Genomic DNA, 57,671 nt, shown 5'->3' on the forward strand with positions numbered 1-57,671 from the left:
TTCGAGTTCTACTGGTTCCCGCACACGGACAACTGCACCACCCTGCGCAACAACCGGACCGTCGGCCCGCACGCCCCGCTGGGCCGGCTCAGAGCCTGGTTCGAGGACGAGTTCCTCGCCAACAACGTCTTCCAGGCGCTCAATTCGGTGGGCCGGACCATCCCCTCCGCCGTCCCCACGATCGCGCGGATCGCCAGTCGGGGTCTCTCGGCCAGGACTTACACGGACATCCCGTACAAGGTCTTCACCAGCCCGCGTCGGGTCCGGATGATCGAGATGGAGTACGCCGTTCCGCGCGCGGCCGTCCTCGACGCCCTCCACGAACTGAAGGCCATGATCGAGCGTTCCGAGCTGCGCATCAGCTTCCCGGTGGAGGTCCGCACCACGCCCGGCGACGACATCGCCCTCTCCACGGCGTCCGGACGTGACAGCGCCTATGTCGCCGTCCACGTCTACCGGGGGATGCCCCATCAGCGGTACTTCGCGGAGGCGGAGCGCATCTTCGTCGCCCACGAGGGGCGCCCGCACTGGGGCAAGCTCCACACCCGGGACGCCAGCCACCTCGCGGACGCCTACCCCCGCTTCGAGGAGTTCACGGCACTGCGCGACCGGCTCGACCCTGACCGGCGCTTCACCAACGCCTATCTGCGCAGGGTGCTGGGCGACTGATCTAAAGTCCATACCAGAGGCGTCAAGTCATGGAGGAACAAGGTGAGTTGACGTGAGTCATGCCTTCAGTTGTTGACGCTGCCCAGTAGCGCGACTACAACCCGGGGAGAGCGCTCCCAACCTTGAGGAGACCCCCCATGCAGACCACCGCCGGCACATCCGGCAGACCTTCGCCCGCCGCCGTACGCTCCCGTACGGCCCTCGGTCTGGTCGTCGTCCTGATCGTCGCCTGCTTCGCCGCCCTGACCCCCTCGCCCGCCCGCGCCGCCGACCAACTGCTGTCCCAGGGGCGGCCCGCCATCGCGTCCTCGACCGAGAGCGCGTCCTTCCCCGCGAGCGCCGCCGTCGACGGCGACACCGGCACCCGCTGGTCCTCGGCCTTCGCCGATCCGCAGTGGATCCGGGTGGACCTCGGCTCCGTCGAGCAACTCACCCGCGTCTCACTGAACTGGGAGACCGCCTACGCCACCGGCTACCAGATCCAGACCTCGACCGACGCCACCACCTGGACCACCGTCTACTCCACCACCACCGCCACGGGCGGCACCCAGAACATCACCCTCACCGGCAGCGGACGCTACGTCCGCGTGTACGGCACCGCCCGCGCCACCCAATGGGGCTACTCCCTCTGGGAGTTCCAGGTCTACGGCCCCGGAAGCACCACCCCGCCCGACGACTTCTGGGGCAGCACCAGCGACATCCCCGCGGCCAACAACGCCGTGGAGGTGAAGATCCTCAACCGCACCAACGGCAAGTACCCCGACAGCCAGGTGTATTGGAGCTTCAACGGGCAGACGCACTCCATCGCCGAGCAGCCCTACCTCGACATGCCGGCCAACTCCGCGGGCCGCATGTACTTCTATCTCGGCTCGCCCACCAGCTCGTACTACGACTTCATCGAGTTCACGGTCGGCAACAACGTCTTCAACGGCAACACCACGCGCGTCGACGCCTTCGGCCTCAAACTCGCCATGCGTCTGCACAGCAAGGACGGTTACGACACCGAGGTCGGCGAGAACCGGGCGACCTTCGCCGAGGACCGCGCGACCACCTTCCAGCGCTTCACCGACGCGGTGCCGTCCCAGTTCAAGGTGCTGGCCCAGACGCAGGCGCCGTACCGGATCATCGCGCCCGGCAGCGACCCCAGCTTCCGCGCGGGCGGCGCCAACGCCAACTACTTCACGTCCTATGCCCAGTCGGTGGGCGTGAACGCGGCGACCTCCGACATCTTCGGCTGCGCGGCCTCACTGGCGGCCGACCCGAACATGTGCGCCGCCCTCAACCGCCATGTGGCGACCCTGCCGGCGTCGCAGCAGTCCGACCCGGCGCAGTTCTACAAGGCGGCTCCGGCGAACTACTACGCCAAGTTCTGGCACGACAACGCCATCAACCAGCTTGCCTACGGCTTCCCTTACGACGATGTCGCGGGCCAGTCCTCCTTCATCTCGCACGCGAGTCCGCAGTGGCTCCTGGTCGCCGTCGGCTGGTAGGGACGTCAACAGCGTGAAACGGGGCCGCCCTTGTCAGGAAGGGCGGCCCCGCGTCATGGGGTGGTGGTCTGAGCTACTGGACGTTGATGGTGAAGGTGGACGTGGTGTTGCGGATGTCCTGGGCGTTGCCGCTCATCCGCAGGTTGACGAAGGTGGCGGAACCGACGGCCGGTCCCTGACCGGGTTCGGGCAGTTCGTTGGCCCAGATGCCCCACCCGGACTTGGCGTCGAACGCGTCTCCGCTCTTCTTGGAGTTGGTGATGGAGATGTCGGTGAAGATGGTGTCCTTCACCGGGAACTGCGGTTGTCCGCCTACGTAGTTGGTCTGGAACATCACTCCTCCGTAGGTGGAGTTGTCGATGTCGACGTCGTTGACCCGGATGCCCTGGAAGACCTTCGAGGCCGAGAACGCCCAGATGGCGGGGAAGACCTGGGAGCCCCAGAAGTGGCCGCCCGTTCTGTCCAGGGAGACGTTCTCGATCGTCGTCGGATCGGTCCCGAAGCCGTTCATCGGGTAGCCGAAGTCCAGCGAGGAGATCGTGATGCCGGAGTAGACCAGGGTGTCGGCGACCCTGATGTTGCGGAAGGTGTTGTTGTAGCCGCCGTAGACGGCGATACCGGCCGCACGCCAGGTGAGGGTCGACGTCAGGTTCTCGTAGAGGTTGTTCTTCTCGTCGGCGCCGCCCGCGTCGATCGCCGAGAAGAGGGCGAAGCTGTCGTCACCCGTGGCGCGGGCGTCGTTGTTGACGACGTGGTTGTCCGTGGAGCCGTTCGTCATGTTGATGCCGTCGGCGAACGTGTCACGGATGCGGGAGTTCGAGATGGTCATGTTGTCGGTGTTGGCGCCCCAGTAGAGGCACACCATGTGCTCGGCCCAGATGTTGTCGATGGTGATGTTGGAGACGTTGGAGAAGTCGAAGACCTTGCCGGGGCCGTCGATTCGGGACGTGTAGTTGCCGAAGTAGGCGAAGCCGGAGAACGTCGAGCCGTTGGCCGTGGCCTCGGCGCGGAAGCCGATGTCGGTGTTCTCCTGCGAGGAGGGGGCGCGGAAGCGGGTGAACCACGGTCCCGCTCCGACGACCTTGACCGCCTTGCCGTAGACCTGGAGCTTGCTGGAGGTCTCGTAGTCGCCGGCCGGCAGATAGACGCCGACGAGCTTGCCCGTGGTGTCCATGCGGACCTTGTCGAGCGCGTTCTGCACGTCCTGCTGGGAGAAGCCGGCCGGGACCGTGTAGGCGGCCGGGTCGGGGTTCGGGATCGCCGTCGCCTGTTCGAGGTTGATGAAGTCGATGGCGTAGGTGGAGGTGTTGGCCGCGTCCTTCTGGAGACGGATCTTGGAGCCTGCCGGCACGGTCCTGCCGAGGAGCAGGTTCGCCTCGTCGTAGATGTGGCGTTGGGTTCCGGCGCTGGGCGAGTTGCCGGGCGCGGTCTCGTTGCCGTACAGCCAGGCGTACTTGGAGGTGAGGTCGATCGCCTTGAGGAACTGGCCGTCCACATAGACGTCGAGCGTCGTGTCGGTGCCGTCCGGGATCGAGAAGCGGGTGACCAGGGTGTTGGTCGCCGCGCGCGTGGTCCACTCGACGTACTGGCCGGTCGAGTTGAGGGTCACCGCCTTGCGGCCGCTCGCCTCGCCCGCGATGTCGCCGATGGTCCGGTTCGGGCCGACGACCGTGGCGCCACCGCCGACCGTGCCGTCCTCGGCCTCGTACATGTCGTACGGCATGTCGGCGCCGCGGCCGACGAACAGGGGTTGTGTGGTGGTGTTGTTGGTGCGCTTGACCGGCAACTCGTTGGCGTCGTCGGCGATGACCGTCTTGACGGTGTACTTGCCGTTGGCGGCCGTCCACGAGCCGAGGCTGATCGGTGCGGTCGTCTGGCCGGAGGCGATGGTGCCGTTGTAGGAGCCGGTGAGTGTCTTGACGGTGGCGCCGTTCGCGTCCTGGACCGTCAGCGTGACGCCGTGCGTGCCGGAGGCCGAGTCCGTCGTGCCCTGGTTCTTGATCGCCACGCTGAACGCGACGTTGTCGCCCGCGGAAGGGCTGGACGGGGTCCAGGCCACCGGTGCGGCGATCAGGTCGGAGCTGGAGACCGGCTTGACGACGAGGGCGTCGGAGCGGGTGAAGGTGTTGTTGCCCTCGTTCTGCTCGATGACCTTGTTCGACGGGTCCACCTCGGCGCCGAGCGGGTAACTGCCCGCGTCCTGGGCGCCGATGCTCGCGGTGACCGTCGTCGATGCGCCGGCCGCGAGGACCGGGACGTCGGCCGTGGCGACCTTCGTGCCGCCGAGCGTGAAGTTGAGGTCGGTGGCCTTCGACGCCTTGCTGCCGCTGTTGGTGACGGTCGCGGAGAGAGTGATCGCGTCCGACTCGACAGGTGCGGCAGGCGAGTTGGTGATGCCGGTGACCTTCAGGTCCGGGTTCGCGGCCGGGGTGCCGATCACCTGGAACTCGGCGACCTGCCCGCCGGGGGCGCCCGTGTTGGAGGCGAACTTGAGCTGGATGTCGGCCGCCGCGCCGGAGACCGGGATGGTCACCGTGTTGCCGGTGGCCGGGTTGAACGTGTAGTCCTTCGCCGCGACGAGACTCGTGAACGCGGTCGCGTCCTGGTCGCGGCCGAGCACCTGGATGTTCTGGGTGCGCGTGGACCACGCGGGGTCGGGGTTGAGCTTGACGACGACCTGGCTGAGGTCGGCGTTGGCACCCAGCTTGGTGGTGAGGGTGGCCGGGTAGGCGCCGCCCCCGCTCTCCCAATAGGTCGCTATCTGGCCGTCGTTGGCGTTCGCGGCCACGTAGGTGAAGACGTACGAGGAGGCCTCGATGGGCTTGCCCTGCGCGAGGTCGGAGCCGGCGCCGTTGCCCGCACGGGTGACGCTGTTGCTCGCCACCGACACGTTCCCTGCGGCGTCCTTGGCCTTCACGTAGTAGGTGACCGTGGCCGTCGCCGACGGGGTGTCGGTGTACGACGTCACGTCACCGGCAAGGGACTTGATCACCTGGTCGTTGGCGTACACGTCGTAGCCGGTCACCTGGACGTTGTCGCTCGACGCCTGCCAGGTGAGCTTCACGTCGCTGCCCGACTGCGTGTACGCGAGGTTGCCCGGCGCGGTCGGGGCCTGGGTGTCGCCGCCCGTCCCCTTGCGGGTCACGCTGTTGCTGTTCGCGGAGACGTTGCCCGCCGCGTCCTTGGCCCGCACGAAGTACGTGACGTCGGTGGCGGCGGACTGCGTGTCGGTGTAGGTCAGCACGTTCCCGGCGACGCTCGCCCTCAACTGCCCGTTGGCGTAGACGTCGTAGCCCGTGACGGCGGTGTCGTCGGTGGCGGCGCTCCAGGTCAACTTGATCTGCCCGGTGGCGGGTTCGGTGTAGGCCAGGTTCGTCGGGGCGGTGGGCGCCTGGGTGTCGCCGGTGACCGGCCCGTAGACCTCCAGCTCGGACGCCTGCCCGGCGGGCCAGCCCGTGTTGGCGGTGAACAGCGCACGCACGTACCGAGTGGTGGTCGCGTCGAAACTGATCGTCGTCGACTGGTCGTTGGAACTGTCGAAGGTGTACGCCTTCGAGGCCGTCAGATCGGTGAAGTTCGCGTTGTCGGTCGAACCCTGGATCTTGAAGGTCTGGCTCCGGCTCGGCCAGCCGCTGGGCAGCCGCAGCGTCACCTGGTTGATCTTCACCGACGAGCCCAGGTCGACCTGGAGCCACTGCGGGAAGGCGTTGTTCGTGCTCTCCCAGTACGTGTCGCGGTTGCCGTCACCGGCGTTGGCCGCGCCGTAGACGTCCGCGTGCCCGCTCTCGCTGAAGGGCTTGCCCTGCGCCAGGTTGGGGGTCGAGGCGGCGGTCGTGAGGACCTGCATCTCGCCCAACTGGGCGGTGCCTGCGACCGAGTTGGCGCTGAAGTCGGCGCGCACGTAGCGGGCGAGGGTCGCGGGGATCGAGACCTTCACCGTGTTGTCGTCGGCGGGGCCGAAGATGTACTGCGCCGACGACTTGAGGGTGGCGAAGCTCTTGCCGTCGTCGCTGCCCTGGAGCGCGAACGTCTGCTTGCGGGACTGCCAGCCCTCGGGCAGCCGCAGCACGACCTGGCGGACGCGCTTGCTCTTCCCGAGGTCGGTCTGCACCCACTGGGCCGACTTCTTCCCGGCCTGCCAGTAGGTGTCGAGGTCGCCGTCGGTGATGTTCGCTGCGGTGTGCTTTCCACGAACGCTGCCCGCCGAAGTCCTGGCATCGGCCGCGGCGTTGGGGCCACCGGCCGCGTGTGCGCCGACCGCGGGCAGGCCGAGCACCATCACGGCGGCGGCGAGTGCGGCGGTCGCTGTGCGCCGCCTTGGGGATCTCTGCTTGTGTCTGGTCATGCGGGGGTCGCTTCCTGCGGAGGTTCGCGCGCCGGTGGGGGCGGCGAGGGCGGCTCGTTCCTGGCGGAGTGGTGCAGAAAGGTGCGGGACGAACGGGAGGTGCGGAGTGCCATGTCCTCTTGTTTTTGCGCTGTTTCATCGAAATATTGCAGAGTGACATGGACAGGTCTACAGCCGGAGCAGCACAATTTTCACCAGAAGCGCCCATGGCTTGGGAGTGGCGACGGCGCGTGCGTCACTGTCGCGTCGGACAGGCGGTCAGTCCACGACTCGATGCCGGTTGTGGCCTTGCGCTGCGAGAGTGCAAGTGGGCGCAAGAAGCGCAATTTCTTGCGCGAACAGCGAATGGCCTCCGCACGGCCGTTCTTGAGGATCCGCGGAGTCGGTCGTCGAAGTCGGCCGCATCGAAGACCGGCCCTCCAACTACGCTCCACCAGGCAGCACTTCGACACGTACAAAGGAAAATCCGTGCAGCGATCCTCGCGCCAAAGATCCCGTCGGACGTTACTGGCCGGGATCCTGTCCAGTGGCCTCGTGGCCGCGGGCTGTTTCGCCGTTCTGCCGACGACGGCACAGGCCACCCAGACCTCCACCGCCGACCGGCAGTCCGACTTCGCGGACGCGGCGAAGGAGTTCGGCGTACCGCTGCCGGTGCTCCTGGCCGTGTCGTACCAGGAGTCGCAGTGGGACGACCACGACGGGAAGTACAACACCTCGGGCGGATACGGTCCGATGAACCTGACGGACGTCACCGCGAAGATGGTGTCCGCGGGTGCGGCGGGCGCCGCGGGCCGTGGTGACCTCGCCGAGCTGACGTCCGACCCTGCCCTGCACACCCTCGACGCGGCGGCCGAACTGACCGGCGCCCCGGCGGCGAAGGTGCGCACCGACGACGGCGAGAACATCCGGGCCGGGGCCGCGCTGCTCGCCTCGTACCAGAAGGAGTTGACGGGGAAGAGATCCGCCGACCCGGCCGACTGGTACGGAGCGGTGGCCGAGTACAGCCAGTCGTCGGACCGGAAGGCCGCGCAGCTCTTCGCCGACCGCGTCTTCAAGACCGTGTCGTCGGGCGCCTCGCGCACCACCGTCGACGGACAGCACGTCCGACTCGCGGCGCAGCGCACGGTCCGGCCCGAGACGGCGCAGCTGTCCGAACTGAACCTGAAAGCCGCCACGACGGACACCGACACCGAGTGCCCGCCCACGGTGGACTGCACGTTTCTCGCCGCGGCCGCCTCCAACGGGCAGGTGGCGGGCCGACCCGGCGACGGCGTGCAGATCAAGTACATCGTCCTGCACGACACCGAGTCGTCCTACGACGCCGCGATCAAGACCTTCCAGACAGCCGGCAGCGGAGACTCGGCGCACTACGTCATGCGGTCCTCGGACGGGGCCGTGACGCAGATGACGCCCACCAAGAACATCGCGTTCCACGCCGGCAACTACTGGTTCAACATGCACTCGATCGGCATCGAGCACGAGGGCTACGCAGCCCACGGCGCCACCTGGTACACGCAGACGCAGTACCAGGCGACGGCAGATCTGGTGAAGTACCTCGCCGCGAGGTTCGACATCCCGCTCGACCGCGAGCACATCATCGGTCACGACAACGTGCCCGGCCCGCAGGACAGTTACATCCGGGGCATGCACTGGGACCCCGGCCCCTACTGGGACTGGACGGCCTTCATGAACATGGTCGCCCCGGCGAGGACGGCCCGCGCGCACAGCGCCGCCCGGCACGTCCCGACGGTCGGCTCGGCGGTCACCATCAGCCCGGAGTTCGCGACCAACGAACAGACCGTCCAGGTCTGCCCGGCCGACGATCCCACGGGCGCCACCACCGAGTGCACCGAGACGACGGCGCCCTCCGACTTCCTTCCCGTGCGCACCGCCGCCAGTGCGGACGCGCCCCTGTTCGCCGACCCGGCCATCCACCCCGGCGCCGCCGCGGGCACCGACTCGATCCACGACTGGGGCAGCACCGTAGCGGCGGGCCAGCAGTTCGTGGTCGCCGATGTCGACGGCGACTGGACCGCCATCTGGTTCAGCGGCGCGAAGGTGTGGTTCTACAACCCCGGCGGCGCCAACACCTGTGCCGCTCCGGACGCCACCGTCCTCCACTCCGGCGACCAGGCCGCCACCCTCTACGGCTCCGGCTACCCGCAGGCGTCGGAATACCCGTCCGGTCTGTCCCCGTCCACGCAGAAGCCGCTGACGCTCTACACCTTCCCGGCGGGCCAGGCCTACGTGGCCACCCAACCGCCGGTCAGCGCCGACGACTTCTTCGTCTCGGGCGACACCTACGTCACCGGCGCGGCCAAGTACTACACCATCCAGTACAACCACCGAGTGGTCCTGGTCGACGCCTCGCAGGTCTCCTGAACCGACCGGTGCGGACCCGGCCCGCTACCCGGTGACCCCGGCACGAGCCAGGCAGCGGGCCAGGTCCGAACGGGAACGAACGCCCAACTTGCGGTAGACACGGGTGAGATGGGCCTCAATCGTCTTCCGGGAGAGGAAGAGCGACGCGGCGGCCTCCACGTTGCTGAGGCCCTCACCGATGGCGCGCGCCACCTGGAGCAGGACAGCAGCGACGCGGTCAAGGACGCCCTGGAGGCGGGCGGCCTGTTCGACAGGACCCCGCTGTGGTTCTACATCCTGAAGGAGGCCGAGGTGAGGGAGCTGGGCCGACGCCTCGGCGAGGTCGGCAGCCGCATCGTCGCCGAGACCCTCATCGGCCGGCTCCGCAAGGACCCCGGTTCCTACGTCAACCGGACGAGCTGGAGCCCCGCCCAAGGCGTCCTGCTCCCGAACGGTCGGCCGGTACGCACGATCGCGGACTTCCTCCGGTTCGCCGGCGTCCTCTGACCCGACGCCACGCCCCCGCCGAGCTGCTTCGGCGGGGGCGCCGATCGCCGTAGGGAATTCCCCGAAGCGTCGTCCGTCCCGCTCCTCGGACGATGCGCCCATGAACCTACGACAGCAGCAGCAGAACATGGCGGAGCGCTACCGGGACACGGTGGCCCAACGCGCGGACATCCGGCGTCGGCAGGCGGAGACCGGCACGCCCTTCGCCGCCGACAGCGAGGAGCAGCTGCGCGCCCGCGCGGAGCGGCTGTTGCGGAGGGGGGAGGTCGATCCGGGTGCCTTGCCGTCCGACGGGGAGCCCGTGCGTCCCGCCGTCGTGTTCGAACGGATCCTCGGCGCCGCGAGCGAGCTGCAGAGCGTCAACTTCCTTGACCGCGGGGCACGTGCGGCCCGCGCGGTCGCGCGCGTCTCGATCATCGAGGACGGCCGGCGGGCCGGGTTCGGCACCGGGCTTCTCGTGGGGGAGCGCCTGCTGCTCACCAACAACCACGTGCTGCCCGACGCGGCGACGGCGACCGGGTCCTTCGCGGAGTTCGACCTCGAATCCGACGTCGACGGCACGGCCAAACCGGTCGACTCCTACGATCTCGCCCCGGACGAACTGTTCGTCACGGACCCCGCGCTCGACTACACACTCGTCGCGGTCTCGGTGGGCGCCGCCGGGACGCGGCCCGGCACGGCCCACGGCTGGCTGAAGCTGATCGCGCAGCAGGGGAAGATCGTCATCGGTGAGCCGGTGAACATCGTCGGCCACCCGGACGCACGGCCGAAGGAGATCGCCGTCCGCGCCAACGAACTCCGCAACCAGTTGCCGGAGTTCCTGCACTACCGCACGGACACCGAGCCCGGAAACTCCGGCTCGCCCGTGTTCAACGACCAGTGGGAGGTCGTCGCGCTGCACCACGCCGGCGTGCCCGATCCCGACGGCGCGGGCTGGATCGCCAACGAAGGAGCCCGGGTCAGGGCCATCCTGCGGCACCTCGCCGCGGCGGAACCGCCCCCCGAACAGCGGGCGCTGCTCGCCGAGTTGGGCCCCCAGGCGGTGCCGCGGGAAGCGGCGCCGGCGGTGTCGCCGGACGCTCGTCCCGTCCCGCCGGCCGGAGGCGGGGGTGTTCAGGAGCGGCGCGGCGTCACCGGGCGGACCGGCCACGGCCGACCCGTGGTGTTCCTGCACGGCCGCGGGCAGCAGGGCCACAACCCCGCCGACCTGCGCACCGGTTGGTGCCGCGGCCTCGCCACCGGACTGACAGCGGCAGGCCTCGCGCCGCTGGACCCCGCCGATGTCTGGTTCCCCTTCTACGGCGACGCGCTGGCCGCCGCCTCGGTCACCCGCGAGAGTGTCGCCCCCGGTACGGCGACCACCACGGCCGAGGCGTACGTGCCCGTCGACTCGGCCGCCCGTGCGGTGTACACCGCGCTGCTGACGGAAGCCGCCGAGGCCGCCGGGATGCCCGCGTCGGAGCGGACGTCCGATGCCGCGCACGAGTCGGGGCTGCTCGGCGGGGCGCTCGCCGCGCTGCAGCGGCCGTTGTCCTGGATCGCGGCGCGCAGCGGCCTCGACGACGTAGTGATCGCGACAGTGTTCCGCGATGTCGCGGCCTACCTCGGCAACAAGTCGGTACGCGACGCCGTGCTGGAGGCGGTGCTGGACGGGTTGCCCGAAGGCGGCGAGTTCGTGCTGGTCAGCCACAGCCTGGGCACCGTCGTCGCGCTCGACCTGTTCACCAGGCTGCCGCGCCGGACCTCGGTCCCCCTCCTGGTGACCGCCGGCAGCCCGCTCGGACTCGACGCCGTGTACAAGCGGTTGCTCGTCGGCGGACCGGTCCACCCCGGTCAGGTCGCCGTGTGGACCAACGCGTGGGCGGCCGCGGACGCCGTCGCCATCGGCTGTCCGCTCCACGACGACTGGCCACAGGTCCGCGACGTACTGTGCCCCAACCCCAAGGACCGGGCGCACGACATCACGCAGTACCTGTCCCACGCCTCCGTCGCGGCCGAGATCGGCCGCGCGGCCCGCCCGTAGCCCGGTGACGAAGGTCGGCGGTGCGCGGCGGGGGATCCGGCCGGGATCTCTGGAAAGATCTCCGGCATGAGCGAAAACCCGCAGCGCCTCGTCACCGTCGACCGCACCGGCCCCGGCCGGTTCACCGCCACCAACGCCCGTGGCGGCACCGTCGAGTTCGGCACCGCGAACGGCGGCGGCACCGAGTTCACCCCCGTCGAGCTGCTGCTCGCCGCGATCGGGGGCTGCACCGCGGCCGACGTCGACGTGGCCACCACCCGGCACGCGGAGCCGGACGGGTTCACCGTCACCGTGACCGGCAACAAGGTCAGCGACGACCTCGGCAACCGGATGACCGACCTCGCGGTCACCTTCGCCGTGACCTTCCCGGAGGGCGAGGCAGGGGACCGGGCCCGCGCCATCCTGCCCCGGGCGGTCACCGTCTCCCACGACCGGCTGTGCACGGTCAGCCGCACGGTGGAGACCGGCACGCCCGTCACCGCGACGATCAAGGATGCCTGACGGACACCGAAGGTCCCCTGTTCTCTGCGGGCCGGTGACAAGCGCTTCGCCGGGTGCTGCGTTCTTGTGAGCACCGCCTGATCCGTGGGGCGCGAGCGCCCTACGGTCCGGCCATGAAGACGAGTCGCAGCACAGGACGGAAAAGGGCAAGGACCTGGCGCGGTGCCGCGTTCGCGGCGCTGTTGACCGCGGGCACGCTCACCGCCGCCGCCCCGCAGGCACAGGGCGAGAGCGCGCGAACCGAGACCCCGGTCGCGTCGACGCATCCCGCCGACGGGGTGATCGAGTCGGTGGTGCGGGTGAAAGTGCCGTTACCGCAGTCGTTCGGCGCCCGCCCGGCGGCGTGCGACTGGCTGTCGTATCTGCGCTACCGCTCCGCCGACGGCCCGCGCTCCTCGGCCGACGCCGACCGGATCCTCGTGGCCCAGCCCGGCATCCTCGAAGGAGCCGGAGCCTTCGACAGCGTCGCCCGCGACACGGTCGCCCAAGCCGCCGCGCAGGGACGGCACTTCGAGTTCTGGGCCTTGGACCGGCGCTCCAACTGCCTTGAGGATCCCACCGGTATCGCCTCCGGTGACCAGCACACGGCCGTCGACTATTACTACCGTGGCAAGGCCGTCGACGGCCGGACCTTCGCCGGGTTCGTCGCCAACGACCGGCTCGGCTGGATGGCGAAGCTCGGCATCGAGCAGACCGTGCGGGACGAATACGAGCTGCTCGTCGCCGAGTTGCCCGACCAGGGCCTGCGCAAGAGCAAGGTGCTGTGCGGCGGGCACTCGCTCGGCGGGGTGATCACCGGGTACTTCGCGACGGCCGACTTCGACGGCAACCCCGCCACCATGGCCGACGCCGGACAGAACCAGTGCGCCGGCTACTTCGCCCTCGACACCACGATCTCCACCTCGCTCGGTGACCTGAGCGGCAGCATCCCCGACGACACCAACCTGCCCGACATCGGACTCGGTTACGCCGTCGTACAGGCGGGGCTCGACAGCGGAGTGCTGTCCCGCTCCCTGTCCGCGCCGGTGCTGCTCAACCCCGAGACCATGACCCTGCTCGCCATCGCGGGCCTGGGCGCCGTACAAGACCCGGACGGCGAGTCGGACCTGCCCGCCAACCTCCCCTCCAACGTCAACATCGAGGCCACGAACCGGTTCCTGTTCTCCAAGGACACCGCGACCTTCCTCACCGGCTCACCCGCCGTGAAGGACTTCCGGCTCACCGACGACGCCGTGCTCGGCGCGCTCATGGACGACAACTCCGAACCGCTGGCGTTCCTGCAGAGCAGCGTGGGCCTCTTCGACGGCGGACCGCTCACCGACAAGAACTTCCCCGCCGCCAACGGGAGTTCGGGGCAGTCGCAGCTGTTCGGCGTCGAGTACAAGGCGATTCCGGCGCAGCCGCACGGCCCGCTCTACACCTGGCGCAACTACGACCGGGTCGGCGCCGCCGACGACCCCGGGTACCGGTCCGCCGACGGCACCCCCTTCACCAACGCCTCCAAGGAGGTCACGGACATCCACGAGCTGGCCCGCAGCATGGGGGAGCAGCCGCTGGACTTCACCGAGCAGTACTTCCCGACCGAGCTGGTCACCGACATCGAGCTGGCCACCTCACCCCAGGTGAAGCAACTCGTCGTGCACCCGGGCGGGTTGACGGCCGACCCAACCCTCACCGTGCTCGCGGGCGACGGACTCCTCGCGGGCCGCATCCCGACCGACCTGCACCCGGTGATCGCCCCCGGATACCAGCACCTGGACGTCCTGACGGCGGCACCCGTCCAGAACAACGGCCGGCCCGAGGTCGTCTCCAGCAGCCTCGCGGGATTCGCCGCAGCGCCCAAGTAGCGCGCTGACAGGGGCCCGGGAGGATCAACTCCCGGGCCCCACTGTGCTGTTGGGGCTCAGGCCTTGCCCGCCGCGAACGTCGCCGCCGCACCGGCGTCGGAGGTGTAGCCGAGGTGGGCCAGCACGTCCGTCCCGCCGTTCTGGCAGATCGGGTCACCCGTGGCGCAGAAGTCGATGGTGCGGCTCTGGTACGTGCCGGTGACGCTCTTGCCGAGGGCGCGGATGGGGTTGCCGAACAGCAGCACCGCGGCGACTCTCGGTTCGACCGCCGCCGGGATCGTCGCCACGATCGGGCTGCCGACCACCGCGCCGTCGCTGCTGATCCCCATGGAGTTGTCGACGACATTCGCGCCCTGCGAATAGCCGACGAGAATGAAACGCTGATTCGGACAGGCCGCCGCCTGCGCGTTCACATGGTTCACCAGATCGGCGTTCCCCGTCGCGGCGGACGTCAGGGAAAGGTCGGCGGGATAGTTCACCGCATAGCTGGAGAGAGTCTTTCCGGTGATTTTCTGCTGGAGTGCGGAGAGCACCGGGTCGCCGACGATCAGGCCGAGAGTTCCCGGCTCGAAGGTGCCGCGAGCCGCCACGACGTCGAGGTCCGCACAGGTGGCGGCCGACGCCGTGGGCGTGGTGAGGGTGGCGAGACCGGCTCCGCCGAGCAGCGAGAGCGCGGCCAGGCACAAGCGAATACGCATGAGAATCCTTTGAGGGTGGGGCGCGTGCCACGCGCCTGTGGAAAGGACACCTCGAAGGTATTCGCGTTGTTTCACCGGGTGTTATGGACGGGAATTCAGAAACCGTCCCTGTTTTTGTCGGCGCGTGAGTCGCGCTCGTGCTCCCGCGACGCCGCCGAACGCAACGCGAGAATCAGATCCAGCCGGGTGCCCGGGTCGTGCAGGGACTCACCGAAGAGCTTCTCCAGCTGACGCAGGCGGTAGCGGACCGTCTGCGGGTGGATGTGGAGCCTCGCGGCGACATCGGGGACGTTGCTGCCGCTGAGCAGCCAGGCGAGCAATGTCTCGGCCAGCCGGGCGCGTTGGCCCTCGGACGCCGCGTCGAGCGGCGCCAGGGCCCGGGCCTCCAACTGCGCGAGCAGCGGCTCGTCGCTGTGCAGCAGCAGCGTCGACAGATGGTCGGCGCACAGCACCACGCCCTGCCGGGGCAGCACCCCGCGCCCCATCAGCCCCAGCGCCCGGGTGGCCCAGCGCAAGGACCGTGCGGCCTCGGCCACCGGGACCGTGGGACCGATCGCCGCCGGACGGCCGCCCAGGCCGAGCACGAACGACCGTCCGCCGAACCGGCCGTAGCCCTCCGGGTCCGGTACCAGTACGCGCGGCGGACGTGACTCCATGTCGGCCAGCGCGCCGGGCATCGCCGGCGGCCGGTCCTCCGCACGCGGATCCGCGGGCCCCGCCAGGGCGATGACGGCGACCCGTGAAGGCACTCGCCACCGCGCACCGTGCGCCAGGTCCTGCACCTCCTCCGGGGCCACCGGTCCGTCGCCCAGCAGCAGATCGAGCAGCCGTCGGCGCCGCCGCTCCAGCTCGTCCGCGCTGCCGGACCGCGCGTCCGCGTAACCCGCAGCGGCAGCCTCCGCGACCTCGTGCACGGTCCGGAACGCCAACTCGCCGAGCGCGGCCACGACGTGGGAGTCCAGGCCGAGTTCCTCCGCCGTCCGTCCCATCAGCCGCCAGGCGTGCAGCCCGCCGACCCGTAACGCGGACTGCACCGCGTCCAGACTGCGGCCGTCCAGCGCCACACCGCGCCCGATCTCGTAGTACGTCGTGGCCATCGCGGACCGCTGGTCGCGCGGGTCCGCGATGTGGTCGATGAACAGGGTGAGCGCCTGCACCACACCGGCCCGGAGATTCTCGCGGTAGATGGCACCAGACGGGAGCCCGTACTCGGGCACCTGTCTGCGGACCTCCTCCTCCACCTCGTCGGCGACACGCGGCAGTTGGGCGCGCAGCAGCTCGGCCAGCTCGGGCGGGACCGGGGCGGCGGCGGGATCGGCGGGTACTCCGCGCGGGGTGGGGACGGCCACGACGGACACTCCTTTCCCCCGGAGGCGGCTCCCCCACGGGCCGTTGCCCGTGGGACGAGGGGGACGTCCCGTGTTGGACGGCCGTCCCCTGCGCTCCGTTCCGTGCCCCGGCTGCACCGACATCACTCCGGCAGCCCCAGCGCGGCGGCGAGCATCGGCCACGAGGCGGTGAACTCCCCTTTCCAGTAGGCCCAGCTGTGCCCTCCGCCCGGATAGAAGTGGGTGGTGACCGGAATGCCGAGCAGTGCGAGCACACCGGTGAAACTGTGCGCGGACGGCCACAGCAGGCTCTCCAGGGCCTCGGGCAGCCAGTCGCCCGAACCCCCGGCCACACCACTGCCGTTGGACACGTACAGCGGTGTGCCGCGCAACCCGCCGGCCTGGGCGCGTGGATTGAAGGCCCGCCAAGTCAGCCCGTTCAGCAGGGGGTTGCCCCACAGCGTGAGGGGCGACAGGCTCTCCCGGGCCACGATGGCGTCCACCAGAGAGGGCACTCCGGGCGCCGTGGTGTCGAGGATCCCGCTGTAGGACGCGGCGGCGGCGAACGCGCCCGGGTGGCGGGCCGCGTGCGCCATCGCGCCGTAGCCCCCGGTGGACACCCCGGCGACCGCCCGCACCCCGGACGCCCGGTAGTCACGGGCCAACAGCGCCGGAACCTCCAGGAGTTGGAAGGTCTCGTAGTCCGACCCCTCGCGCCAGACGCTGGGGATACCGGTAGGCCCCGCGTCGGGCATCGCGACAATCAGCTCGCGCCCCTCGGTGAAGGCCTCGATGTCCGTCTCCCGGGTCCAGGACGTGTAGTCGTCGTGCGCCCCGTGCAGCAGATACAGCACGGGGTACGTCCGAGCGGGCTGCGCGGCGAAGTCCGACGGCAGGATCAGCCGCACCGGCGCGCTGCGGCCCAGCGCGGGCGAGGACACGGACACGTCGAAGGTCCGCGCCGAGACCTGTGTCGCGGCCCGCGCCCGGCCCACGCCGCCCGTGGCACCGAACAGGACGGCGAGCCCGGTGGCCGCGGCGAACCGCGTGGCGGCGCGCCGGGACATCCCGCCGGGAGGGCGCTGGGGGAGGGTGGCGCGCGGGGAGATTCCGGAGGGGTGCTGCGGTGTGACGGGGCGGTGGTGCGGCATGGCGGCTCCTCGGTCGGGTCGGCGGGAACTCAGGCCGGTGCGGTGGGTCCGCCCGGCGAGGCCAGCGCCCGCCGCAGATGGGCGGCGATCTCGTCGACGTGCGGCGGGTCGAGCAGCGACAGGTGATGCCCCGACACCGGTAGGACCGTCAGGCGCGGGCACACCTCGTCCCAGCCGAGCGCGTCGTCGTCACGCTCGTACGCCGGGTCGCGCACGGTGTGCGGCGCCGGTTCCGTGGCCCGGTACAGCACCACCGGGCCCTCGTACCGGCCCGGGCGGTGTGCCTCGCCGATCCGCAGATCCAGGTAGGAGGCACGCTGGTGCTCCAGCGCTGCGGGCGGCACCCGCACGGCCCCGCGCAGGGTGCGCAGTACGGCGTCGATGCGTGCGCGGTCGTCGTCCATGGCCACCAACTCGTCGTACGGCAAGGACAGGTGGACGCCGTACGTGTCGGCGACGTGCTGGGCGAAACCTGTGAGATGGGCGCGGACACGGCCGGGCCGGTGGAGAGGGCGTACGGAATCGATGAGCGCGACGAGTTCGACGTCCCGCCCGGCGGCGACGAGGAGGCGTGCCGTCTCCTGGGCGAGGAACCCGCCGAAGGACCAACCACCGAGCACACACGGTCCGTTGGGATGGACGGCGCTGATCGCTTCGGCATGGCGCCGCGCCTTCTCCGGCACCGTGAGGGCGTCCTCGATCCGGTCGAGACCGTGCACCGGCCGTTCGTCGCCCAGGTGTCGGGCGAGTGCGCGATAGACGTCGGTGGTGCCGCCGGCGGCGTGGAAGAGGAAGAGCGGGGCGCCCGTGCCGCCGCTGTGCAGCGTGCGGAGCGGGGACGGTTCGTCGATCAACTGCCGTACCCGGTCGGCCACTTCGTCGATCGTCATGGCGGCGAACAGGTCACGCAGCTGCAGCTCGATCCCGAACTCGCGGTCCAGGGCGGTACGGATCCGGACGGCCAGCAGGGAGTCCAGGCCGAGGTCGGCCAACGCGGTCGTCGGGGTGATGCGGGCCGTGGGATGGCCGGTGACGGCGGCGATGTGGTGACCGACGCGGGCCACCACCGAAGCGGGTGGGGGCTCCACGACAGCGGCGGGTCCCGGCGACCGATCAGCGGTTACACGTCCCCGCCCGTCCGTCCACCAGTACCGGACGTGCCGCCAGCGCGGCAGCGGAAGGTCCACGACCCGGCCTGCCGGTACCGGCAGGGACAGCCCCGCCGCGTACAAGGCACCCAACTCCCCGAGAAACGCGGCGGATCCGGCCGCGTCGCGGCGCAGCGTGCCCACGGTGAGCGCGTCGGGCACGGTGTCGGTGATGGCCCTGGCCAGGACCGGATGCGGCGAGATCTCGACGAAGGCGGTACGACCGTCCGCCGCGGCAGCCGCGAGGGCCCGGTCCAGCCGCACCGGCCGGCGCAGGTTGGCGGCCCAGTGCCCGGCGCCGAACTCGCCGGCGCCGCGCGGGTCGTCGAGGACGGTGGAGTAGACGGGGACGCGCGGCGCCCGTCCCCGCAGGTCCGCGAGAGCCTCGACCAACTCCGGTAACAACGGCTCCACCTGGGGCGAGTGCCCGGCGCCGACGACCCGCATGGCCCGGGCGGCACGCCCCCGCTCCTCCATCCGTCGCACCAACCGGGCGACCGCCACCTCGTCGCCGGTGACGACCTTCTGCCGGGGCGAGGAGTGCACGGCGACCTGGACACCCGGGAACTCCCGCTCCAGGTCGGGCAGTTCACCGTCCTCCAGATCCACGACGGCCATCGCGCCCCCGCGCAGCCCACCGAGCAACCGGGCCCGTACGGCGACGACCCGCGCCGCGTCCACCACGTCCAGCGCGTCCGCGCACACCGCGGCGGCCACCTCGCCCAGGGAGTGGCCGATCACGGCGGCGGGTTCGACGCCGTAGGACCGCCACAGCTCGGCGAGTGCCAACTGGGTGCCGAAGAGGACGGGTTGGGACACGTCGAGCCGGTCGAGCGGTCCGGCGGAGGCCAGGTGTGCGCGGAGCGAGAAGCCGAAGACGTCGGCGAGCTGGGCGTCGAGTTTTTCCACGGCGGCGGCGAAGGCCGGTTCCTCCGCGAGGAGTTGGCGTCCCATGCCGGTCCACTGGGTGCCGTATCCGGAGAACACCCACACCGGACCGCCGCGTCCCACCCGGTCGCGGTCGCCGGTGACCACCCGTGGGTGCCGGTCGCCCTGCCCCAACGCACCCAGCGCTTCCGCCAATTGGTGTCCGTCGCGGGCGACGACGGCGGCGCGCACGGGTCCCCGTCCCGTACGTCCCGCGAGTGTGCGGGCCACATCGGCGGGCCGGGCCGCGCTCCCCACGGGTGTGCGCAGCCACGCGGCGATCCGGGCGGCGGTGTCGCGGACCCGCTCGGTGTCGAGGTCGGAGAGGAGATGGAGGCGGACGGCCGACGTCCCCCCGGACTTCTCGGTCGCAGGCACGGTCGGCCGCCATTCCTCCAGCACCGCATGGGCGTTGGTGCCCCCGAAGCCGAAACCCGAGACACCTGCGGTGGCCGTTCCGCCGTAGCGGGGCCAGGGTTCGGGCTCGGTGACCAGGCGCAGCCGTGGGTCGGGGAGCGAGGTGCCGTGCAGCGACGGCGGGACGAGGTCGTGGTGGAGGGCGAGGACCGTCTTCACCAGGCCGGCGAGACCGGCCGCGCACTCCAGATGACCGAGGTTTCCCTTCACCGAGCCGAGCAGCAGGGGCTGTTCACGGTTTCGGCCCGCGCCCAGCACCGCGCCGAGCGCGCCCGCCTCGATCGGGTCGCCCAGCGGGGTACCGGTACCGTGCGCCTCCACGTAGTCCACCTGGGCCGGGGCGAGTCCGGCCCGCCCGTACGCCGTCGCCAACAGGGCTTGCTGCGCTGCCGGGTTGGGGGCCAGCAGGCCGCCCGAGCGGCCGTCGGAGTTGACCGCGGTGGCGCGGATCAGCGCGAGGACACGGTCACCGTCGCGCTCCGCGTCGGACAGCCGTTTCAGCAGTACGGCCGCGCAGCCCTCGCCGCGCCCGATGCCGTCGGCGGTGGTCGCGAACGGCTTGCATCGGCCGTCGGGCGCGAGCGCCCCCGCCCGGGCGAAGGCGACGCCGACGGCGGGCGAGAGCAGGACGTTGACCCCGGCGGCGATCGCCGTGTCGATCTCGCCGTCGCGCAGGCTCACGCAGGCCTGGTGCAGGGCGACCAGGGAGGACGAACAGGCCGTGTCCACCGCCATGTTGGGACCGTGGGTGTCCAGGACGTACGCCAGTCGGCCCGCCGTCACACTGAGTGCCGCGCCCGCCGGGGCCCAGGGGTCGACGGCGAGCGCGTCGGCGCCGGTGAGGCGGCCGTACTCCGGGGCCGAGACGCCGACGTAGATCCCGGTGGCCGTGCCCGCGAGGGCCGTGGCCGGGACGGCGGCGTGGTCGAGCGTCTCGCGGACGACCTCAAGGAGGATCCGCTGCTGCGGGTCCATCACCGCGGCCTCGCGCGGGGTGATCCGGAAGAAGTCGGCGTCGAATCCGGCGATGTCGTCCAAGTAGCCGCCGTACAACGGGGTTTCGGCGGGCGGGAACGGCGTGAAGTCGCCCCACCGGTCCTCGGGGACACGCCTGATCGCGTCGACGCCGTCGATCAGCAACTGCCAGTAGTCGTCCGGGCCGTGCACTCCGCCGGGCAGCCGACAGCCGACCCCGATCACCGCGACGGGCTCGCCCGGCGCTGCCCGCACGGCAGGTGCGGGAACGCCGAGCGGGGAAGGCCGGGAGTCCGTGCCGCACACCCGCGCCACCAACGCGTCCACGGTCGGCGCCTCCCACAGCAGCGTCGCCGGCAGCTCGTGCCCCGTCAGCAGCGACAACTCGCCCGCCAGCACGACCGCGTCCCGTGAGGACATGCCGAGTTCGGCCAGCGGCCGGTCCGTCGCCACGTCATGCGTCGGCGTGCCGCACCACTCGGCGACCCGCTCCACGATCCGCAGTCGCAGCGCGTTCTCGTCGCCGGGGATCGGCCGTTCCCTCGCCCCGTTCTCGCCGTCGACGGCCGTCATCCCGCGCTCTCCGTCGCGTAGTCGCCCTCCAGATACCGGGCGCGGGTCAGGGCCCGTGACACCTTCCCGCTGGAAGTGCGGGGCACGGTGCCGGGAGCGACCAGCACGACATCGGCGAGCCGCAGCCCGTGCCGTGCGGAGACGGCCGCGCGCACGGCACGCGTCAGGGCCGGTACGTCGAGGTCGGCGAGGCTGGTGGTGCGGGTGTGCTCGGCGACGACCACCACCCGCTCACCCGCGCCGCCCACCCCTCCCGTTCCGCCCGGCACTCCGAACGCGGCGAGCCGGTCCCGTCGTACGGCCTGATGCGCGTCCTGCGCGGTGGCCTCGACATCCTGCGGATAGTGGTTGCGGCCGTCGACGACGATGAGGTCCTTGAGCCGGCCGGTGACGATCAACTGCCCGTCCAGGACGGTCCCGAGGTCCCCCGTGCGCAGCCAGCCGCCCGGCGCGGCGGCGCCAAGTGAGGCGCCGAACACCCGCCGGGTCTGCGCGGAGTTGTTCCAGTAGCCGCGCCCCACATTGGCGCCCTGCACCCAGATCTCCCCGACCTCCCCCTCGGCCAGCAGGGCGTGGGCGACCGGATCGACGATGCGCACCCGCTGCCCCACGGGAGTTCCGCACCCCGCGAGCAGCACGGCACGCGGATCCTCGGGCCGTGCGGGCAGCGCCTTTCCGGCGGCGAGGGCGTCCCGGTCGAGGGCGAACCGGCCGAGCGGGCGGCCGGGCCGGGAGGCGCTGACGAACACGGTGGCCTCGGCGAGCCCGTACGACGGACAGTGTGCCTCCGCCGCCAACCCCTGTGCGGCAAAGGCGGCGTGGAAGCGGTCGGCGGTGCCGGGCCGGACGGGCTCGCTGCCGTTGATCAGCGCGGCGACCCCGTCCAGCCGCAGCCCCTCCTTCTGCGCCTCGGTGACGGTGGAGGCGCAGTAGTCGTAGGCGAAGTTCGGCGCGGCACTCAGTGCGCGCGGATGCGCGGCCAACAGCCGTAGCCAGCGCGCCGGTTCGTGCAGGAACGCGGCCGGGTCCATGAGGACCGACGGCACCCCGCGTACGACGGGGGCCGCAACGCTGAGCACCAGCCCCATGTCGTGATAGAGCGGCAGCCAGCCCACGCAGGTCACCGGATGCGCGTCGGCGCCGTAGGCGGCAAGCGCCTGGCGGGCGTTGGCGACGACGTTGGCATGGGTGATCTCCACGCCCGCCGGGGCCCGGGTCGAGCCGGAGGTGTACTGGAGATAGGCGGTCGCGTCCGAATCCGGTTCCGGCGCCCGCCAGTTGAGGGCGGCGGTGTCGGGCACCCGGTCCGCCGCGAGGACCGGCACCTCCGCGCGCTCGCAGAAGTCCGTCACCTCGGTCAGGACGCGGCCGGTGGTCACCACGACCGCCGGGCGGGCGTCCCCCAGCACCCCGACGAGCCGGTCGCCCTGCCCCGGCAGACCGGGCGGATACAGCGGCACGGCGACCATCCGGGCGGCCAGCGCCGCCAGGAACCCGGTGATGTACTCCGTTCCCTGCGGGCACAACAGGGCGACCCGCGCCCCGGGTTCGGCCTGCTCGGTGAGCCGGGCGGCCAGCGCCCGTACGCGCAGATCGAGCCGCTGCCAGGTCAACGTGCGGTGTACGCCACGGGAGTTGGGGGTGGGATGGTCGACGAAGGTGAACGCCCGCCGGTGCGGGGTGAGTTCGGCCCAGTGCCGCACGTACTCGGGCAGGGTCCGGTACGCGGGCGCGAGCGGCGGGCGGCGACTGTCCATCGGACGGGCTCCTCACGAACAGCAGGGTGAGCGGCGGGGGAGTGGTGTGCGAGGGGTGAACTCGGCGGTCAGAGCGGGATGTTGCCGTGCCGCCGCTCCGGCATCGGGGCGCGCTTGCCCCGCAACGCGCGCAGCGCGCGGCCGACATGGGCCCGGGTGTCGCGTGGCGCGATCACGTCGTCGACGTACCCTCGCTCGGCGGCGAGGTACGGAGTCCCGTGCGTGGCCTCGTAGGAGGCGACCAGGTCGGCCCGCAGCGCCTCCGGGTCGTCCGCGGCGGCGAGTTGACGCCGGTGCAGGACTCCCACGGCGCCCTCCGCGCCCATGACGGCGATACGGGCCGTCGGCCACGCGAGGTTGAGGTCGGCGCCGAGATGCTTGGAACCCATCACCGCGTAGCCGCCGCCGTACGCCTTGCGCACCACCACGGTGACCTTGGGGACGGTCGCCTCGGCGTACGCGTAAAGGAGTTTGGCGCCGCGCCGGATGATGCCGCCCCGCTCCTGGCACACGCCGGAGAGATAACCGGGGACGTCGGCGAAGGTCAGCAGCGGGATGCCGAACGCGTCGCAGAACCGCACGAACCGCGCGGCCTTCTCCGAGGCGTCGATGTCGAGGACCCCGGCCGAGTGCAGCGGCTGGTTGGCGACGACCCCGACACTCGCCCCCTCGACCCGGGCCAGCGCGCAGATGATGTTCGGCGCGAACAGCTCCTGGACGTACAGGAGTTCACCGTCGTCGACGACCGCGCGCAGGATGTCCCGCATGTCGTAGGCGTGGCCGAGCCGGTCCGGCACGACCTCGTCGAGCGGGTCCCCGACGGCGACGGCTCCGGGCGCGTACTCCGGGGGCCGTTCCAGGTTGTTGGCGGGCAGGTACGACAGCAGCTCGCGTACGGTGTCGAGCGCGTCCTCCTCGTCGGCGGCGAGGAAGTGGGCGTTGCCGTTCACGGAGTTGCTGGTGCGGGCGCCGCCCAGCTCCTCGGCGGTGGTGCGTTCGCCGGTCACCGCCTCGATGACGTCGGGCCCGGTGACGAACATGTGCGAGGCGCCGTCCACCATCACGGTGAAGTCGGTGATCGCGGGGGAGTAGGCGGCACCGCCCGCACACGGGCCCAGGACGACGGAGATCTGCGGGATCACCCCGGACGCCTTCACATTGCGCCGCACCAACTCGGCGTACAGCGCGAGGGAGTTGACGCCCTCCTGGATGCGGGCGCCCCCGGAGTCGTTGAGCCCCACGACCGGACACCCGGTCTTCAGGGCGAGGTCCATGAGCGCCACGGTCTTCTCGCCGAAGGCCTCGCCCATGCTGCCGCCGAAGACCGTGGAGTCCTGCGCGAACACACAGACCGGCCGTCCGTCGACCGTGCCGTACCCGGTGACGACGCCGTCTCCGTACGGGCGTTGGGCACCGTCCCCCACTGCTCTCGCCCGTACGAACACACCGGTCTCCGCGAACGAGCCCGAGTCCAGCAGTCGTTGGATCCGCTCCCGCGCGCCGAGCGCTCCATGTCTTCTCGGCGCGCCCGTGACCACCGCCCGGGCCCGTCGCTCTTCCAGGTCGGCGATGCGTCCGGCGGTGCGGTCCGCCGCGGGTGTCACTGCCGTCAGGGATGTTGTCGCCTCTAGCGTCACAGCCACCTCCGAAGTGGTTCTCGAATATGGCAGCGATTCGGCGAGGGACCGGAGGATCGCCTTTCTGTTTGCGGGAGTTGAGTCCCGGGCTGCGGAGGTTCGTCCTGAGGTGACAACGGATCGGCGAGGGGGCGGCAGGGGCTGGGGGGTTCCTTGGTCCAGACCATCATGTTGTCATGGCAATGGAAACGTTGCCCTGAGAGAGGACACCGGATGAGATCACCACTGACGCCGATCGCCGGAGCCGGGAGCCCGCTCCACCGCCGGCTGGCACTCGTACTCACCGCACTCCTGCTCGGTGTGGCGGGTCTACTGGGAATCCCACATCCCGCCCAGGCCGCGGCGGGGTCGGTGACGGCGTACCCGGTCCCGTCCATCTACCCGGCGTCCGCCGACTACAAGTTGACCGTCAACGGAACCTCCGTGCCCGTCACCAAGTACACGGGCTACGACATCGCGCAACTCGCTCTCGGGACCGGCACGGCCACCATCTCGGTCACCAAGCTCAACAACACGGCCATCGGCGCCTACAGCATCAGCCCGCAGAAACTCGGCATCGCCGGGACCGTCAACGGCCCGACCCTCACCTTCACCGTCCAGAACGACGAGTACCTGATCGTCAAGCTCGACGGCCGCCCCAACCTGGTCATCGCCGCCGACCCGGCCGAGACGAACCGCCCGGCGACCGGCGGCACCGGCATCTTCAACGTGCAGAGCGCGCCCTACTCGGCCCAGCCGAACACCGGCGCCTACACCACGACGGCCTTCCAGACGGCGCTCAACGACGCAGCCGCGTACGGCTCCGCCAACGCCACCCAGGGCATCGTGTACGTCCCAGCCGGCGTCTACACCCTCGGCAACCTCTACCTGCGCAGCAACCTCGCGCTCTACCTCGCACCCGGCGCGGTCCTCCGCTACACGGGCGAAGCCGCCCACTATGTGGTGACCGGACACAAGAACTCCCAAGGCCGGGACCTCACTTGGCTCATCTCCACCCGGTACTCCTCGACGAACATCAAGATCTACGGCCGCGGCATCATCGACGGCAACGGCCAGGCCGCGCTCGCGCCCTCCAACCTCGGCGTGAACCTCCTCGCCCCGATCTACACGAGCGGCTTCGCCGTCGACGGCATCACCTTCCGGGAATCCAGCAGTTGGGCGGTCATCCCGCTGCGCTCCTCGGACCTGACCTTCCGCGACATCAAGCTGTTCAACAGGTTCGACATGGGCGAGAACGACGGCATCGACGTCATGGAGTCCACGAACGTCACCGTCGACCACGCCATCGGCATCGGCCTCGACGACCCCTTCAGCACCAAGACCTGGCCGGCCGGCGCCGACATCTACAACTCGGTCCCCGGCACCCCCCGCCCTCTCGACGACGTCACCTTCAACGACCTTGTCTCCTGGACCTATTGCTACGGCGTCAAGGTCGGCCAGGGCGTCTACGAGCCGCAGAACAAGGTCACCTTCCAGCACGTCGTCGTCCACGACGCGGCCGTGGGCATCGGCGTCCACCACAAGTACGGCACGGCCGCCGCGACCAACCTGAAGTTCGACGACATCGACATCGAGCGGCTCAGCTTCAGCAACGACGGCAACCGGACCTGGCTCGCGATGATGACCGGCAACACGGCGGGCATCGGCCCGGTCACCGGAGTCACGATCTCCAACGTCCGCGTCCGCAACGCCGGTACTACCGCCGCCCGCATCAACGGCCTTCCGGGTGCGCCCATTTCGGACATCAACCTGAGCCATGTCGTGATGCCGGGAAGCACCACCGGGGCGACCACCCCGGCGCAACTGAATCTCACCAACCTCTCCGACTACGGCGGCCTCACGATCACGCCGTGAGACCGGACAGGACCCGGATCAGCGTTGACTGGCAGGCTTGCTGGGCAGTCCGGCGCGACTGCCCTTGCACGAGTAGACGATCTCCACCGAACCACCGGGGAGGGCACGCTCACGTCGGAGGACCAACCCGGTGTCGGCACTGAGCAGGGGCGTCAGTTGCATCCCACCGCCGAACAGCATCGGCAGGACGACCAGTTCGAGGGTGTCCAGTGCGCCGAGGGCGTGGTACGTCCCGATCGTTCGCGGGCCCCCGATGAGGTGGACGTCGCCGCCCCGGTTCGCCGAGCGGAGCCTCGCCAGCAGCCGCACCGGGTCACTGTCGGTGACGACGTGGTCGGGGGTGCCGTCCGGACGGTGTGAGCCGAGCACGAACACGTCGAGGTCCGGCCACGGCCAGCGGTTGTTGGCGAGCGCGGGCTCAAAGGTGGTGCGGCCCATCAGCGCCGCCTCGCAGCCTTCGAGGAACTCCCGGATACCGTGGCTCTCGCCGGAGACGAACGCGGGGTCGGCGGTCTGGGCGGGCCACCCGTTCGGCGTGGTCACATAGCCATCGGCACTCATGCTCATACGGGCGCGGATCTGCATGATTTCTCCTCGGGGCGTCCGACGGCCGGCCATACGGCGGGCCACCCGGACCTCTCGTCGACGGATGGACAGTACGTGCTGATCACGGAGCCGCGGCCGGTCCGGATTCCGCCTCGCGGGCCGCGCCTCCACCTACCCGTCGAACGGGGGAGCCGCAGATCGACACGCTGCCTCGACCAAGACGCCGTTCATTTCGGTGGCAGCACGAAAAGCGGGGCTGCCACAGTGATCGGTATGGAGCTGCCTCCCGCCAGCGTGCTGACGCTCACGGCCCCCGAGGGGCCGGAGGGACCGGTCGTTCTGTCCAGGACCGGCAGCGTCGACCTGGACGATCTGGAGCGGAGGATGGCCGGCTATTGGCACCGCCACCAAACGGGCCGACCCCCGCGTGGCCCGCTGCAGACAGCGCGCTTCTTGCTGGACAGGGACAAGCACTCCCGCCGAGGGTGGCTGGGCCGGGTCACCGACCTGTTGCGGCGCGACCGTGCCGGCCACGAGTAGGCGTCCGTCGGGCTCGATGCCTTCGCGGTCTAGCGAGACAGCAGCCCCCGAGCCCCCGGCAGCGCCCGAGGATGCACCGGGAACAGCTGCCGCACCCCCTCCCCGCACACCTCAAGCGCAAGCTCGCAGAACATCGCGTTGGCCCAGCCGAACCACTCCCGGGTGAAGCGGCCCGGGGCGTCGACATGGAAGCTCTCGTGCATCAGGCCCGTACCGGCCGTCGTGGCCGCAAGGATCTCCAGAGCGCGAGCCGCCTCGCCCGCGCCGCCCGTGAGACCCGCCGTCGCGATGGCCAGCGGCCACACGTGCCGGTCCGGTGTGTGCGAACTGCCGATCCCGGACGCGTAACTGCCCCTGAAGTACGAGGGGTTGGCCCCGGAGAGTGCAAAGCGCCGAGTCGCCCGGTACAGCGGATCCTCCGGCGCGCACCAGCCGCTCAGCGGAAGGCTCAGCAGACTCGGCAGGTTCGCGTCGTCGCAGAGCAGTGCCGCCCCGAGGCCGTCCACCTCGTACGCGAGGACGGAGGCGCCGTCGACCTCGGTCACCGCGTGCGCCAGGATCCCGGCATCGATCTCGTCCGCCAACCGCCAAGCCGCATGGGCGAGTTCGGTGTCGTCGAGCACCGCCGCGGCCAACTCCGCCAGCCCGTGCAGACTCGTCGACGCCAGCGCGTTGGCCGGGACCAGATAGCCGTGGACGCACGCGTCGTCGCTCGGCCGGAAGCCCGACCACGTCATACCGGTCCAACCCTCCGGCGCGCCACGGCCGTTGAGCGGCAGACTGTCACCGGCGAACGGGCCGGACGGGCGGACGAACCGATAGGGCGAATCCCGCCCGTGGGACTGCTCCGCGCGCCACAGCCGCACGATCCTCCAGGCCGCGCGGTGGAACGCCTCGTCGAGATGGTCCTCCCGGCCGGTCGCCCGCCGGATCGCGTAGGCGAGCTGCAACGGCGCGCAGAGCGAGTCGAGTTCGTACTTGCGCTCCCAGATCCAGTCGCCCGGCGTGGGCTCGTCCGCGGGCTCGCCGTGCGCGCCGGTCGGGCCGTCGTTGAAGGCGTTGGCGTACGGGTCGAGGAGCACGCAGCGGATCTGTCTGCGCGAGACGGCGGCCAGGACGTCGCCGATCTCCGGGTCCGTGGCCACCGCGAGGTAGGGGCGGACCTGTGCCGTGCTGTCCCGCAGCCACATCGCCGGGATGTCACCGGTCTTGACGAACACCTCCGGGCCGTGCGCCGACCCAGTGCCCCAACTCATCGACGTGGTCCAGGTGTTGGTCAGACACCGCTCGACGATGTCCGCCGCCGGACCGCCCCGCAACTCGCCCGCCAGCCGTCGCCCGAGCGTGCTCAGCGACTCCGGAACTGCCCACACTGTTCCGGATGTTGACCCGGGAAACGTTACCATCGCGCCTCTTGACTCCCTCATGTGGCGTGCGCCACGGTGTGATCGCCAGGGAATGGAAACGTTACCTTGCGGCGGTCGGCGACCACCAGACGGTCGGGTCGGCCCCGGTCCGGGTCTCCGCCAACTCCTCGGAGGAAGAAGGTGAGCGCGTGTGACAGCCGCTCCGCACCAAGAGACGAGAACCACCGCACCACCCGTGGACCGACCGCCGGACCGGGGGAGCCCGGGGCGCTTCGGACGCCCCTGGCGACGACGGCGCAAGCGGTCCTCGGACACCCTGGCCGCGTACGTGTTCCTGGCACCGGCGCTCATCGGCTTCACGGCGTTCGTCGTCTACCCGCTGTTCCGCTCCGCCTATTTCGCGCTGACCAGCTACAACGGCCTGTCGGACCCGAAGTTCATCGGCCTCGACAACTTCCGGCGGATGTTCACCACCGACCCGTCCTTCTGGCCCTCGGTGCGCGCCACCCTGCTGCTCGTCGTCCTCTACGTGCCGCTGTCGTTGGCCATCGGGCTGGCCCTGGCGGTGTTCTGCAACCAGCGGATGCGGGGCGTCAGCCTGCTGCGGACCCTGTGCTATCTCCCGGTCGTACTGCCCGTGGTGGCCACGATCACGCTCTGGAAGTTTGTATTCAATCCCCAGGTCGGCTTGGCCAACCAGGTGTTGAACTGGCTCCACCTGCCCACCAGCGAGTGGCTCTCCGGGGACAACTCGGCGATGCCGTCGATCGTGATCGTCATGCTGTGGAGCGTCGGCTCCACGATGATCATCTTCCTCGCCGCGCTCCAGGCGGTCCCCACCGAGCTGTACGAGGCGGCCAGACTCGACGGCGCAGGGCCTCGCACGGTCTTCTTCCGGATCACCCTGCCGCTGATCAGCCCGATCATGCTGCTCCAGGTGGTCATGCAGATGGTGACGGCCCTCCAGGCGTTCAACCAGCCGAAGATCCTCTCGCCGGACAACCAGGGCGGGCCCGGGTTCAGCACCAGGACCCTGATGCTGTCGATCTACAACAACGGCTTCCCCAAGCTCGGCCAGGTGTCCCAGTTCGGCTACGCCTCCGCCCAGGTCTGGGTGCTCTTCCTCGTCATCGTCGTCGTGATCGCCGCGACCGCCCGCTTCTCGTCGATTTGGACCTACAGTGACCACGTCTCCTGACGTCACGAGGGCGCCGACGACGGCGCCGAAGCCGGCCGCCCCCGCCCAGCCGCGCGGCCGGGCCGTACGCACGGCATCCTGGTACGCCGTCGCGCTGCTGATCGCCTCGGTGATGATCGTGCCCATCCTCTGGATGCTCACCGTCGCGCTCAAGGGCCCCTCGGCGGTCTTCGAAGTCCCGCCCCGACTCCTGCCCCACGAGTTCCACTTCAAGAACTTCATCGACGGACCGAAGGTCATCCACTTCCCGCGACTGCTGCTCAACTCCCTTGTCATCACCGGTCTTTCGGTGATCGGCGGCGTGATGACCTCGATGATGGCGGGCTACGCCCTGGCCCGGCTGCGCTTTCCCGGCCGCAAGGTGTGGTTCTACGTCTTCGTCGGCAGCATGCTGCTGCCCCCGGTGGTCGGCATCATCCCGCTGTTCCAGCTCTTCAAGGACATCGGCTGGTACGACACCTGGCTGCCGCTGATCGTCCCGGCCTTCCTCGGCGGCAACCCGCTCTTCATCTTCCTGGCCCGCCAGTACTTCCTGTCGATCCCGCACTCCATCGACGAGGCTGCCAAGGTCGACGGCGCGGGGCACGTCCGGATCTTCTTCAGCGTGATGCTGCCGATCACGAAGCCCGCCTGGATAACGATGTCAATCCTGGCCTTCCAGATGTCCTGGAACGACTACCTCAACCCATTGATCTACCTGTATTCCTCCCAGAAGTGGCCGCTGAGCGTCGGCATGGCCTCCTTCGTCACCCAGTTCGCAGGCCAGACCCCGGACTGGAACCTCTACATGGCCACCAACCTGCTCTACATGCTCCCCCCACTGGCCGTGTTCTTCGTCGCCCAGCGCTACTTCATCCAGGGCCTGAGCGCCCTGGGCACCGTCAACCAGCGCTGATCAGGACCCCGACCCACTCCTATGAGCCGTGTACCGGCCAGGTACCAGGAGGCCACGAATGAAACGATTTACCCGTCTCGCCGGAGCGTTGCTGACGGCGGGGGGACTGCTCGCGACGGCGGCCTGCGGCGGCTCGTCCGGTAAGCAGTCGGACGGCAAGGTGACGGTGACCCTGATGACCTGGGAGTCCGCCACCACCAACAAGGCCATCGACCAGGCCCTGACCGGCTTCCACGACCCGAACATCACGGTCAAGCGCGTCGACACCCCCAACGGCAACTACGGCGACAAGCTCGCCGCGCTCACCCAGGCCAAGAAACTGCCCGACCTGTTCTGGTGCGGCAACGACACCGAGCAGCAGTACACCAGCCAGGGCCTGCTCACCGACTGGGCCTCCCGGCTCTCCGGCTCCACCGACTTCGGCGCGAGCAGCTTCGTCTCCTCCACCATGAAGAACTGGAAGACCGCCGACGGCAAGATCGGCGGCGTCCCCTCCCTGCTCAACACCTACGGCATCTGGTACGACGTCGACGCCTTCAAGGCCGCCGGCCTCACCCTGCCGGCCGCCGGCTGGACCTGGGACCAGATGTTCGCCGACGCCGCGAAACTGCACGCGAAGGGCGCCAAGTACGGCCTCGTAGCAGATGCGTTGACGTCCACGGACGGCCCGTTCTCGCTCAGCACGTACTCGCTGTCGGCGGGCGGTGCGCCGTTCGCCGACGATGTCCACCACCCCACGAAGACGACCACCGACACGACGTACACCGAAGGCGTCAGCAAGGTCGTGGCGGGGATCAAGAGCGGGGCCATGGCACCGCCCGGCTACGACATCAGCAACCAGCAGGCGCTGTTCGCCGCCGGGCAGATCCCGATGCTGTGGAGCGGCCAGTGGCTGGCGGCCGGCTTCCTCACCGACAAGCCGAAGATCAAGTACGGCTTCGCGCCGCTGCCCCAGCAGACCAAGGCGGCCACCCTCTACGACGCGGTGGGCATCTGCACCCCGTCGTACACGCAGAACGCGGACGCCACCTTCAAGGTCCTGAAGTACCTCGACTCCACCGTGTGGACCAAGGTGCTGCCCGACTCCCCGGTCGCGGCGCCGGCCTATCTCTCGTCCCAGAGCGCCTACTTCGGCGCCCTCGACAAGGCCGGTCTGACGACCGTCGCGTCCACCGTCAAGGCGGGCCTGAACACCCCGACCACCATCGGCGTCCGCTTCACCACCCAGTGGGCCAGCCAGTCGAACGACCTGATCACCGCCTACTGGCCGGACATCCTCAACGGCAAGAAGCCGCTGTCCGACCTCCAGGCGATGACCGGCAAGATCAACGATGTGATCAAGAGCAACGGTTAGCGCCTGGACCGAGCGGCGGGCCGGGACCCGAAACGTATCCTGGGAGCGGTCCCGGCCCCCGGTACGCGATGGAAGGTTGGTCTTCAACTCACGTGAGAAGTCGTCCCCCGCACAGCCAGAACACCAGGCCCACGATGCGTGACGTCGCGGAGCGCGCCGGAGTCGCCGTCGTCACCGTCTCCCGCGTCGTCAACGGCATCGGCACGGTCCGCGAGGAGACGGCCGAGCGGGTGAACGCGGCGATCACCGCCATCGGCTACCAGCGCAACGAGATCGCGCGCTCCCTGCGCCCCGGCCAGAACTCGATGACCATCGGCCTGCTGCTCGGCGACCTCACCAACCCGTTCTACGCCTCCCTCGCCAAGGCCGCCGTCGAGGTCGCCAACGAGGCAGGATACGCAGTGCTGTTGAGCACCGCCGACGAGGACCCGGAGGTGGAGCGCCGGGCCGTCGGCGAGCTGATCGGACGCCGGGTCGCCGGGCTCATCATCGTCCCCGACCAGGGCGACCACGCCTTCCTCAACGAGATCAACGGCCACGACCACGTGCCCATCGTCTTCGTCGACCGCCCGGCCACGGGCGCCGAGGCGGATGTCGTCCTCGTCGACAACGAGGAGGGCGGACGCAAGGCCACCCAGCACCTCGTCGACCAGGGCCACGACCGGATCGCGATCCTGGTCGCGCCCTCCTACTACAGCACCGGCCGCCGGCTGCGCGGCTACCGCAAGGCGCTGCGCCGCAGCGGCATCGAGCCCGACAACGACCTGGTCGTCACCCTGCGCGCCGGCACCACCGAGGAGGCAGAGACCGCCACCCGCACCCTGCTCACCTCCGCGCACCCGCCCACCGCGGTCTTCTCCACCACCGGCTTCCTCACCGAGGGCGTGCTGCGCGCCTGCCGTGAACTCCAAGTCTCCGTGGCGGTGGTGGGGTTCGACGACTTCAAGCTCGCCGACATGTTGCCCACCCCGGTCACCGTCGTCACCTCCGACACCGAGGAACTCGGCCGCAGGGCCGCCCATATCCTGCTGGGCCGCATCGACGGCGACGACTCCCCCTCCCAACGCACGGTCCTCCCGGTCGAGTTGATCGCGCGCGGCACGGGGGAGATCGGGCACCCGTAACGTCAGTACAGCGTCCGCCACTTGGCTCGCGGCCAGGCGAGAACTGCGTAGAGCTGCGCCAGGGCCGCCTGCTGGATCGCCTGGGTGCCACCGGCCGTGTCGAAGTGCACGAGCCCGGTGGCGGGATCGCGCATCGTGTCCCACACCTGGTCGGCATAGTCGGCCATCGCCCGGTGGTAGGTGTCCTTCCCGGTCACCGACTCCAGGAGCAGCAGGTTCTTGAAGAAGATCGAGTTGAAGAACACGGGCTGGGTGAACAGCCGCCCCTGCGTGCGGTAGTAGGCGTACGCGGCGGCGGCAACCCGCTCTGCCTGGCGGAGGTAGGCGCGGTCCCGGGTGATCTCGTACAACAGCACCGCCACGCCGACCGGCACGCCCTGGTTGTAGGACCAGATCGTCTTCTCGACGGTCCCCTGAAGGTCGAGGTGGTCCCAGTACAGGCCACTTGGGCTCTGCAGATGTGTGTTCGTCCAGTCGTAGAAGCGCTTGGCCCAGTCCAGGTAGTCCGCCTCGCCGGTGATCTGGTGCAGACGCAGGGCGAGTTGGGCACCCGGAATGTTGGAGACGGTGTTGCGGTCGTGGCTCCAGTCGGCCTGTGTCCAGAAGACCCCGCCCGGCGCGGCGTGACCGCTGTCGGTGTCCCAACCGGACCGCACCAGGGCGAAGATCTCCTTCGCTCGGGCCAGCGCGGTGGCGTCCCCGGTCTGCAGATACCGCTGGACCTTGGCCAGGCCGACCCATTCGTTGTCGTCGTAGAACATGTCCCCGCCCGAACCGTACGGCGCGACGGGGTAGGAGGCGTAACCGGGAAGGCCGGTGGTGCCTCCGCCGGGCTTCCAGTAGTGCTCCTGCGCCGCCGCCCGTCGGGACAGTTCCGGCTCGAACTCCCCGTCCACGGCGGCGAGATCGAGGGCGGCGATGTGCACCTGCGAGAAGGGCCATTCGTACGCGTACGGGTTGTCGCCGCCCGCCGCCGGGATCTGCTCGCGGACGAGCCCGGAGCCGTCGGTGGTGTCGAAGTGTCTTCTCAGCGCGGAGTACGCGTCTCTCGCGCGGGACAACGCCTTTGCGGAGTTGGGCCGTTCGGCCGCGTCCGCCGGTGTGACAGCCGTCGCCGTCAGTGCGGCCAGACCGGAACCGATCATCACTCGCCGGGAGGGGCGCAGGGACATGGTGGCCTCCAAGGGTGCGGGTGATGGAAACGTTGCCATCGACTCAGGAGGCCGTCAACGCCTCTGACGGCACGGGCAGTTCACTCCCGGGGCATTCTGGTCCGGACCATTGACGGCCGAACCCGGCTGGTGGAACCCTCGCGATGGTTACGTTTCCAACGGTGAGTTCGGTCGGCCCCCCACGGCGAAACAGGAGACCTCGACATGACCGTCCCGGCACCCTTCAAGAGACGCCTGAGCGCCGCCCTCACCATGGTGCTGCTGCTGGCTCTCGTCCCGGCCCTGCTGGTGCTGCGCGCCGCGCCACCCGCACAGGCCCTCGACAACGGCCTCGCGCGGACGCCCCCGATGGGCTGGAACGACTGGAACGCCTTCGGCTGCAACGTCACGGAGCAGCTCGTCGAGCAGACCGCCGACTACCTCGTCTCCTCCGGGCTCAAGGACGCCGGGTACCAGTACGTCAACATCGACGACTGCTGGATGACCTCGGCCCGCAACGCGGCGGGTCAACTCGTCCCCGATCCGGTCAAGTTCCCCGACGGCATCAGCGGCACCGCCGCCTACGTGCACAGCAAGGGCCTCAAGCTCGGCATCTACGAGAGCGCCGGCACCGCCACCTGCGCCGGCTACCCGGGCAGCCTCGGCCACGAGCAGACGGACGCCAACAGCTTCGCCGCCTGGGGCGTGGACTACCTCAAGTACGACAACTGCAACCACCAGAACGTGCCCGACCAGCAGCGCTACACCGCGATGCGCGACGCCCTCGCGGCGACCGGCCGTCCGATCGTCTACAGCCTCTGCAACTGGGGCCTCGCCGACGTGTGGACCTGGGGCGCGGGCGTCGGCAACAGCTGGCGCACCACCGACGACATCAACGTCAACTTCTCGACCGTGGTGTCGATCTACAAGGCCAACGTCAAACTCGCCGCATACGCCAAGCCGGGCGCCTGGAACGACCCCGACATGCTCGAAGTCGGCAACGGCATGTCGTTCACCGAGGACCGCACCCACTTCAGCCTCTGGTCGGAGATGGCCGCGCCCCTGATCGCCGGCACCGACCTGCGCAAGGCCACGGCCGCCACGCTCTCCCTCTACGGCAACAAGGACGTCATCGCCGTCGACCAGGACTCCCTGGGCAAACAGGGCACCGAGATCTCCAACTCCGGTGGTCTGCACGTCCTTTCCAAGCCGCTCGCCAACGGCGACGTCTCGGTGGTCCTCTTCAACGAGAACTCCTCCGCCGCCACCATCACCACCTCCGCGACGGCGGCCGGCCTCCCCTCGGCGTCCTCGTACAAGCTCAACAACCTGTGGTCGCACGTGATCAGCTCCACCACCGGCACCATCTCGGCGAGCGTCCCCGGCCACGGCTCGGTGATGTACCGGGTCTCAGCGGGCAGCGGCACCAGCGTCGGCACCACCCACCCCCTCATCGGCGCCTCCTCCAACCGCTGCCTCGACGCCTACAACGGCGAGACCACCCCCGGCACCAAGATCGAGATCTGGGACTGCGGCGGCGGCACCAACCAGGCCGTGACCATCACCGCCGCCGGTGAACTCCGGCTCTACGGCGGCACCCAGTGCCTGGACGCCTACGACAACCAGACGAGCAACGGCACCAAGGTGGACCTCTACACCTGCAATGGCGGCGCCAACCAGAAGTGGAGCCTCAACTCCAACGGCACCATCACCGGCACCCAGTCGGGCCTGTGCCTCGACGTCACCGGCGGCGACCAGCCCGCGGGCAACGTCAACGGCACCGCGCTGGAACTCTGGACCTGCAACGGCGGCGCCAACCAGCAGTGGCGCCTGGGCTGACCATCCGCAACCCCCCACCTTGATGGAGCCGGCATGAACTCAACTGCTAGACATGTCAAGCGAGTCGGGACCGGTCTGATCGCCGCCCTGGCCCTGTTCGTGCCGGTCTCCACCGGCGTCGCGACCGCCGCCCCCGAGGCGACGATCTGCAACAAGTACTGCGACGCCCGCGACCCCGCCCTCTCCCCGGTGGACCGGCAACCCGTGTCGGCCACCATCTACTCCCGCACCCTCACCCTGCACTTCGACGACACCGACGCGATGGGCTGGGCCTCGATCACCAACGGCAGCCCCGGCGACGAGGTCTGGCTCGACCGCTCCTTCGACGGCGGCCGCACCTGGAGTTCGGGCAGCAAACTCGGCGACACCACCATCCCTGCGGGGCAAGGCGGTTGGCGCACCCTGATGTACAACGTCGACGACTGGAACGCCCTCGGAGTCGGCGCCCTGCGCGCCTGCGGCAAGGCCGGCGACCGGGCCGAGATCGCCTGCACGCAGTGGGCGCGGACGACGTGGAACGCGGGCAGCCGCGCCACCGCCGCCGCCACCGCGCTGATGCAGTCCTACAACGTGGGCACCGGCCTCTTCGACACCACCGGCTGGTGGAACTCCGCCAACGCCCTGACCGCCGTCATCGACAACATCCGCGTCACCGGAATGGGCAGCTACAGGTACGCCATCGCCAACACCTACGACCGCAACCTCTCCGCCCAGGGCGGCAACTTCACCAACGACTACATCGACGACACCGGCTGGTGGGGGCTGGCCTGGGTCGACGCGTACGACCTCACCGGCGACTCCCGCTACCTCAACACCGCCCGCGCGGACGCCGATTACATGGCCCGCTACTGGGACTCGACCTGCGGCGGCGGGGTGTGGTGGAGCACCGCCAAGACCTACAAGAACGCGATCGCCAACTCCCTCTACCTGGAGCTGAACGCGGCCCTGCACAACCGCATCGCCGGCGACACGACGTACCTCGGGCGCGCCAACGCCGAGTGGTCCTGGTTCAAGGGCACCGGCATGATCAACGGCTCCCACCTGGTCAACGACGGCATCAACCTGGCGACCTGCGGCAACAACGGCGACACGACGTGGTCGTACAACCAGGGCGTGCTGCTCGGCGGCCTTTCGGAGCTGTACCGGGCGACCGGTGACTCCGGCCTCCTCACCACCGGCCGCCAGATCGGTGATGCCTCGACCACCTCGACGGCCCTCAACTCCGGTGGGATTCTGCGGGAACCGTGCGAGACGAGCGGCTGCGGTGGTGACGGGCCGTCGTTCAAGGGGGCGTACATCCGGGGACTGAGTGCCTTCAACTCCCGGCTGTCCGACCGCCCTTACACCTCGTACATCGCACGGCAGGCCACCGCCGCCTACGCGAACGACCGCAACGCCCTGGACGCGTACGGGCTGCACTGGGCCGGGCCGCTGGACTCCACCGACGCGGCCCGGCAACAGAGCGCGCTCGACCTGATGAACGCGGCGAACTGACGGTCCGTCACTTCCGTTTCGTGGCTGCCGCCAAGGCCTTGAACTCGTCCCACCGGACCCGGGGACGAGTCAGGCCGCGCCGCTCCAGATAGCGGGCGGTGGCGCGGCGGGTGTCGCGCAGGACGCGGAGGGCGTCGGTCGGGCGGCCCGCGCCCATGGGCTCCACCACCTTGGCGGGGACCAGCAGCCAGCCGTGGTCCACGGCCTTCAGGGTGCCCCGGACAAGAGCGTTGTGCATGTTGTTCAGCTGCTCGTCGTGCCGGTGCACCAGGAGCGAGGCCGGGCCTTCGGTCGCCGCGCAGTCGGCGGGCACCTCCACCGCGAAGCCGTCCCCGGCCGGTACGGGCCGGGTGCGGGCGAGCACCGGAGCCCCGGACGCGTCGCGCGCGGCGAGCACCGCCGAGGAGAAACGGGCCAGTTGGGCCGCGCCCGGCAGCAAGTGCTCGACCTCCGGGGCCTGTTGGTCCGACGCGGGGAGCGGCGGTCGTACGACGATCTGGTCAGGGGTGACGGTGATATGGAGCCGGAGGTAGTACCAGGTCGTCAACGGCCGCAGGGGAGCGGAGACGTAAGTCCTGCTGTGCGGCTGCCGTTCGAAGAGCATCCGCCAGTAGTCCTCGGCTCCCTGAGGGCCCGTCATGATCTCGTCGGGGCACTCGGCACGGCCGCCGACGAAGATCTGCGGGGCGTGGTCGAGGCCGCTGCCGGTGGGGTCGGAGAAGAGGAGGGCGACACGGCCGTCCCGGCGGATGTTCAGTGCCTTCTGCGCGAAGGCCAGGGATGTGCTCAGCAGGAGCGTGCCGTCCTTCTGCCGCCGTACGGCGGTCGGCCAGACCAGCGGTGTGCCGTCGCGGCCGAGGGTGACGAACTCGCAGGTGCGGTAGGCGTCCAGGACGTCGAGCGGCGCGGAGTCGAGAAGGGTCATCCGTTCTGCTCCCCGTCCAGCGGGCCGCGTATCGCCCGGCAGGCGGCGGCGTACTGGCGGCGGCCGACGGCCTTCCACAGCAGTCGGCCGACCAGCGGGGTCCTGCCGAGGAAGTACGCCTGCTCCGCGGGCGTGGCGTCCTCCAGGATCGCGCCGAGCGCGATCAACAGCCTGTTCCTGGGGATCCGTTCGAGACCGCGGCGCCCGACCAGGTCCCATTCCCCGACCGACAGATGCTCCGCGACCAGGGGCAGCACCAACTGCTCCTCGTCGTCGAGGTGTTCGAGCAGCACGGCGGAGTGCTGCTCCAGCGCGAGCGCCAACTCCTCGCCGGCGACGGTGTCCGCGGCCCGCTCCCACGCGGCCGTCCACTCCGTCACGACGGTCAGGCTCACGTCGATGCGCTGGTGCTGTTCCTCCATGCGGGCCACCAACCGGGCGTCCGGGGCCCGGTTCTGGAGGTGCGGCCAGATGAGGTCGTCCTCGACGGAGTGGTGGCTGTGCAGTCCGGCAACGTACTCGCGCAGGTGCTCCGCGACCTTCCTCGCGCGGGCCGTGTCGCCGTCGGGGACGGCTCGTACCAGGCGGGGCAGATACGCCGACTCGCGGCGGAAGACGCGGTGGACCACGATCATCTCGTGGGTGTACGGACGCTCGGCCGTGGGAAGTTCGTCCGTGGTGCTGGTGGGTGACACGCTTGCTTGCTCCAACGATCGGATATCGGCAACAGCCTCCCAGGGTCGTGCGCCCCTCTTGGCGTCCACTTGGCGCCCTCGGCCGCAGGCTTGTGGGAAGGGCGTTTATCGTCCGTTGACCGGGCTTCGACAGGGCTCGGGTAGATTCCCGCGCCGTGCTGCGTATTCGAGTCCTGGGTTCGTTGGGCGCCGATGACGAGGGGCGACCGGTAGGGCTCGGTGCTCCACGCCAACGGGCCGTGCTGGCGCTGCTGATCGCGGCCCGCGGCACCGTCGTGCCCGTCGACCGGATCACGGACGCGCTGTGGCGCGGGGCACCGCCGAACCGTGCCACGGTCTCCCTGCACACCTATGTGTCCCACCTGCGCCGCGCCCTCGAACCGGGCCGGCCGCCGCGCACCCCGGCGACCGTGCTGGTCACCGCGCCGCCCGGCTACGCCCTGCGGCTGCCCGAGGACGCGGTGGACGCCTGGCGCTTCGAGACCTGGGTGGCCCACGCCCGGCAGGCACCGGCCGAGGAGGCCCGCGTACTGCTCGCCGAGGCGCTCGCCTGGTGGCAGGGCCCGGCCTTCGCGGAACACGCGGACGAGGCCTGGGCCGAGCCGGAGGTGACCCGTCTGATCGCGCTGCGCGCCGAGGCCCGCGAACTCGCCGTCGCTGCCGACCTGGGCACCGGACGCCCGGCCGAGGCGGTTCCGGCCGCCGAACTCCTCGTACGGGAAAGCCCGTTGCGGGAGGAGGGATGGCGGCTGCTCGCCCTCGCCCAGTGGGCCTGCGGACGACAGGCCGACGCCCTTGCCGCACTGCGGAGCGCGACCCGGATCCTGCGCGAGGAACTCGGCTGCGACCCCGGCCCGGCACTCGCCGAACTGGAACAGGCGGTACTGGGCGGACGGCTCGACGTGCTGCGCGCGCAGGTGCCGCACCGTGCTGAACTGCGCGCCGAGCCAGGTGCGTTGGTCGCCCGGAGTGCCGAACGCCGGGCCGGGACGGGCGAGTTCGGCGGCGAAACCGGCCTCGTCCCGAGCCGCAGCGGTGAACCACGCGCCGGAGCCGCCCTCTTCGTGGGCCGCGACAGTGAACTGCACGCGGTGGACACCGCCGCGCGGGTCGCCCGGCGGCGGGGCGGTGTCGTGCTGGTCACCGGTGAGGCCGGGGCGGGCAAGTCCGCGCTGCTCGGGCGGGTCGAGGGACGACTGCGGTCGGCCGGATGGACGGTGGTCGTCGGGCGCTGCCCGCAGTACGAGGGCGCGCCGCCCGCCTGGGCCTGGGCGGAGGCGCTCGGCGCGCTCGCCCGCGAACTGCCGCCCAGCCGGCCCGACGAACTGGCCGTATTGCTGCGCGAACAGGACAGCGCGGCCGTCACGACCCGGGACGAGGCGACCGCCGGCCGCTTCCGTATGCATCGCGCCTTCGCCGCCTGGCTCCGCGCGGCGGCCGGTGAGTTCCCCCTTGCCGTCGTCCTGGAGGACCTGCACCGGGCGGACGGCGAGACCCTTGCCCTGCTCGAAGCCGCGTCCACCGTCACCGGCGTACCCGTGCTCATCGTCGCCAGTTACCGGCCCGCGGAGGCGGGGGAGCAGCTGGGCAAGACCCTCGCGCACCTCGCCCCCGTGGCGCCGCGCCGCATCGCGCTGAGCGGTCTCGCCCCGCACGACGTCGCTGCCGTGGTGGACGCCGTGTGCGGTGAACCGGTGGATCCGTGGACGGTCACCGCTCTCGCCGAACGGACCGGCGGCAACCCGTTCTACGTCCTGGAGAGCGCACGGCTGCTGGCCGGCGAGGGTGCTCTCGTCGCCGTCTCCGAGGTCCCGCAGGGCGTACGCGACGTCCTGCGCAGACGGCTCGCCCTGCTGCCCGCCACAGCCCGCGCGGCCCTGCGGCTCACGGCCGTCGTGGGCCTGGAGGCCGACGCGAGTGTCCTCGTCGACGCGGCCGACACCGACGAGGACACGGTGCTGGAGGGCCTCGACGCGGCCCTCGCCGCGGACCTGCTGACCGAATCCGGCCCGGGACGCGTCCGGTTCGTGCACGCGCTGGTCCGCGACACCGTGTACACCGACCTGTCCGGCGTACGACGGGCCCGGCTGCACGCCCGCATCGCGCAGGCGCTGCGCCGCCACCGGCCGCACGAACTCGCCGCCCTGGCCCACCACTTCGCCCATTCCGGCAACACCGCGCACGCACCTCTCGCCGTCGACTACGCGCTCCGCGCAGCGGAGGCGGCCGAACGGCGCTACGCCCACGACGTCGCCGTGGACCTGATCCAGCAGGCGATCGGGACCCGCACGGCGGCCAAAGGTCCGGCTCAACTGGAGGACACCGTAGGCCTGTTGGTGCGGTTGCTCGGCGCGCAGGTCAGGGCCGGTTCCACCGAAGCGGCCCGCCGCACCCGGCAGCGCGCCGTCGAACTCGCCGAACAGGCCGACCGGGGCGACCTGGTGGCCGCGGTCTACGGCGCCTGGACCGAACCCTCGCCCTGGCGCAGCAGACTGGAGGGCTTCTGCGACCGGACCACCCTGGAGCGCCTGGAACGACTCGCGGCCGATCCCGGCCTCGACGACCCCACCCGCGCACGGGTGTTGCAGGTCTACGTCGAGGCGGTGGCGGCCGAGAACGCGCCCCGCGCTCTGGAAGCGGCCCGTACCCAATTGGAGTTGGCCCGCGCGAACGGCGAACCACGTCTGCTCGCCGCCGCGTTGATGACCTCGGCCAGGCTTCTGCCACTGGAGACACAGGCCGCCGAGCGGACCCCGCTGGTCGCCGAACTCCGCCGCCTCGCCCACGCGCACGATCTGCCCGCCTACCGCTGGATCCCCGAACACCTCGACGGCATGACCGCCGGCACCCTCAACGACCCCGCCGCCGTACGCCGGCACACCGGGCGGGGACTCGAACTCGCCCACCGCTACCGCATGGTGTGGGCACAGGGCCTGGGCGTCGCGACCTCGGCCATGCTGGCGACGGTCGCCGGCCGCTTCGGCGCGGCTGAGGCCGGGTACGCCGAGGCCGACGTCCTCCTGCGCCGCGTCGGCTCGCACCACGCCCGCGGACTGCACACCCTGGGACTGACCACGATCCGGCTCGCCCAGGACCGGGTCGCCGAGATCGAACCGGTGATGCGGAAGGTGTACGAGACCGTCGGTGCCCCCTGCGGAGTGGCCCTCGCCCTCATCCTGGCCCGCCTCGGCAGACTCGACGAGTCACTCGCGGTGCGCTGCCCGCCGGAGCCCGTGACGGACCACCTGTACGGCCTGGAACTCGACTTCCGCGCCCAACTCGCCGTGCTGCACGGTGACTTGGACCTGGCGTCGGCACTGGTCCCGCAGCTGCTGCCGGTCCGGGACCAGCTCGCCGGCGCGGCCGGAGCCGCCTACGCGACCCGCCCCCTGGCACACGCCCTCGCCGACCTGTACCGGCTCCTGGGCGAGGACGCTCCGGCCGCCGACAACTACACCCTGGCCGAGCAGACCGCCCTCGCCTGGGGCTCGACCCACCTGGCCGACCGGGCCCGCGAGGCGACGGCGGCCCTGGCGGCAGCACGGGCGCGGCGCCGGACGTTCGCGACGTAGGAAGCGACGTAGGAAGGGCGAGGAGCCGACCCTTCATCCCTGTGTCCGGCCCGTCACCCCTGGCCGGTCAGCAGCCTGCGCGGATTGGCGATGCGGAAGGCGTACGCCGCCGCTCCGCCCAGCCCGTGACCAGGATGCCGCGGCGGTTCGGCGTACGGCCGGTCCGAGCCCTGGACCACGGCGTTCACACCGAGGGCGCGGACGGTCGCCTCGACGGCGGTCGGGCCGTAGGACGACGTCTCGACGAACACCCCGAGGTCGGCCCGCGCCGGTCCGCCGCCCCGGGCGGCCAGCCGTTCCCCGTGCAGCGGGGCGAGTCCGGCCAGCAGGGCGAAGCACACCCGCAGGCGCGGGTGGCGCGGCCGGCCGAAGGCGTGGAAGGCGTACCAGGCGGCGTGCATCTGCTGGACGTACGGCACCATCGCGGGCCACCAGCCGGGGTCCGCCGGGGAACCCACCGCGGGCCCCGGGTGGACGAGGAGCGGGAGGTCGCGTTCTTCGAGCAGGTCGAGGAGCGGGGCGCAGCGGTCGTAACCGGCCGCGTCCGCAAGGGAGTTGGCGGGAAGCTGGAGACCGGCGAAGCCTCGGTCGAGGTCCTTGGCGGTCGCCGTCGCGTCGATGTCCCGCACACCGGCCGCGGCCCAGGCCCCGAAGGGCTCGGGCAGCGCCGCCGCGCCGTCGTGGTAGGCGTCGAGCAGCGGCCGTGCCTCGGCCGCGGGCAGCCACTCCACGCCGATCGGGGCCGACAGCGAGATCAGCACCCGGTCGAGACCGTCGGCGGCGGCGAGTTCCGCGCGCCGGGCGATGTCATGGTCGGTCGGCGATATCTCGTAGGGCGGTTCACCGTCCAGGAACAGGGTCCAGCCGTCCAGACACGGCGGTTGGCGACGGGCGCGCAGAGCCGTCACCAGCGAAGGGGTCCACAGATGCTGGTGTACGTCGACATTGGTCATGTCGCTTCTCCCGCCAAGGCGTTGAGTGTGCCCGTCGACGACGACCACGGTCACCCATGGTCTCTCCCCATGTCCTGTCATGAGTGAACCTAGCCCCTGGGCCGCCGATGATCGAGTGGTGGGGAGCGGGGGCCGGGCGTACCGTCGAACGGTGAGCATCCGGTGGGCGTGACCGTCCACCGTCCCCTCGCGAGTGCGAAGCACCATGAGCAGCGGCCCTCGGCAGGTCTCCCCAGCGCAGAACGCCACCACCCGGGACAAGGGCGGTGGCGGAAGCACCATGGCGCTGCTGGTCATCGCGGCCTGTCAACTCATGGTGGTCCTCGACATCACCATCGTGAACATCGCGCTCCCGCACATCCAGAGCTCCCTGGGGTTCTCCACCACCAGCCTGGCCTGGGTCGTCAACGCCTACACCCTCACCTTCGGCGGTCTGCTGCTGCTCGGCGGCAGGGCGGGCGACATCCTCGGCCGGCGGCGGGTGTTCGTGTTCGGCGTGCTGCTCTTCGTGGTCGCCTCCCTGCTCGGCGGGCTCTCCCAGAACTCCGGCGAACTCCTCGCCGCCCGTGCCCTCCAGGGCGTCGGCGGTGCCATCGCCTCCCCGACGTCCCTGGCCCTCATCAGCACGACGTTCCGCGAAGGACCGGAGCGCAACCGGGCGTTCGGGGTCTTCGCCGGTGTCTCGGCGGGCGGCGGCGCGATCGGGCTGCTGATGGGCGGGATCCTCGTCGAGTGGCTGAACTGGCGGTGGGTGCTCTTCGTCAACGTGCCCATCGGACTGCTCATCGTCCTCGCCACCCCGCGCTGGATCCGCGAGTCCGAACGCCACCCGGGCCACTTCGACATCACCGGCGCGCTGACCTCCACCGTGGGCATGGTGCTGCTGGTCTACGGCTTCATCCGGGCCGCGCAGGAGGGCTGGAGCGACTGGCTCACCCTGGCCTCGTTCGGCGCGGCCGTCGTCGTCCTCGCCGCGTTCATCATGGTCGAGCGGCGCTCCCGGCAGCCGATCACCCCGCTGCACATGTTCCGCGACCGCAACCGGGCGGGCACGTACGCGATCATGCTCTGCCTCTCCGCGGCGATCTTCGGCATGTTCTTCTTCCTCACCCTCTTCGTGCAGGACGTGCTGGGCTTCAGCCCGCTCATGGCCGGCATCGCCTTCCTGCCGGTGAGTGCCGTGATCGCGGTCGGCGCGGGGCTCGCCTCACGGTTCCTGCCGACGTACGGGCCCAAGCCGTTCATGGTGGTGGGCGCGGTCCTCGCCGCCGGGGGCCTGTCCTGGCTCACGCTGACGGACGTCCACTCCACCTACGCGGGCAGTGTCCTCGGCCCGATGCTGGTGTTCAGCCTGGGCATGGGCATGGAGTTCGTCTCGCTGACCCTGATGGCGCTCTCCGACGTCCCCGTCCAGGAGACCGGCGCGGCCTCCGGACTCCTCAACGCCATGCAGCAGGTGGGCGGTTCGCTCGGACTGTCCATCCTGGTCACGATGTTCGGCACCGCCAGCAGGAACGAGGCGAAGGACCAGATCCCCGCGTTCCTCTCCCAGGCGACCCCTGCCGAACGCCTCCGCTTCCAGCGCACCGGTCAACTCCCGGGCACCTGGGGCGATCAGGTCCTCACCTCCGGTGCGTCGGCCGCCTTCGTGGTGGCCGCGATCTTCACCGTGATCGCCGCGCTGATCGCCGTCGTCGTCATCCAGGTACGCCCCTCCGACCTGGAACGCCTCAAGGGCGGCACGGGAGTGGGGCCCGTCTGAGCGTCAACTCCCCTGATACGGCGGCTCCTTCGGGATCCGCTGCTCGAACCACACCACCTTGCCCGCGCTCAGCCGCGTCGCCCCCCAGCGCTGCGCGAGCCGGTCCACGAGGAACAGTCCCCGACCGCCCTCGTCGCCCGGCTCCGCCTCCCGCATCCGGGGCACCTGGGGCGAGTCGTCGGTCACCTCGCAGCGCAGCACGTCGGTCCGCAGCAGCCGTAGCGAGATCGGCCGCGAGGCGTACCGCACGGCGTTCGTGACGACCTCGCTGACCATGAGTTCCGTGGTGTCGAGCAGGGCGTCCAGGCCCCAGCGGCGCAGCACCCGACGGGTCAGCCGGCGGGCCTGGCCCGCGGTGAGCGGGTGCGGGTCGAGATGCCAGTAGCCGACGCTGTCCGGCGGGAAACCCTCGAAGCGGGCCGTCAGCAGCGCGATGTCGTCGTCGCGGGGACCCGGCGCCAGTGCGGCCAGGATGCGGTCGCACAGCCGCTCCAGCGAGGACAGGCGGTGTCCGTGCCGGGTGGACTGGAGGTGGGTGCGCAGGGCCTCGACGCCCGTCCCCACGTCCACGTCCCGGGACTCGACCAGGCCGTCGGTGTAGAGCACCAGGGTGGTGCCGGTGGGCGCGGGCATCTCCACCGACTCGAAGACGACTCCGCCGACGCCGATCGGGGCGCCCGGCGGGACCCGCAGGACCTCCGCCTGGCCGTTCGGGCGCAGCAGCACCGCGGGCGGGTGGCCGGCGTTGGCCATGAGGAGACGGTGCGAGATCGGGTCGTAGATCGCGTACAGACAGGTCGCGATGTGGTCGCTGCCCAGCCGCTGGGCCTGTTCGTCGAGGTGGTGCAGGACCTCGTGCGGGGGCAGGTCGAGACCGGCGAGGGTCTGCACGATGGTGCGCAGCTGGCCCATGATCGCGGCCGAGGTCATGGAGTGGCCCATGACGTCGCCGACGATCAGCGCGACCCGGTTGCCGGGCAGCGGTATCGCGTCGTACCAGTCGCCGCCGACCTGCGCGGTCTTCGACGCGGGCAGATAGCGGCTGGCCAGCTGGACACCGGTCGGCTCGGGCAGCGAGGACGGGAGCATCGTGTGCTGGAGCGTGTCCGCGACGGAGGCCTCGTGGCCGTACATCACCGCCTTCTGGACGCCGATCGCGGTGTGCGTGGCCAGCTGGGAGGCGACGAGGAGGTCGTCGCCGGTGAAGACGGCACGGTCGGGGCGGCGCAGCAGGACGACGGTCCCCATGACGTGGTGGCGGCCGTGCAGCGGGGCGATGATCAGCCTCCGGCCCTGCGGCAGCGTCCCCGGCGCGCTCGCCGCGGGTCCCAGCAGCTCGGCCACCGCGGGCCCGATGGCGTCCGCGTCGCCGAAGGCCGGCTGCCCGGCCAGCAGCAGCTTCGCGAGCCGTCCGTCGACCACCGGCTGCACCCGGTCGGTAACGTCCGCGTCCTCGGCGTGCGGCATCAGCAGCGCGCTCCTCGCCTCCGGCGCCCGGTCGACGCTGTGCAGCTGCAGGACGACGGGCGCGGACGACTTCTCGTCCCCGACGGGCAGCGGATCGTGCAGGTGGATGACGATCGCGTCCGCGAAGGCGGGCACCGCCGCCCACCGCAGCTCCCGCAGCGTCTCGTCCAGGTCCATCCCGCGGGCGATCCGCCGGGTCGCCACGTCCAGGTACTGGAGCCGGTCGGTCTGCGCCGCGGGCGCGAGAGGCACCCGGTCCCATACCGGATCCGGCGGCGGGACCGGCGCCGGGCCGCTCGCCGGACCGCCTCGCCGGGCGGTTCCGGCGGGGCCTTCGCGGGGGCTGTGTGGCTCCGTCACGCTTCGTCCCGTCCACTGGTGCGGCACAGCCGCCGGGTCGGTGCTACGGCCTCAGTCGCGCCGTCGGCAGCAGAGGAAGACCTGTTCCTCGGGCGGCACGTCGGCGACCGCCGGGGCGTAGGTGTAGGAGGTCTCCTTCACGATCTCGAAGCCCGCGTCGTCCAGGATCTTGTGCAGGTCGTCGAGGAGATAGCCGGAGACCCTGATCGTGTTGCCGAGGAACGGGATCGCGAAGTCGTCCACATGCGCCTCCACCATCGACAGGGCGAACAGACCGCCCGGGGCCAGCAGGTGGTGGATCGTGCGCAGGGCGAGGGGGATCTCCGCGCGCGGCAGCATCAGCAGGGAGAAGAACGCGGCGACGGCGTCGAAACGGCCCAGGTCGGTGGGCCCGCCCGGGCGCAGGTCGGCCAGGTCGAGCTGGTGGAACGTGCCGGCCGGGACGTACTTCCGGGACAGCTCCACCATCCGCCGGGACAGGTCCACGCCCACCAGTTCGAAGCCGGCCTCCGTCAGCTGCCGGGCGGTCGGCACACCGGTGCCGCTGCCGAGGTCCAGCACCCGGGAGCCCGCACCGAGGGACTCGATCAGCCAGTCACCTGCGGCGATCTGGCCCTCCTTGTGCGGGAAGGCCTCGTCGTAGCGGTCCCCGATGGCGTCGAAGGCCTCGGCCTGACCCGAGCGGTCGAGCCGCAGCCTGCTGTAGTCGGCCCCGTCGTTCGCTCTGCTCACTGGAGTGGCCTTTCATCCGCGCATAGAGGATTGTCCCACAAGTGGGGAAAGCGCGTTTCAAGTGGGAGAACGCCGTGAGGGGTGCCCTGGGGCACCCCTCACGGAACGTCTGGGGCGAGGAAAGCGAACGGGCTGGAATTCTTTGCAAGAAGGTGAGAAGGAAGCCCGTTCATGGCCTCGCCACGGCTGACGTTAGCAGTCAGGCGGGGATCAGGTCGCGCAGATTCTCCAGGGTCACGATCCGCGAGCCCTCGGGCAGCCCGTCCGGGCGCCGCAGGCCGATGTAGGTCACCGGACCGTCGTCCGGCACCGGCCCGCCGTCCCACAGCGTCACCTCGGTCGCCTCCCCGGTCATCAGCTCGACGAGATGCCACACCGTGAGCTGCTCACGCTCGACGATGCCGCGCAGCAGGTTCGCCACCGTCACCCGGTTCTCCTCCACCCGGTTCGCCGCCGGGCTGCCCTTGAGGTACAGGTGCAGCCACTTCGCCCGCCAACGGCCGTTCTCCCCGCGCAGGAACACCAGCGGCAGCGCGACCCGCCCCGCTCCGCGCAGCTCCGACTTCATCCGCACGGTCCGCGGCTCGAACGGCCGCCCCTTCTGCTCGCCCTCGCGCAGCATGAACCCGAAGAACGACTCCTCGACCTCCTCGAAGCCCTCGCCCGCGAAGATGTTGACCTGCGGCACGACGAACGCCCCGCGCACGGTGCCCAGCCGCAGATCGATGAACTCCGAGGCCCCGTCCGGCGCTTCGACGATGTCACCGGAGTGCTCACCCTCGACCCCGGTGAGCGAGGTGTACGACAGCCAAGTCTTCGCCGAGTAGTCCGCGTCGAGTATCAGCGCCGACAGATCGAAGTCGGTCCGCTGCTCGGACTCCTTCCAGTACACGAAGAAGCGCAGCAACTCGCCCTCCACCACCGACACGGACCCGCGCGGCAGCACCCCGAGCCCGGCCGCCGTCGCCTTCCCGCTCAACGGCAGCGCCACGTCGAGCACGTCCGGATCGATCAACAGCCGCTCCGGAGAAGGCAGTCGACGCCGCGTCTCGTCGTCCAGCACAGCGATCAGCCGCGCCCGCTCCTCCGGTCCTACGACCTTCCGCCCGTCGTCGGTCACCCAGGCACGGCCGCGCCGGTTCACGAACACCCGCAACTCCCCGGTCTCCCGGGCCCTGTTGTGCAGATGCTCGCGCACCGACAGCACCACCCGGCCCGACACCTCGGGCGCCACCTCCTCGGCGGCGGCCGTCACGGCGTCCCGCTCCTCCTGTGTGAGCGCGGTGCGCACGAGCCGGTCCAGCGCGCGGAACAGCTTGCCGGGCGCGGACTTCAGCAGCTTCACCGCCCCCAACACGTCGTTCGCCGCGAGGAGTTCCTCGACCCGGCCGTCGAACGACCGAACCTTCAGTTCACCCCGCGCGGCCGCGAACACGTCGGCGGCGTGCGGCCACCGCGGATACTCGTGCGGGTGCAGCCGCTCACCGAGCCGCTTCCACTCCTCGCGGTGCGCGGCCACGTCGGCGAGCTTGGCGGGCGACGCGGCGACCACCGCGTCAAGACCGGCGAGCAGCGCCCGCCGCACCGGACGCGACAGCGACCGGAAGCGGGTCGGCTCCGCCAGCGTCACATCGCCGTCCGAGAGCGCGCAGGCCAGCCGCAGCACATCGGTGACGGTGTCCAGCAGCAGGCCCGAACCCACCTTGAGGCGGGCCTGGTTGACGACCGCGCGGTTCTCCCGGACCGGGATCGCCTCGGGCTGCGGCCCGTCGGCACACCGCTCGGCCAGCGCCCGCAGATCGTGCAGGTGCTCCTCGCCGAGCGGAGTGACGCTGCCCGCCAACGCCAGGTACAGGGCGGTGAGTTCATCCGCTACGTCGCCGCCCGGGTGCAGCACCGTGATCCGGTCGCCGGCCGCCGCGATCAACTCGTCCTGGGCGGCGAGCATTTCGGCGTACGTGTGCTGGTACCGGCCGTAGGTCGGCAGGTCGAGCAGGTTCACCACGCCGGACCGCAACTGCTTGAGCGTCGCGGACGAGGTCTCCTCGTCGTGGAGCGCGTCGGCGATGCACGCCATCCAGAAGTCCACGGTGTCGGGCACGTCGGCCGGGAAGCCGATGAAGTACGCGTTGTGCTGGACGTGGTCGCCGACCATCTGGCGGACGGTCCGCAGCGCGCGTGTGGCGATACCGGTGACCGTCTCCTCGGACAGCCCCGACAGCCGCTCCAGCAACTCCGGGGAGAGCTTGAAGCCCACGGAGAGCAGCGCGGCGTCGAACTGCCGCGCGACGGCGGCGCCTTCACCCACGGGACCCGTGGGCGTGGGGACGCGGAGCGTGTGCCGGATGACCAGTGGTTCGAGTCGGTCGATCATTCCGACATGCTCCCAGAACCGAACAAGCGCGCGCATTCGGGTTTCGCGTTCCTGGGGTCAGCCGACCAGCCAGTCGTACGCCACCCGCGCGCTGAACTCCGCCTGGCCGCCCCGCAGCAGCAGCCCCGCCGTGGTGAACTCGGGGGCGTCGGCCTGTGCGGTCACGTACGGGATCGCGATGCAGCGCATGCCGGCCGCGTGCGCCGCCGCCGCGCCCGGAGCCGCGTCCTCCAGGACGACGCAGTCGGCCGGAGCCGCCCCGAGCCTGCGGGCGGCCTCCAGGAAGACGTCCGGCGCCGGCTTGCCCCGCGCCACCTCGTCCGCGGAGACCACCGTCCGCAGCACCGCGTCGAGCCCGGTCCCCGACAGGATCGCCTCGATCGCCTCCGGCGACGAACCCGAGGCCACCGCCATCGGCACCCCCTCGGCAGCCAGCAGCTCCACGAACTTCCGCATCTCCGGATACGCGTGCGTGGCGGCCCGGGCCAGCGCCAGATAACGGCTGTTCGTCTCCGCGAGCAGCTCCTCCACCGGCGCTTTCAGGCCGTGGCGCTCTTTGAGGAGGGCGAGGGTCTCCTGGGTGCTGATGCCGACGAAGCGCTCGTGCTGAGCCCAGGTGAAGTCCGGGGCGCCGTGCTCGGCGAGGGTCCCCCGGGTGGCTTCGTAGTAGTTCGGCTCGCTGTCCACGAGTGTTCCGTCGAGATCGAAGATGACCGAGAGGCCGCCGAGGTTGCTCATGGGTTCAGGATGCCAAGGGGTGCCGACGGATGCCGACGGATGCCGAGGGGGCTACTTCCCGGCCGCGCGGCCGACCGCCTCCACCAGTGGCAGCAACCGGTGCGGGACCCGCTCGCGCAACACCATCTCCGTACGCGTGCGGACCACCCCCGGCAGACTGATCAGTCGCTGGATCACATCCTCCAGATGGCCGTTGTCCCGCGCCACGACCCGGGTGAGCAGATCCCCGCCACCCGTGATCGAGAACGCCTCCACGATCTCCGGTACGGCGGCCAGCGCGTCCCCCACCTCGTCGAGATGCCCCTGCGTGACCTCGATGTGCACGAACGCGAGCACCGGGTGGCCGAGGGCGGCGGGGGACAGGAAGGGGCCCGTGCCGGTGATCACCCCGTCCCGCTCCATCCGGTCCAGCCGGGCCTGGAGCGTGCCCCGGGCGACGCCGAGGAGGCGGGCGTACTCGCGCACGCTGGTACGCGGCTGCTCCAGGAGCAGTCGCAGGATGCGGGTGTCGAGTTCGTCCACGCTCATGAGGCATGACTGTACCAATGGCTCAATCGAATAGCACTGTGCCAATGGTTCAGTGATTCAGGAGTCACTTGAGCCAGGCTGTCGAGTGGTGTTGTGATGGGTGCGTCGATGGCGCTGCGGACCTCCGCGGCGCCTTTTTCGTGCGGGCGTGCGCAAGGGGCGGGGAAGCAGTGCTGAAGCGGGTGTTCGTGGCTCCGGACCCGGGGCGGACGCGGTGGCGTTTCGCCGCGCGGGCCGTGCTCGGTATCGGCCTCGCGGTGGTGGTGTGCGGGCTGACCGGACAGTCCCTCGCGGGTGCCGTGACCGGCGGCCTCGCCGCACTGCTCGCCCTGTTCACGGTCACGGACGCCACGGTGCGCGGACAGGCCGTCACCACCGTCCTTCTGCCCTGCGTGGGCCTCCCGGTGCTCGCCGCAGCGGCCGAACTGCACGCCCACCCCGTCGCCCGCGACCTCACCTTCCTCGCCGTCGTCGGCGCCGGCGTCTACGCCCGCCGCTGGGGACCGCGCGGCCACAGCCTCGGTGTGTTCGCGTTCATGACCTTCTTCGTGGCCCAGTTCCTGCACGCGACGACTGACCAACTGCCCGCGCTCTACGCCGCCGTGGCCCTCTCCGTGCTCACCGCGGCAACGGTCCGCTTCGGCCTGTGGTGCTACGAGCGCCGACTGCCCCCGCCCGCCGCACCGGCCCCGCCGACCGGCCGCGGCCTGGCCCGGGTCACCACCCGACAGGCCGTCCAGGCGACCGCCGGCGCCGGATTCGCCCTCGTGGTGGGCCAGTTGGTGTCCGGCCAGCGCTGGTACTGGGCCGTCGGCGCCACCTGGTGGATCTTCGTCAACACCGCCTCGCGCGGCGAGACCGTGGTCCGAGGCTTCCGCCGCGTCCTCGGCACGGTCCTCGGCATCGCCCTCGGCCTCCTCATCGCCGTACCGGTCCACGGCGCCCCCGTCCCCACCGCGATCCTGGTCGCCGCCTGCGTCTTCGGCATCTTCTACTCGGCGGCCGTCTCCTACACGTGGATGATGCTCTCGGTGACCTTGATGGCAGAGCTGCTCTACGGCCTCCTCGGCGTCCTGACGCCCGGCCTGCTGGCCCTGCGGTTCGCCGAGACCGGCGTCGGCGCGCTCGGCGCCGTACTGTCCGTCCTGCTGGTGCTCCCGGTCACCACGCACACCACCACGGACGCCTGGATCCAGCGCGCTCTGCGCTGCGTGCACACCTGCACCGCCGAGGCCGCCGCCCGCCTCGCCGGCTCCGGCCGCGCCGACCCCGCCGCACGCATCGCCGAACTCGAACAACTCCTCGGCCGGGTACGGCTCTCCGTCGCACCCCTCGTGCACCCGCTGAACCCGATGCTCGGCCGCAAACGCCGTGCCCGCCGGGTGCTGGCCCTGCTCGACGACTGCGCCCACGAGATCCGCGGCCTGGCCACGGTGGCCGCCGACCCGCGGGCCTCCCACGACACCCGCCTCGCCGCCGCCTGCCGCCGCGTCGAGACCGCGGTCGAGGCGCTCACCGACGGCGATCCGTCGCCGCTCACGACGACTGCGGCCGCGCCACCGGCGGAACCCGCGCTGGCCCATCTCCATGGGCTGGAGCGGGCCCTCGCGGAACTCGCGGGTCCGCTGCGGGTGCGGTCGGGTTCGCGGTTCGTGGCGGCTTGAGTGGGTTCGGCCCGGTGAGAGTGAGCCTCGCGAGCCGAGCCTGCACGGCCGCCGCGTCAAGAGCGCGGTTGAGGCCCTCGCTGACGGCGCGACGCCGCCGTTCGACGCCACGTCGGGCGGACGGCCGGTGGATCCCGCGCCGGCCCATCTGAGCCGGCTGCAACGGCCCCGCGCGTCACTCGGCGAGCTTTGCGCGCGCGGTCCGACAGGTCCCGCCGGAACAGACTTGGCCCTTTGGTCTAGACCTCGCATGATCGACTGCTACCGTCACCCCGGACAGCACTGAACCGAGAGGGGACAGCGGTGGTAGAGGGCGGCAGGCCGCAACGGCGGGCCTTCATCGGGTCGTTCACGGCGGCGGGCGGCCCTGGTGTCGTCGCGGCGGCCGTGGACTCGCAGAGCGGCGCGCTGAGCGTCCTGAGCAGTGTCGACGGCGTCCCCGATCCGTCGTATCTGGCCCTGGCGCCCGAGGGGGACACCCTCTACGCGGTCAGCGAGACGGCCGAGGGCGCGCTGGCCGCGTACCGCGTCAACGGCGACAAGCCCGAACCGCTCGGCCTGCCGGTGCGCCTCGGCAGCGCGGGACCGACCCACCTGAGCCTGTACGCGGGGCACGTCCTGACCGCCGACTACGGCTCCGGCAGCGTCACCGCCGTCCCGGTCCGCCCGGACGGCACCCTGGCGGACCGCCCCTCCGGACAGCTCCGGCACACCGGCTCGGGCCCGCACGAACTGCGCCAGCAGGGTCCGCACGTCCACCAGATCCAGCCCGACCCCAGCGGCCGTTGGGCCGTCGGTATCGACCTCGGCACCGACTCCGTGCTGGTGTGCACGCTGGACGACGGACGCCCCGTACTGCACCGCGAGATCGCCCTCAGACCCGGCTCGGGCCCCCGCCACCTCGCCTTTCACCCCGACGGCGACCGCGCCTACGTCCTCAACGAACTCACCCCGACCGTCACCGTCTGCCGCTGGGACGCCGAGAGCGGCGCACTGAAGCCGCTGGCCGAGACCCCCGTACTGCCGGGCGCCCCGGCGGGCGACGCCGCCTACCCCTCCGGCATCGCGACCTCGCCGGACGGCCGCTTCGTCTGGACGGCGACCCGCGGCGAGGATGTGCTGTCCGTGCTCGCCGTCGAGGGGGAGGAGCTGCGCATGGTCGGGACGGTGCCCTGCGGGGGCCACTGGCCGCGCGCGCTCACCGAGTCCGACGGCTACCTGTACGTGGCGAACGAGCGGTCGGGCGACGTGACCTGGTTCGCCGTCGACCCCGCCACCGGCGTTCCGCGCCCCGGCGGCTCGATCGACGTGACCGCCGCGTCCTGCGTGGTGTTCGACTGACCCCACGGGCCGTGTCCACGGCATGCCGAAGGGCCCGCTCCCGCGTGAGGAGGGGCCCTTTCGGCGCTACGGCGTTACACGTGCCAGGCCGGGACAAGCCGGTGCGGGCCGGATTGGGTCAGCGGACCGGGGCGCCCTGCGGCTGCGGCGGGGCGATACCCAGCGCCGTCGTGTACTTGGAGAGCGCGAGCTTGCCGATCGCCGGGTACGGGCCGAGCGCCTCGGCGGCCGAACAACCCGCCTCGGCAGCCGCCGCCTGGAGCAGACCCGGGTCGATCTCGGGGCCGATCAGGTAGGGCGCCAACGCGAGTTGCTGCGATCCGGACCCGCGCAGCTGCTCGGCGATGGCCGCGATCGAACCTTCCTGGTCCAGCGCCGCCGCCATCACCGGCACGGCGAGACGCGCGGCGAGCAGCATGCCCGTGATACCGGCCGCCTGCACGGCCTCCTCGCCGCCCACGGACGCGAGGATGATGCCGTCCGCGGCGGTCGCCACGGTGAACAGCCTGGCCCGGTCGGCACGGGCAAGACCGGCCTCGGAGAGCCGTACGTGCAGTGCTTCGGCGAGCAGCGGGTGCGGGCCGAGCGAATCGGTCAGATCGGCCGCGACGCGGCTGTCCATGACGGCCTGGCGGACCTGGCGCAGCAGCGCGCTGTCCGGACCGGCGAGCAGCGGCACGACGACGGCCACGGGACCGTCCGGCTCCTTGACGTCGGCGCCGGCGGCCCTGGCCTGCTCGAAGCGGGCGGTGCGCTCCTCGGCCGCGTGCGCGAGCACGGCCGTCAGCGTGGGGAACTCGGCGTCGTCCCCGTCGAGGTAGCCGATGCGCCCGTCGAGGCCGGGCAGCTCGGAGCGCGCGATGCTCACGACCTCCTCGGCGAGGCTGCGCGTGGCGGCGCTGGGCGTGCCCGGCACGGCGAGCACCAGCGCGGGCGCGCCCTCGGGAGCCGCCAGCGGCTCGGGTCGGCGGTGCCGCCCGGGCTGGCGAGGTCGCGGCATTCGTACTGGCAGGCCGGACGCGGGCCCAGTGGGGGAGCTCATGGCGAGGCATGTTACTGGCTTCTTGGGCTCCCCTGTTCGGGGAGGGTGCAGGTGAGCGGTATCCGTCCTGTTTTGTCTGATGAGTTACGCACGGATCAGAAGTGATCACCTCGCCCGGCCACGCCCACCACGTGCACCATCACGCCGTCGGCCGGCAGGGTGAGCGCACCCGCCGCGAGGTCACGCGCGATCCGCACGGCACCGTCCAGCGGATCGCCCGCCGCCGCGACCAGTTGGGCGTGCGGCAGCCGTTTCGCCAACTCCTCGCGCACCGGTACGAGGAGCGGGTCGCCCATCCGGAACAGGCCACCGGTGAGGGCGACCTGAGGCTCACCGGCCGTCGGGCAGACCGCGGCGGCCGACTCGGCCATGTGCCGGGCCGCGGTACGCAGAATGCCCGCCGCCACCGGATCGTCCGGGGCGCACTGGGCGACACGGGGTGCGAAGGAGGCGAGTACGGCGGGACGATCGGGCCGTGGATACAGCTTGCCGGGCAGGCCGGACATCGGCCCGAACTGCTCCTCCGCGCAGGCCAGCAGAGGCCCGGAACCGCCGTCCCGCCCGTCATACGCCCGCAGCGCCGCCTCCAGCCCGGCCCGCCCGATCCACGCCCCGCCACCGCAGTCGCCCAGCAGATGTCCCCAACCGTCCGCCCGCCGCCAGCCGGTGAGATCGGTGCCGACCGCGATGAGTCCCGTACCGGCCGCGACCACCGCACCGGGCCGCGCTCCGAGGGCACCGACATAGGCGGTGACGGCATCGGCGACGAGCGCGACCGTCCGCACCCCGAACTCCCGCGCCAGCGCCCCCGGCAACTCCTCCCGCAACCCGTCCCCGAGGGTGGCGAGCCCGGTGGCCCCGATGACGGCCGTACCCCACTCGACGCGCCCGGCATCACCGGCCACCTCCCGCACCATGGGCACCAGTTGCTCCATGAAATGCCCGGCGTCGATCCCTCGCGCACCGGTCCGCACAGGCTCCCCGGACGCCACCGGCACGGACACCGGTCGCCCGACTTCCCCTACGACGACCCGCAGCCCGGAGCCTCCGGAGTCCACGGCGAGAAACCTGCTGCCGGCATCCCGCGCGGGGGGCGTCGAGGAGGGAACCGGCCCTCGGAGCCCACCCGGCGAACTCCCGGCCGCAGCGCCCGCCCCGCCGGTGCCACCGAAGGACACCGGCGCGTCCGGAGCGCCGACCCCGACCAAGGGCCCGACCAAGGGCCCGACCAAGGGCCCGTCCGAGGTCTCCTCGGCGCCAGGTCTGGCCTGTGCGGGTTCTCCGGAGGACACCGGTCCACTCGAAGTCCCTTCGGCGTTGCCTCTGGCCTCGACGGTCCCAGCAAGGGAATCCGGCCCGCCCGAAGCCCCCGGCGCTTCCGCCGCCCAGTCCGAACCGTCGTCCCCCGGACCGGTCACGGCAGGCGCCAGTCCACCGGTTGTCCTCCCTGCCGGACCAGCAGGTCGTTGGCGCGGCTGAAGGGGCGGGAGCCGAAGAAGCCGCGGTCGGCCGACATCGGGGAGGGGTGGGAGGACTCCACGGAGGGCAGGTCGCCGAGGAGCGGGCGCAGGTTCCGGGCGTCGCGGCCCCACAGGATCGACACCAGCGGCTTGCCGCGCGCGGCCAGCGCCCGTATCGCCTGCTCGGTGACCTCCTCCCAGCCCTTGCCGCGATGCGCGGCGGGACTGCGCGGGGCCGTGGTCAGCGCCCTGTTGAGCAGCAGCACCCCCTGCTGACTCCACGGCGTCAGATCACCGTTGGACGGCTGGGGCAGCCCCAGGTCCGTGTTCAGCTCCCGGTAG

41 protein-coding genes (2 of these 41 running past the window's edge) are annotated in these 57,671 nt (G+C 71.0%); 19 read left to right on the forward strand and 22 right to left on the reverse strand.

Annotated elements, in window-relative coordinates; translation table 11 throughout:
* Both ACIBJH_RS34410 and ACIBJH_RS34415 read left to right on the forward strand, forming a co-directional pair.
* Positions 1–669 carry the 3' end of a D-arabinono-1,4-lactone oxidase gene (locus ACIBJH_RS34410; protein ID WP_399120832.1) on the forward strand. The gene continues 681 nt to the left of window position 1, outside the view, so the window shows 669 of its 1,350 coding nt (coding positions 682–1,350); its start codon lies off the left edge, out of view; it ends in the stop codon at positions 667–669.
* A gap of 137 nt (positions 670–806) precedes the next feature.
* A complete protein-coding gene (locus tag ACIBJH_RS34415) occupies positions 807–2,159 on the forward strand; it encodes a beta-1,3-glucanase family protein (RefSeq protein ID WP_399120833.1) in 1,353 nt (450 codons plus the stop codon).
* 73 nt (positions 2,160–2,232) lie between these two features.
* Here the strand turns inward: ACIBJH_RS34415 and ACIBJH_RS34420 are convergent, their stop codons facing one another.
* Positions 2,233–6,504 carry a discoidin domain-containing protein gene (locus ACIBJH_RS34420; RefSeq protein ID WP_399120834.1) on the reverse strand — a complete coding sequence of 1,424 codons (4,272 nt, stop codon included), beginning with the start codon at positions 6,502–6,504 and terminating at the stop codon, positions 2,233–2,235.
* A gap of 534 nt (positions 6,505–7,038) precedes the next feature.
* Between ACIBJH_RS34420 and ACIBJH_RS34425 the strand changes: the two genes are divergently transcribed.
* The gene (locus tag ACIBJH_RS34425) at positions 7,039–8,886 is read left to right on the forward strand and encodes an N-acetylmuramoyl-L-alanine amidase (RefSeq protein ID WP_399120835.1); all 1,848 of its coding nucleotides are present in this window, start codon (positions 7,039–7,041) and stop codon (positions 8,884–8,886) included.
* A gap of 24 nt (positions 8,887–8,910) precedes the next feature.
* Here the strand turns inward: ACIBJH_RS34425 and ACIBJH_RS34430 are convergent, their stop codons facing one another.
* Positions 8,911–9,045 (reverse strand): LuxR C-terminal-related transcriptional regulator, encoded by a 135-nt coding sequence (locus ACIBJH_RS34430; protein WP_399120994.1) that lies wholly within the window; start codon positions 9,043–9,045, stop codon positions 8,911–8,913.
* On the opposite strand from ACIBJH_RS34430, the gene ACIBJH_RS34435 reads away from it, so the two are divergent.
* The 4 genes from ACIBJH_RS34435 to ACIBJH_RS34450 all read left to right on the forward strand — a co-directional run bounded on the left by ACIBJH_RS34435 (position 8,995) and on the right by ACIBJH_RS34450 (position 13,743).
* Positions 8,995–9,372, forward strand: coding sequence for a hypothetical protein (locus ACIBJH_RS34435; protein WP_399121000.1), 378 nt, complete (start codon positions 8,995–8,997; stop codon positions 9,370–9,372). The two genes, ACIBJH_RS34430 and ACIBJH_RS34435, sit on opposite strands and share 51 nt — an antisense overlap.
* Before the next feature lie 100 nt (positions 9,373–9,472).
* Positions 9,473–11,395, forward strand: a complete 1,923-nt coding sequence (locus ACIBJH_RS34440) for a trypsin-like peptidase domain-containing protein (RefSeq protein ID WP_399120836.1) — start codon at positions 9,473–9,475, stop codon at positions 11,393–11,395.
* A gap of 66 nt (positions 11,396–11,461) precedes the next feature.
* On the forward strand, positions 11,462–11,896 hold the full coding sequence (locus tag ACIBJH_RS34445) for an OsmC family protein (RefSeq protein ID WP_399120837.1): 435 nt from the start codon (positions 11,462–11,464) through the stop codon (positions 11,894–11,896).
* Between the two features lie 113 nt (positions 11,897–12,009).
* Entirely contained in the window at positions 12,010–13,743 is a 1,734-nt protein-coding gene (locus ACIBJH_RS34450) for a hypothetical protein (RefSeq protein WP_399120838.1), read from the forward strand.
* A gap of 56 nt (positions 13,744–13,799) precedes the next feature.
* Here the strand turns inward: ACIBJH_RS34450 and ACIBJH_RS34455 are convergent, their stop codons facing one another.
* The 6 genes from ACIBJH_RS34455 to ACIBJH_RS34480 all read right to left on the reverse strand — a co-directional run bounded on the left by ACIBJH_RS34455 (position 13,800) and on the right by ACIBJH_RS34480 (position 24,360).
* Entirely contained in the window at positions 13,800–14,441 is a 642-nt protein-coding gene (locus ACIBJH_RS34455) for a cutinase family protein (RefSeq protein ID WP_399120839.1), read from the reverse strand.
* Positions 14,442–14,536: 95 nt separating this feature from the next.
* Positions 14,537–15,790: a PucR family transcriptional regulator gene (locus ACIBJH_RS34460; protein WP_399120840.1), complete on the reverse strand. Its 1,254-nt coding sequence runs from the start codon at positions 15,788–15,790 to the stop codon at positions 14,537–14,539.
* 122 nt (positions 15,791–15,912) lie between these two features.
* Positions 15,913–16,920: an alpha/beta hydrolase gene (locus tag ACIBJH_RS34465; RefSeq protein ID WP_399120841.1), complete on the reverse strand. Its 1,008-nt coding sequence runs from the start codon at positions 16,918–16,920 to the stop codon at positions 15,913–15,915.
* A gap of 29 nt (positions 16,921–16,949) precedes the next feature.
* Complete coding sequence (locus ACIBJH_RS34470) at positions 16,950–20,960, reverse strand: acyltransferase domain-containing protein (RefSeq protein ID WP_399120842.1); 4,011 nt, start codon at positions 20,958–20,960, stop codon at positions 16,950–16,952.
* Positions 20,957–22,717, reverse strand: a complete 1,761-nt coding sequence (locus tag ACIBJH_RS34475; RefSeq protein ID WP_399120843.1) for a fatty acyl-AMP ligase — start codon at positions 22,715–22,717, stop codon at positions 20,957–20,959. The genes ACIBJH_RS34470 and ACIBJH_RS34475 overlap by 4 nt, the downstream gene beginning before the upstream one ends.
* 68 nt (positions 22,718–22,785) lie before the next feature.
* Positions 22,786–24,360 (reverse strand): acyl-CoA carboxylase subunit beta, encoded by a 1,575-nt coding sequence (locus ACIBJH_RS34480; protein ID WP_399120844.1) that lies wholly within the window; start codon positions 24,358–24,360, stop codon positions 22,786–22,788.
* Positions 24,361–24,567: 207 nt separating this feature from the next.
* Here ACIBJH_RS34480 and ACIBJH_RS34485 point away from each other — a divergent pair, with 207 nt between their 5' ends.
* Positions 24,568–26,208 carry a glycosyl hydrolase family 28 protein gene (locus tag ACIBJH_RS34485; protein ID WP_399120845.1) on the forward strand — a complete coding sequence of 547 codons (1,641 nt, stop codon included), beginning with the start codon at positions 24,568–24,570 and terminating at the stop codon, positions 26,206–26,208.
* A gap of 18 nt (positions 26,209–26,226) precedes the next feature.
* On the opposite strand, the gene ACIBJH_RS34490 is transcribed toward ACIBJH_RS34485, so the two are convergent.
* Entirely contained in the window at positions 26,227–26,793 is a 567-nt protein-coding gene (locus ACIBJH_RS34490) for a dihydrofolate reductase family protein (protein ID WP_399120846.1), read from the reverse strand.
* A 234-nt stretch (positions 26,794–27,027) separates the two neighbouring features.
* On the opposite strand from ACIBJH_RS34490, the gene ACIBJH_RS34495 reads away from it, so the two are divergent.
* Positions 27,028–27,294, forward strand: a complete 267-nt coding sequence (locus ACIBJH_RS34495; RefSeq protein WP_399120847.1) for a hypothetical protein — start codon at positions 27,028–27,030, stop codon at positions 27,292–27,294.
* Between the two features lie 29 nt (positions 27,295–27,323).
* On the opposite strand, the gene ACIBJH_RS34500 is transcribed toward ACIBJH_RS34495, so the two are convergent.
* The gene (locus ACIBJH_RS34500) at positions 27,324–28,667 is read right to left on the reverse strand and encodes a glycoside hydrolase family 125 protein (protein WP_399120848.1); all 1,344 of its coding nucleotides are present in this window, start codon (positions 28,665–28,667) and stop codon (positions 27,324–27,326) included.
* 229 nt (positions 28,668–28,896) lie between these two features.
* On the opposite strand from ACIBJH_RS34500, the gene ACIBJH_RS34505 reads away from it, so the two are divergent.
* From ACIBJH_RS34505 to ACIBJH_RS34520, 4 genes are all read left to right on the forward strand, one after another.
* Positions 28,897–29,859, forward strand: coding sequence for a carbohydrate ABC transporter permease (locus ACIBJH_RS34505; RefSeq protein ID WP_399120849.1), 963 nt, complete (start codon positions 28,897–28,899; stop codon positions 29,857–29,859).
* Positions 29,843–30,754 carry a carbohydrate ABC transporter permease gene (locus tag ACIBJH_RS34510; protein WP_399120850.1) on the forward strand — a complete coding sequence of 304 codons (912 nt, stop codon included), beginning with the start codon at positions 29,843–29,845 and terminating at the stop codon, positions 30,752–30,754. Before ACIBJH_RS34505 ends, ACIBJH_RS34510 begins: the two co-directional genes overlap by 17 nt.
* Positions 30,755–30,812: 58 nt before the next feature.
* On the forward strand, positions 30,813–32,108 hold the full coding sequence (locus ACIBJH_RS34515) for an ABC transporter substrate-binding protein (RefSeq protein WP_399120851.1): 1,296 nt from the start codon (positions 30,813–30,815) through the stop codon (positions 32,106–32,108).
* A gap of 134 nt (positions 32,109–32,242) precedes the next feature.
* Positions 32,243–33,232 (forward strand): LacI family DNA-binding transcriptional regulator, encoded by a 990-nt coding sequence (locus ACIBJH_RS34520; protein WP_399120852.1) that lies wholly within the window; start codon positions 32,243–32,245, stop codon positions 33,230–33,232.
* A 2-nt stretch (positions 33,233–33,234) separates the two neighbouring features.
* Here ACIBJH_RS34520 and ACIBJH_RS34525 read toward each other — a convergent pair whose 3' ends face one another.
* On the reverse strand, positions 33,235–34,404 hold the full coding sequence (locus ACIBJH_RS34525; RefSeq protein WP_399120853.1) for a glycoside hydrolase family 76 protein: 1,170 nt from the start codon (positions 34,402–34,404) through the stop codon (positions 33,235–33,237).
* Between the two features lie 204 nt (positions 34,405–34,608).
* On the opposite strand from ACIBJH_RS34525, the gene ACIBJH_RS34530 reads away from it, so the two are divergent.
* The gene (locus ACIBJH_RS34530) at positions 34,609–36,222 is read left to right on the forward strand and encodes a glycoside hydrolase family 27 protein (RefSeq protein ID WP_399120854.1); all 1,614 of its coding nucleotides are present in this window, start codon (positions 34,609–34,611) and stop codon (positions 36,220–36,222) included.
* Between the two features lie 33 nt (positions 36,223–36,255).
* On the forward strand, positions 36,256–37,716 hold the full coding sequence (locus ACIBJH_RS34535) for a glycoside hydrolase family 76 protein (RefSeq protein WP_399120855.1): 1,461 nt from the start codon (positions 36,256–36,258) through the stop codon (positions 37,714–37,716).
* A 7-nt stretch (positions 37,717–37,723) separates the two neighbouring features.
* Here ACIBJH_RS34535 and ACIBJH_RS34540 read toward each other — a convergent pair whose 3' ends face one another.
* Positions 37,724–38,641 carry a pyridoxamine 5'-phosphate oxidase family protein gene (locus tag ACIBJH_RS34540; protein WP_399120856.1) on the reverse strand — a complete coding sequence of 306 codons (918 nt, stop codon included), beginning with the start codon at positions 38,639–38,641 and terminating at the stop codon, positions 37,724–37,726.
* Positions 38,638–39,336 carry a hemerythrin domain-containing protein gene (locus ACIBJH_RS34545; RefSeq protein WP_399120857.1) on the reverse strand — a complete coding sequence of 233 codons (699 nt, stop codon included), beginning with the start codon at positions 39,334–39,336 and terminating at the stop codon, positions 38,638–38,640. The genes ACIBJH_RS34540 and ACIBJH_RS34545 overlap by 4 nt, the downstream gene beginning before the upstream one ends.
* Positions 39,337–39,491: 155 nt before the next feature.
* On the opposite strand from ACIBJH_RS34545, the gene ACIBJH_RS34550 reads away from it, so the two are divergent.
* Positions 39,492–42,908 (forward strand): BTAD domain-containing putative transcriptional regulator, encoded by a 3,417-nt coding sequence (locus ACIBJH_RS34550; protein WP_399120858.1) that lies wholly within the window; start codon positions 39,492–39,494, stop codon positions 42,906–42,908.
* A gap of 53 nt (positions 42,909–42,961) precedes the next feature.
* Here ACIBJH_RS34550 and ACIBJH_RS34555 read toward each other — a convergent pair whose 3' ends face one another.
* Positions 42,962–43,861: an amidohydrolase gene (locus ACIBJH_RS34555; RefSeq protein ID WP_399120859.1), complete on the reverse strand. Its 900-nt coding sequence runs from the start codon at positions 43,859–43,861 to the stop codon at positions 42,962–42,964.
* A 280-nt stretch (positions 43,862–44,141) separates the two neighbouring features.
* On the opposite strand from ACIBJH_RS34555, the gene ACIBJH_RS34560 reads away from it, so the two are divergent.
* Positions 44,142–45,623, forward strand: a complete 1,482-nt coding sequence (locus tag ACIBJH_RS34560; protein ID WP_399120995.1) for an MFS transporter — start codon at positions 44,142–44,144, stop codon at positions 45,621–45,623.
* A 3-nt stretch (positions 45,624–45,626) separates the two neighbouring features.
* Here the strand turns inward: ACIBJH_RS34560 and ACIBJH_RS34565 are convergent, their stop codons facing one another.
* From ACIBJH_RS34565 to ACIBJH_RS34585, 5 genes are all read right to left on the reverse strand, one after another.
* Positions 45,627–47,342 carry a SpoIIE family protein phosphatase gene (locus ACIBJH_RS34565; RefSeq protein WP_399120860.1) on the reverse strand — a complete coding sequence of 572 codons (1,716 nt, stop codon included), beginning with the start codon at positions 47,340–47,342 and terminating at the stop codon, positions 45,627–45,629.
* Between the two features lie 159 nt (positions 47,343–47,501).
* Entirely contained in the window at positions 47,502–48,182 is a 681-nt protein-coding gene (locus ACIBJH_RS34570; protein WP_399120861.1) for a class I SAM-dependent DNA methyltransferase, read from the reverse strand.
* A gap of 199 nt (positions 48,183–48,381) precedes the next feature.
* The gene (locus ACIBJH_RS34575) at positions 48,382–50,556 is read right to left on the reverse strand and encodes a hypothetical protein (RefSeq protein ID WP_399120862.1); all 2,175 of its coding nucleotides are present in this window, start codon (positions 50,554–50,556) and stop codon (positions 48,382–48,384) included.
* A gap of 57 nt (positions 50,557–50,613) precedes the next feature.
* On the reverse strand, positions 50,614–51,294 hold the full coding sequence (locus ACIBJH_RS34580) for an HAD family hydrolase (protein ID WP_399120863.1): 681 nt from the start codon (positions 51,292–51,294) through the stop codon (positions 50,614–50,616).
* Positions 51,295–51,345: 51 nt separating this feature from the next.
* Positions 51,346–51,822, reverse strand: coding sequence for an Lrp/AsnC family transcriptional regulator (locus tag ACIBJH_RS34585; RefSeq protein WP_093630529.1), 477 nt, complete (start codon positions 51,820–51,822; stop codon positions 51,346–51,348).
* Between the two features lie 170 nt (positions 51,823–51,992).
* On the opposite strand from ACIBJH_RS34585, the gene ACIBJH_RS34590 reads away from it, so the two are divergent.
* Both ACIBJH_RS34590 and ACIBJH_RS34595 read left to right on the forward strand, forming a co-directional pair.
* Positions 51,993–53,486, forward strand: a complete 1,494-nt coding sequence (locus ACIBJH_RS34590) for an FUSC family protein (RefSeq protein ID WP_399120864.1) — start codon at positions 51,993–51,995, stop codon at positions 53,484–53,486.
* 303 nt (positions 53,487–53,789) lie between these two features.
* Positions 53,790–54,827, forward strand: coding sequence for a lactonase family protein (locus tag ACIBJH_RS34595; RefSeq protein ID WP_399120865.1), 1,038 nt, complete (start codon positions 53,790–53,792; stop codon positions 54,825–54,827).
* A gap of 118 nt (positions 54,828–54,945) precedes the next feature.
* Here the strand turns inward: ACIBJH_RS34595 and ACIBJH_RS34600 are convergent, their stop codons facing one another.
* The 3 genes from ACIBJH_RS34600 to ACIBJH_RS34610 all read right to left on the reverse strand — a co-directional run.
* Positions 54,946–55,869, reverse strand: a complete 924-nt coding sequence (locus ACIBJH_RS34600) for a sirohydrochlorin chelatase (RefSeq protein WP_262062790.1) — start codon at positions 55,867–55,869, stop codon at positions 54,946–54,948.
* Between the two features lie 95 nt (positions 55,870–55,964).
* Positions 55,965–56,927 (reverse strand): N-acetylglucosamine kinase, encoded by a 963-nt coding sequence (locus tag ACIBJH_RS34605; RefSeq protein WP_399120866.1) that lies wholly within the window; start codon positions 56,925–56,927, stop codon positions 55,965–55,967.
* A 356-nt stretch (positions 56,928–57,283) separates the two neighbouring features.
* Positions 57,284–57,671, reverse strand: partial view of a uracil-DNA glycosylase gene (locus ACIBJH_RS34610; protein WP_026178657.1) — the 3' portion only. 290 nt of this gene lie beyond the right edge of the window; the window shows 388 of its 678 coding nt (coding positions 291–678); the start codon falls outside the window, past its right edge; it ends in the stop codon at positions 57,284–57,286.

This window comes from Streptomyces sp. NPDC050548, from assembly GCF_044457385.1.
Taxonomy (GTDB): Bacteria; Actinomycetota; Actinomycetes; order Streptomycetales; family Streptomycetaceae; genus Streptomyces.

Coding starts and splice junctions, on each gene's coding strand:
- ACIBJH_RS34415 (WP_399120833.1), top strand. CDS start 807: ATGCAGACCACCGCCGGCACATCCGGCAGACCTTCGCCCGCCGCCGTA.
- ACIBJH_RS34420 (WP_399120834.1), bottom strand. CDS start 6,504: ATGACCAGACACAAGCAGAGATCCCCAAGGCGGCGCACAGCGACCGCC.
- ACIBJH_RS34435 (WP_399121000.1), top strand. CDS start 8,995: ATGGGCCTCAATCGTCTTCCGGGAGAGGAAGAGCGACGCGGCGGCCTC.
- ACIBJH_RS34440 (WP_399120836.1), top strand. CDS start 9,473: ATGAACCTACGACAGCAGCAGCAGAACATGGCGGAGCGCTACCGGGAC.
- ACIBJH_RS34445 (WP_399120837.1), top strand. CDS start 11,462: ATGAGCGAAAACCCGCAGCGCCTCGTCACCGTCGACCGCACCGGCCCC.
- ACIBJH_RS34450 (WP_399120838.1), top strand. CDS start 12,010: ATGAAGACGAGTCGCAGCACAGGACGGAAAAGGGCAAGGACCTGGCGC.
- ACIBJH_RS34455 (WP_399120839.1), bottom strand. CDS start 14,441: ATGCGTATTCGCTTGTGCCTGGCCGCGCTCTCGCTGCTCGGCGGAGCC.
- ACIBJH_RS34465 (WP_399120841.1), bottom strand. CDS start 16,920: ATGCCGCACCACCGCCCCGTCACACCGCAGCACCCCTCCGGAATCTCC.
- ACIBJH_RS34470 (WP_399120842.1), bottom strand. CDS start 20,960: ATGACGGCCGTCGACGGCGAGAACGGGGCGAGGGAACGGCCGATCCCC.
- ACIBJH_RS34475 (WP_399120843.1), bottom strand. CDS start 22,717: ATGGACAGTCGCCGCCCGCCGCTCGCGCCCGCGTACCGGACCCTGCCC.
- ACIBJH_RS34485 (WP_399120845.1), top strand. CDS start 24,568: ATGAGATCACCACTGACGCCGATCGCCGGAGCCGGGAGCCCGCTCCAC.
- ACIBJH_RS34490 (WP_399120846.1), bottom strand. CDS start 26,793: ATGCAGATCCGCGCCCGTATGAGCATGAGTGCCGATGGCTATGTGACC.
- ACIBJH_RS34495 (WP_399120847.1), top strand. CDS start 27,028: ATGGAGCTGCCTCCCGCCAGCGTGCTGACGCTCACGGCCCCCGAGGGG.
- ACIBJH_RS34515 (WP_399120851.1), top strand. CDS start 30,813: ATGAAACGATTTACCCGTCTCGCCGGAGCGTTGCTGACGGCGGGGGGA.
- ACIBJH_RS34520 (WP_399120852.1), top strand. CDS start 32,243: ATGCGTGACGTCGCGGAGCGCGCCGGAGTCGCCGTCGTCACCGTCTCC.
- ACIBJH_RS34525 (WP_399120853.1), bottom strand. CDS start 34,404: ATGTCCCTGCGCCCCTCCCGGCGAGTGATGATCGGTTCCGGTCTGGCC.
- ACIBJH_RS34530 (WP_399120854.1), top strand. CDS start 34,609: ATGACCGTCCCGGCACCCTTCAAGAGACGCCTGAGCGCCGCCCTCACC.
- ACIBJH_RS34535 (WP_399120855.1), top strand. CDS start 36,256: ATGAACTCAACTGCTAGACATGTCAAGCGAGTCGGGACCGGTCTGATC.
- ACIBJH_RS34540 (WP_399120856.1), bottom strand. CDS start 38,641: ATGACCCTTCTCGACTCCGCGCCGCTCGACGTCCTGGACGCCTACCGC.
- ACIBJH_RS34555 (WP_399120859.1), bottom strand. CDS start 43,861: ATGACCAATGTCGACGTACACCAGCATCTGTGGACCCCTTCGCTGGTG.
- ACIBJH_RS34560 (WP_399120995.1), top strand. CDS start 44,142: ATGGCGCTGCTGGTCATCGCGGCCTGTCAACTCATGGTGGTCCTCGAC.
- ACIBJH_RS34575 (WP_399120862.1), bottom strand. CDS start 50,556: ATGATCGACCGACTCGAACCACTGGTCATCCGGCACACGCTCCGCGTC.
- ACIBJH_RS34580 (WP_399120863.1), bottom strand. CDS start 51,294: ATGAGCAACCTCGGCGGCCTCTCGGTCATCTTCGATCTCGACGGAACA.
- ACIBJH_RS34585 (WP_093630529.1), bottom strand. CDS start 51,822: ATGAGCGTGGACGAACTCGACACCCGCATCCTGCGACTGCTCCTGGAG.
- ACIBJH_RS34600 (WP_262062790.1), bottom strand. CDS start 55,869: ATGAGCTCCCCCACTGGGCCCGCGTCCGGCCTGCCAGTACGAATGCCG.